The sequence below is a fragment of the Pseudomonas sp. A-B-19 genome (assembly GCF_019947515.1).
Taxonomy (GTDB): Bacteria; Pseudomonadota; Gammaproteobacteria; order Pseudomonadales; family Pseudomonadaceae; genus Aquipseudomonas.
Window position 1 is genome coordinate 56937 of record NZ_JAGYGN010000013.1, and the last position, 56900, is coordinate 113836.

53 protein-coding genes and 1 pseudogene (1 of these 54 only partly in view) are annotated in these 56900 nt (G+C 61.9%); 28 read left to right on the plus strand and 26 right to left on the minus strand.

Features of this window, described 5'->3' with window-relative positions:
- A protein-coding gene (locus KGA81_RS16145; RefSeq protein ID WP_223547192.1) for a Zn-dependent hydrolase crosses the window boundary here: on the minus strand, positions 1-161 show its 5' end (the start). 1120 nt of this gene lie to the left of the window's left edge; only the first 161 of its 1281 coding nucleotides appear in the window; its start codon is at positions 159-161; its stop codon lies off the left edge, out of view.
- Positions 162-317: 156 nt separating this feature from the next.
- On the minus strand, positions 318-1802 hold the full coding sequence (locus KGA81_RS16150; RefSeq protein WP_223547193.1) for an NCS1 family nucleobase:cation symporter-1: 1485 nt from the start codon (positions 1800-1802) through the stop codon (positions 318-320).
- 540 nt (positions 1803-2342) lie between these two features.
- Here KGA81_RS16150 and hydA point away from each other — a divergent pair.
- From hydA to preA, 3 genes are all read left to right on the plus strand, one after another.
- Positions 2343-3782 (plus strand): dihydropyrimidinase, encoded by a 1440-nt coding sequence (hydA, locus tag KGA81_RS16155; protein WP_223547194.1) that lies wholly within the window; start codon positions 2343-2345, stop codon positions 3780-3782.
- Positions 3783-3940: 158 nt separating this feature from the next.
- The gene (locus KGA81_RS16160; protein ID WP_223547195.1) at positions 3941-5308 is read left to right on the plus strand and encodes an NAD(P)-dependent oxidoreductase; all 1368 of its coding nucleotides are present in this window, start codon (positions 3941-3943) and stop codon (positions 5306-5308) included.
- Entirely contained in the window at positions 5309-6583 is a 1275-nt protein-coding gene (gene preA / locus KGA81_RS16165; RefSeq protein WP_223547196.1) for an NAD-dependent dihydropyrimidine dehydrogenase subunit PreA, read from the plus strand.
- Between the two features lie 142 nt (positions 6584-6725).
- Here preA and KGA81_RS16170 read toward each other — a convergent pair whose 3' ends face one another.
- Positions 6726-7346, minus strand: coding sequence for a TetR/AcrR family transcriptional regulator (locus KGA81_RS16170; RefSeq protein ID WP_007988213.1), 621 nt, complete (start codon positions 7344-7346; stop codon positions 6726-6728).
- A 135-nt stretch (positions 7347-7481) separates the two neighbouring features.
- Here KGA81_RS16170 and copC point away from each other — a divergent pair, with 135 nt between their 5' ends.
- From copC to KGA81_RS16215, 9 genes are all read left to right on the plus strand, one after another.
- Complete coding sequence (gene copC / locus KGA81_RS16175; RefSeq protein WP_223547197.1) at positions 7482-7847, plus strand: copper homeostasis periplasmic binding protein CopC; 366 nt, start codon at positions 7482-7484, stop codon at positions 7845-7847.
- Positions 7848-7850: 3 nt separating this feature from the next.
- On the plus strand, positions 7851-8708 hold the full coding sequence (gene copD, locus KGA81_RS16180; RefSeq protein WP_223547198.1) for a copper homeostasis membrane protein CopD: 858 nt from the start codon (positions 7851-7853) through the stop codon (positions 8706-8708).
- Positions 8709-8946: 238 nt separating this feature from the next.
- Complete coding sequence (locus tag KGA81_RS16185) at positions 8947-10242, plus strand: OprD family porin (RefSeq protein WP_223547199.1); 1296 nt, start codon at positions 8947-8949, stop codon at positions 10240-10242.
- Between the two features lie 247 nt (positions 10243-10489).
- Complete coding sequence (locus KGA81_RS16190) at positions 10490-11314, plus strand: NAD-dependent epimerase/dehydratase family protein (protein WP_223547200.1); 825 nt, start codon at positions 10490-10492, stop codon at positions 11312-11314.
- Between the two features lie 51 nt (positions 11315-11365).
- Positions 11366-12253 (plus strand): SMP-30/gluconolactonase/LRE family protein, encoded by an 888-nt coding sequence (locus tag KGA81_RS16195; RefSeq protein WP_223547201.1) that lies wholly within the window; start codon positions 11366-11368, stop codon positions 12251-12253.
- 76 nt (positions 12254-12329) lie between these two features.
- Positions 12330-13313 (plus strand): TRAP transporter substrate-binding protein, encoded by a 984-nt coding sequence (locus tag KGA81_RS16200; protein WP_223547202.1) that lies wholly within the window; start codon positions 12330-12332, stop codon positions 13311-13313.
- 78 nt (positions 13314-13391) lie between these two features.
- The gene (locus KGA81_RS16205) at positions 13392-13919 is read left to right on the plus strand and encodes a TRAP transporter small permease (protein ID WP_223547203.1); all 528 of its coding nucleotides are present in this window, start codon (positions 13392-13394) and stop codon (positions 13917-13919) included.
- Entirely contained in the window at positions 13920-15200 is a 1281-nt protein-coding gene (locus KGA81_RS16210; protein ID WP_095944137.1) for a TRAP transporter large permease, read from the plus strand. It begins immediately after the preceding gene.
- 59 nt (positions 15201-15259) lie between these two features.
- Positions 15260-16150 (plus strand): aldose 1-epimerase, encoded by an 891-nt coding sequence (locus KGA81_RS16215; protein ID WP_223547204.1) that lies wholly within the window; start codon positions 15260-15262, stop codon positions 16148-16150.
- Here the strand turns inward: KGA81_RS16215 and KGA81_RS16220 are convergent.
- From KGA81_RS16220 to pedF, 13 genes are all read right to left on the minus strand, one after another.
- Positions 16126-17862 carry a NahK/ErcS family hybrid sensor histidine kinase/response regulator gene (locus KGA81_RS16220; protein WP_223547205.1) on the minus strand — a complete coding sequence of 579 codons (1737 nt, stop codon included), beginning with the start codon at positions 17860-17862 and terminating at the stop codon, positions 16126-16128. The two genes, KGA81_RS16215 and KGA81_RS16220, sit on opposite strands and share 25 nt — an antisense overlap.
- On the minus strand, positions 17846-19009 hold the full coding sequence (gene ercA / locus KGA81_RS16225) for an alcohol dehydrogenase-like regulatory protein ErcA (protein WP_223547206.1): 1164 nt from the start codon (positions 19007-19009) through the stop codon (positions 17846-17848). Before ercA ends, KGA81_RS16220 begins: the two co-directional genes overlap by 17 nt.
- A gap of 154 nt (positions 19010-19163) precedes the next feature.
- On the minus strand, positions 19164-20306 hold the full coding sequence (gene pqqE, locus KGA81_RS16230; RefSeq protein ID WP_223547207.1) for a pyrroloquinoline quinone biosynthesis protein PqqE: 1143 nt from the start codon (positions 20304-20306) through the stop codon (positions 19164-19166).
- Positions 20284-20556, minus strand: coding sequence for a pyrroloquinoline quinone biosynthesis peptide chaperone PqqD (pqqD, locus tag KGA81_RS16235; RefSeq protein ID WP_223547208.1), 273 nt, complete (start codon positions 20554-20556; stop codon positions 20284-20286). The genes pqqE and pqqD overlap by 23 nt, the downstream gene beginning before the upstream one ends.
- The gene (gene pqqC / locus KGA81_RS16240) at positions 20553-21305 is read right to left on the minus strand and encodes a pyrroloquinoline-quinone synthase PqqC (protein WP_223547209.1); all 753 of its coding nucleotides are present in this window, start codon (positions 21303-21305) and stop codon (positions 20553-20555) included. The genes pqqD and pqqC overlap by 4 nt, the downstream gene beginning before the upstream one ends.
- A 143-nt stretch (positions 21306-21448) precedes the next feature.
- Positions 21449-22363 carry a pyrroloquinoline quinone biosynthesis protein PqqB gene (gene pqqB, locus KGA81_RS16245; protein WP_223547210.1) on the minus strand — a complete coding sequence of 305 codons (915 nt, stop codon included), beginning with the start codon at positions 22361-22363 and terminating at the stop codon, positions 21449-21451.
- 55 nt (positions 22364-22418) lie between these two features.
- Positions 22419-22490, minus strand: coding sequence for a pyrroloquinoline quinone precursor peptide PqqA (pqqA, locus tag KGA81_RS16250; RefSeq protein ID WP_003253598.1), 72 nt, complete (start codon positions 22488-22490; stop codon positions 22419-22421).
- A 258-nt stretch (positions 22491-22748) separates the two neighbouring features.
- Complete coding sequence (locus KGA81_RS16255; RefSeq protein ID WP_223547211.1) at positions 22749-24269, minus strand: aldehyde dehydrogenase family protein; 1521 nt, start codon at positions 24267-24269, stop codon at positions 22749-22751.
- Positions 24270-24485: 216 nt separating this feature from the next.
- The gene (locus tag KGA81_RS16260) at positions 24486-26261 is read right to left on the minus strand and encodes a PQQ-dependent methanol/ethanol family dehydrogenase (protein WP_223547212.1); all 1776 of its coding nucleotides are present in this window, start codon (positions 26259-26261) and stop codon (positions 24486-24488) included.
- A 276-nt stretch (positions 26262-26537) separates the two neighbouring features.
- Positions 26538-27476 (minus strand): quinoprotein relay system zinc metallohydrolase 1, encoded by a 939-nt coding sequence (locus KGA81_RS16265; protein ID WP_223547213.1) that lies wholly within the window; start codon positions 27474-27476, stop codon positions 26538-26540.
- A 46-nt stretch (positions 27477-27522) separates the two neighbouring features.
- Positions 27523-28284: a quinoprotein dehydrogenase-associated SoxYZ-like carrier gene (locus KGA81_RS16270; RefSeq protein ID WP_223547214.1), complete on the minus strand. Its 762-nt coding sequence runs from the start codon at positions 28282-28284 to the stop codon at positions 27523-27525.
- 10 nt (positions 28285-28294) lie between these two features.
- On the minus strand, positions 28295-29170 hold the full coding sequence (locus KGA81_RS16275) for a substrate-binding periplasmic protein (RefSeq protein ID WP_223547215.1): 876 nt from the start codon (positions 29168-29170) through the stop codon (positions 28295-28297).
- A gap of 3 nt (positions 29171-29173) precedes the next feature.
- Positions 29174-29635: a cytochrome c-550 PedF gene (pedF, locus tag KGA81_RS16280; protein ID WP_218428668.1), complete on the minus strand. Its 462-nt coding sequence runs from the start codon at positions 29633-29635 to the stop codon at positions 29174-29176.
- 210 nt (positions 29636-29845) lie between these two features.
- Here pedF and KGA81_RS16285 point away from each other — a divergent pair, with 210 nt between their 5' ends.
- The 6 genes from KGA81_RS16285 (at position 29846) to KGA81_RS16310 (ending at position 35037) form a co-directional block, all read left to right on the plus strand.
- On the plus strand, positions 29846-31030 hold the full coding sequence (locus KGA81_RS16285) for an ABC transporter substrate-binding protein (RefSeq protein ID WP_223547216.1): 1185 nt from the start codon (positions 29846-29848) through the stop codon (positions 31028-31030).
- A gap of 30 nt (positions 31031-31060) precedes the next feature.
- Entirely contained in the window at positions 31061-32020 is a 960-nt protein-coding gene (locus KGA81_RS16290) for a YVTN family beta-propeller repeat protein (protein WP_223547217.1), read from the plus strand.
- On the plus strand, positions 32017-32748 hold the full coding sequence (locus KGA81_RS16295) for an ABC transporter ATP-binding protein (protein WP_223547218.1): 732 nt from the start codon (positions 32017-32019) through the stop codon (positions 32746-32748). Before KGA81_RS16290 ends, KGA81_RS16295 begins: the two co-directional genes overlap by 4 nt.
- Positions 32745-33536 carry an ABC transporter permease gene (locus KGA81_RS16300; protein WP_223547219.1) on the plus strand — a complete coding sequence of 264 codons (792 nt, stop codon included), beginning with the start codon at positions 32745-32747 and terminating at the stop codon, positions 33534-33536. The genes KGA81_RS16295 and KGA81_RS16300 overlap by 4 nt, the downstream gene beginning before the upstream one ends.
- Positions 33537-33757: 221 nt before the next feature.
- Positions 33758-34315: a PQQ-dependent catabolism-associated CXXCW motif protein gene (locus tag KGA81_RS16305; protein WP_223547220.1), complete on the plus strand. Its 558-nt coding sequence runs from the start codon at positions 33758-33760 to the stop codon at positions 34313-34315.
- A gap of 56 nt (positions 34316-34371) precedes the next feature.
- Positions 34372-35037: a response regulator transcription factor gene (locus KGA81_RS16310; RefSeq protein ID WP_108215949.1), complete on the plus strand. Its 666-nt coding sequence runs from the start codon at positions 34372-34374 to the stop codon at positions 35035-35037.
- A 117-nt stretch (positions 35038-35154) separates the two neighbouring features.
- Here KGA81_RS16310 and nahK read toward each other — a convergent pair whose 3' ends face one another.
- The 5 genes and pseudogenes from nahK to KGA81_RS16335 form a co-directional block, all read right to left on the minus strand.
- Entirely contained in the window at positions 35155-37788 is a 2634-nt protein-coding gene (gene nahK / locus KGA81_RS16315) for a hybrid sensor histidine kinase/response regulator NahK/ErcS' (RefSeq protein ID WP_223547221.1), read from the minus strand.
- A complete protein-coding gene (gene nosP, locus KGA81_RS16320) occupies positions 37718-38875 on the minus strand; it encodes a nitric oxide-sensing protein NosP (protein ID WP_223547222.1) in 1158 nt (385 codons plus the stop codon). Before nosP ends, nahK begins: the two co-directional genes overlap by 71 nt.
- A 300-nt stretch (positions 38876-39175) precedes the next feature.
- Positions 39176-39475: pseudogene (locus KGA81_RS16325) on the minus strand (porin); the annotation flags it as partial.
- Between the two features lie 42 nt (positions 39476-39517).
- Positions 39518-40324, minus strand: a complete 807-nt coding sequence (locus KGA81_RS16330) for a sulfite exporter TauE/SafE family protein (protein WP_223547223.1) — start codon at positions 40322-40324, stop codon at positions 39518-39520.
- A gap of 118 nt (positions 40325-40442) precedes the next feature.
- Positions 40443-40784, minus strand: coding sequence for an ArsR/SmtB family transcription factor (locus KGA81_RS16335; protein WP_218428678.1), 342 nt, complete (start codon positions 40782-40784; stop codon positions 40443-40445).
- 103 nt (positions 40785-40887) lie between these two features.
- Here KGA81_RS16335 and KGA81_RS16340 point away from each other — a divergent pair, with 103 nt between their 5' ends.
- A complete protein-coding gene (locus tag KGA81_RS16340) occupies positions 40888-41751 on the plus strand; it encodes an MBL fold metallo-hydrolase (RefSeq protein WP_223547224.1) in 864 nt (287 codons plus the stop codon).
- Between the two features lie 144 nt (positions 41752-41895).
- Here the strand turns inward: KGA81_RS16340 and bkdR are convergent, their stop codons facing one another.
- Entirely contained in the window at positions 41896-42384 is a 489-nt protein-coding gene (gene bkdR / locus KGA81_RS16345) for a Bkd operon transcriptional regulator BkdR (protein WP_007976593.1), read from the minus strand.
- Between the two features lie 185 nt (positions 42385-42569).
- Between bkdR and KGA81_RS16350 the strand changes: the two genes are divergently transcribed.
- The 5 genes from KGA81_RS16350 (at position 42570) to KGA81_RS16370 (ending at position 48781) form a co-directional block, all read left to right on the plus strand.
- Complete coding sequence (locus KGA81_RS16350; protein WP_223547225.1) at positions 42570-43805, plus strand: 3-methyl-2-oxobutanoate dehydrogenase (2-methylpropanoyl-transferring) subunit alpha; 1236 nt, start codon at positions 42570-42572, stop codon at positions 43803-43805.
- Between the two features lies 1 nt (position 43806).
- Positions 43807-44865: an alpha-ketoacid dehydrogenase subunit beta gene (locus tag KGA81_RS16355; RefSeq protein WP_223547226.1), complete on the plus strand. Its 1059-nt coding sequence runs from the start codon at positions 43807-43809 to the stop codon at positions 44863-44865.
- Positions 44866-46140 (plus strand): dihydrolipoamide acetyltransferase family protein, encoded by a 1275-nt coding sequence (locus KGA81_RS16360; RefSeq protein ID WP_223547227.1) that lies wholly within the window; start codon positions 44866-44868, stop codon positions 46138-46140.
- Positions 46141-46156: 16 nt separating this feature from the next.
- Positions 46157-47539 carry a dihydrolipoyl dehydrogenase gene (gene lpdA / locus KGA81_RS16365; RefSeq protein WP_223547228.1) on the plus strand — a complete coding sequence of 461 codons (1383 nt, stop codon included), beginning with the start codon at positions 46157-46159 and terminating at the stop codon, positions 47537-47539.
- A 222-nt stretch (positions 47540-47761) separates the two neighbouring features.
- Positions 47762-48781, plus strand: coding sequence for a branched-chain amino acid aminotransferase (locus KGA81_RS16370; protein ID WP_223547229.1), 1020 nt, complete (start codon positions 47762-47764; stop codon positions 48779-48781).
- A 91-nt stretch (positions 48782-48872) separates the two neighbouring features.
- On the opposite strand, the gene KGA81_RS16375 is transcribed toward KGA81_RS16370, so the two are convergent.
- The gene (locus tag KGA81_RS16375; RefSeq protein ID WP_223547230.1) at positions 48873-49640 is read right to left on the minus strand and encodes an ArsR/SmtB family transcription factor; all 768 of its coding nucleotides are present in this window, start codon (positions 49638-49640) and stop codon (positions 48873-48875) included.
- Positions 49641-49719: 79 nt separating this feature from the next.
- On the opposite strand from KGA81_RS16375, the gene KGA81_RS16380 reads away from it, so the two are divergent.
- Positions 49720-50871: a cytochrome P450 gene (locus KGA81_RS16380; RefSeq protein WP_223547231.1), complete on the plus strand. Its 1152-nt coding sequence runs from the start codon at positions 49720-49722 to the stop codon at positions 50869-50871.
- On the opposite strand, the gene dmeF is transcribed toward KGA81_RS16380, so the two are convergent.
- The 3 genes from dmeF to KGA81_RS16395 all read right to left on the minus strand — a co-directional run bounded on the left by dmeF (position 50841) and on the right by KGA81_RS16395 (position 52459).
- A complete protein-coding gene (gene dmeF / locus KGA81_RS16385) occupies positions 50841-51764 on the minus strand; it encodes a CDF family Co(II)/Ni(II) efflux transporter DmeF (RefSeq protein WP_223547232.1) in 924 nt (307 codons plus the stop codon). The genes KGA81_RS16380 and dmeF overlap by 31 nt on opposite strands.
- A 13-nt stretch (positions 51765-51777) precedes the next feature.
- Positions 51778-52053: a metal/formaldehyde-sensitive transcriptional repressor gene (locus tag KGA81_RS16390; protein ID WP_223547233.1), complete on the minus strand. Its 276-nt coding sequence runs from the start codon at positions 52051-52053 to the stop codon at positions 51778-51780.
- Positions 52054-52120: 67 nt separating this feature from the next.
- Positions 52121-52459 carry an FKBP-type peptidyl-prolyl cis-trans isomerase gene (locus tag KGA81_RS16395; RefSeq protein WP_223547234.1) on the minus strand — a complete coding sequence of 113 codons (339 nt, stop codon included), beginning with the start codon at positions 52457-52459 and terminating at the stop codon, positions 52121-52123.
- A 172-nt stretch (positions 52460-52631) separates the two neighbouring features.
- On the opposite strand from KGA81_RS16395, the gene KGA81_RS16400 reads away from it, so the two are divergent.
- The 3 genes from KGA81_RS16400 to KGA81_RS16410 all read left to right on the plus strand — a co-directional run bounded on the left by KGA81_RS16400 (position 52632) and on the right by KGA81_RS16410 (position 56884).
- Positions 52632-53705 carry a sensor domain-containing diguanylate cyclase gene (locus tag KGA81_RS16400; protein ID WP_223547235.1) on the plus strand — a complete coding sequence of 358 codons (1074 nt, stop codon included), beginning with the start codon at positions 52632-52634 and terminating at the stop codon, positions 53703-53705.
- Between the two features lie 152 nt (positions 53706-53857).
- Positions 53858-55666, plus strand: coding sequence for a monovalent cation:proton antiporter-2 (CPA2) family protein (locus KGA81_RS16405; RefSeq protein WP_223547236.1), 1809 nt, complete (start codon positions 53858-53860; stop codon positions 55664-55666).
- Positions 55667-55786: 120 nt separating this feature from the next.
- Positions 55787-56884, plus strand: coding sequence for a DNA alkylation repair protein (locus tag KGA81_RS16410; protein WP_223547237.1), 1098 nt, complete (start codon positions 55787-55789; stop codon positions 56882-56884).
- The last annotated feature ends 16 nt before the right edge of the window (positions 56885-56900 follow it).

Sequence of the window (56900 nt, forward strand, 5' to 3'; positions counted from 1 at the left end):
AAAATGTCCCGGGCCTGGCGGTCGAGGTCGGTCAAGGCCAGGCGACACACGCCGCCCTTGACCGTGGCGCCGAGCCTGGCCAGCTCCATGAGCGATTGCCACAGGCGGTCGCGGTTGATGTGCTGATGGCTGGACTGCAGAACGTCGACGGCCGCGTTCATGATGATCTCCTCAGGCTGTTCTTATGGATTTTTTCAGGCAGTTCTTCGGTGAATTTGAGATCGTCTTCGCTGCGATGCGGCGATCCGACAAGCCAGCTCCTACAGGGGGCTGCGTTTCTAATGTAGGAGCTGGCTTGCCAGCGAAGGGGCCATTCGCTACACCGCAGATTTCGCGACAGACGGGCTGGGCCGCATCACACTCAACCCGTAATAAATAACCCCACCCAGCGCCGAACCGGTAAACCAGCCATAGCTGTAGAACCAGCTGAACGCATCGCTGCCCAGGGACAGCAGCGTCAACACCACCGGCACGCCGAAGGCCAGGAAACCGCTCCAGTTCCACGCTGGGTACACGTCATCGCGGTACAGGCCGGCAAGGTCCAGTTGCTGTTTCTTGATCAGGAAATAGTCCACCACCATGATCCCGGCGATCGGCCCCAGCAGGCTCGAATACCCCAGCAACCAGTTGGAATAGACGGTTTCCAGACTGACGTCCGAGACGATCAGGTCGAGTTTTTTCAGTAGCTCATGGGCCATCAATCCCAACCCCACCAGACCGGTAAGGATCACCGCTTTGGTGCGGTTGATGGCCTTGGGTGCGATGTTCTGGAAGTCATTGGTCGGCGACACGATGTTGGCTGCGGTATTGGTCGACAGCGTGGCGATGATGATCAGCGCCATCGCGATTGCCACCCAGACCGGGCTCTGGATATGACCGATCAGGGTCACCGGATCGGACACCGTCACCCCCACCAATTTCACCGAGGCGGCGGTCATCACCACGCCCAGGGACGCGAACAGGAACATGGTCAGCGGCAACCCGATGATCTGCCCGACGATCTGGTCCTTCTGGCTTTTTGCGTAGCGACTGAAGTCCGGAATGTTCAGTGACAACGTGGCCCAGAAGCCGACCATCGCCGTCAGCCCGGCGGCAAAGTAGCTGGCCACGCCTGCACCTTCGGGGCGCTTGGCCGGAATCGCCAGCAATTCGTTCATCGACACATTGGGCATGGCCCAGACCAGCAGGCCCGCGCCCACCAGCACCAACAGTGGCGCCGACAGGGTTTCCAGCCATTTGATCGACTCGGCACCGCGAATCACCACCCACAGGTTCAGCGCCCAGAACACCATGAAACCGATGACCTCGCCGGTGCCGCCCAGGGATTTCCAGCCCTCGAACACCGAGCCGAGAAACAGGTGAATCGCCAGCCCGCCGAACATCGTCTGGATGCCGAACCAGCCGCACGCCACCAGGGCGCGAATCAGGCACGGAATGTTGGAACCGAGCACGCCGAAGGACGAGCGCAGCAATACCGGAAAGGGAATGCCGTACTTGGTGCCGGGAAAGGCGTTAAGCGTCAGGGGAATCAATACGATGATGTTGGCGAACAGGATCGCCAGCAGCGCTTCGCCGACGGTCAGGCCAAAATACGCGGTCAGCACACCGCCGAGGGTGTAGGTCGGCACGCAGATCGCCATGCCCACCCATAACGCTGTGATGTGCCATTTGTTCCAGGTGCGTTCGTGCACCTTGGTCGGTGCAATGTCGTGGTTGTAACGGGGACTGTCGAGGACATCGCTGCCGGCTTCCAGCTCAAACAAGCCGTCGCGTTCGGTCACTTGCGATCTGATCTGTTGCATGGCCGCTCCACTGTTCTTTTGATTATTGTTGCTCATCAGGGGCTGGCGGCATCAATAAACGTGCCGAGTGCCCCGATCAAGCATCGGGCAGTTCCATAAACACATTGCAACCAACTGATGTTTATCGGTTTTATTCACCGTCTCGACTATTTGTCCTGTCACTCAGGCCGAATGCCAGGCAAGTTGTCGAATCAGTCAGGACTCAATCTGGTGCGTTGATCTTTTTTTCAATGGCTGCGCATCAACCATAGACCATACTCAAACAGCTGATTTCACATAAGAAATCTTGACTATTTTTCGATCCTGTCAAGTGCGTCAAAATGGTGAGCGGCCTCACCATTTTGGTGACAGCTATATTTATTCGTTAAATATCAAACAGTTAATTACTGAATAAGCTTATAAAAAATATTCTTGCCGATTCGGATAAGTGCAGCTAGCGTTTAATCCTGACAGCGTTGACAGGATTGATTCTGTGCGAGCTGTTCTGAATAAAACATCTAGAACCGGCAGAAGCCGGTCATTGCCTGCGAGGAACTCGGAATGTCTCTGTTGATCCGTGGCGCCACCGTTGTTACCCATGATGAAAGTTATCGCGCCGATGTGTATTGCGCAGACGGCGTGATCAAGGCCATCGGCGAAAACCTCGATGTTCCTGCAGACGCCGAGGTGCTCGACGGCAGCGGCCAATACCTGATGCCCGGCGGCATCGACCCGCACACCCACATGCAACTGCCGTTCATGGGCACCGTGGCCAGCGAAGACTTTTTCAGCGGCACGGCGGCGGGACTGGCCGGCGGCACCACCTCGATCATCGACTTCGTGATTCCCAATCCGCAGCAATCCTTGCTCGAAGCCTTCCATCAGTGGCGCGGCTGGGCCCAGAAGTCCGCGTCGGATTACGGTTTTCACGTCGCCATTACCTGGTGGAGCGAACAGGTCCGCGAGGAAATGGCCGAGCTGGTCAGCCAGCATGGCGTCAACAGCTTCAAGCATTTCATGGCCTACAAGAACGCAATCATGGCCGCTGATGACACCCTGGTGGCGAGTTTCGAACGCTGCCTGGAGCTGGGCGCGGTGCCGACCGTTCACGCGGAAAACGGGGAGCTGGTGTATCACCTGCAACGCAAGCTGATGGCCCAGGGCATCACCGGGCCGGAAGCCCACCCACTGTCGCGGCCGTCACAGGTCGAAGGCGAGGCCGCGAGCCGGGCGATCCGCATCGCCGAAACCCTGGGCACGCCGCTGTACCTGGTCCACGTCTCGACCAAGGAAGCGCTGGACGAAATCACCTACGCCCGGGGCAAGGGCCAGCCGGTGTACGGCGAAGTGCTGGCCGGGCACCTGTTGCTGGACGACAGCGTCTACCGCCATCCGGACTGGCAAACCGCCGCCGGTTACGTGATGAGCCCGCCGTTCCGCCCTCGCGGCCATCAAGAGGCGCTCTGGCATGGCCTGCAATCGGGCAACCTGCACACCACCGCCACTGACCACTGTTGCTTCTGCGCCGAGCAAAAAGCCGCTGGCCGCGACGACTTCAGCAAGATCCCCAATGGAACCGCCGGCATCGAAGACCGCATGGCGGTGCTGTGGGATGAAGGGGTGAACAGTGGACGCTTTTCGATGCAGCAATTCGTCGCACTGACGTCCACCAACACGGCGAAGATCTTCAACCTCTACCCACGCAAAGGCGCGATCCGCGTCGGTGCCGATGCCGACCTGGTGCTGTGGGACCCGCAGGGCACCCGGACCATTTCCGCCAGGACCCACCATCAGCAGGTGGACTTCAACATCTTCGAAGGCAAGACCGTGCGCGGCGTGCCCAGCCACACCATCAGCCAGGGCCGCGTGGTCTGGGCCGACGGCGACCTGCGGGCCGAGCGCGGGGCCGGACGCTACATCGAACGGCCGGCGTACCCGGCGGTGTTTGATTTGCTGAGCAAGCGGGCTGAGTTGCACAAGCCGACGGCTGTGAAACGCTGAAATCGAGGCCTTCGGCCTTCGCTGGCAAGCCAGCTCCTACAAGGGAAATGCATTCCAACCTGTAGGAGCTGGCTTGCCAGCGAAGGGGCCGGTACAGACAACACAAAAAACAATGCCCATTCAGAGGCAGCACCTCAAATAACCGTGAGGCCAAAACCGTGATCAAGACCCTGGACCACCTCCCGCATCCCGTTGAGAATGCGGCCGCCCTCGCCGGCCATTTCACCGATCTGGCGCCGCCGCTCAACGAGCGCCAGGCGCACCTGGAGGCCTCGCGCTGCCTGTACTGCTACGACGCGCCCTGCGTGAATGCCTGCCCGAGCGAGATCGACATTCCCTCGTTCATCCGCAACATTGCGCAGGACAATGTGCAAGGTGCCGCGCAGAAAATCCTTTCGGCCAACATCCTCGGCGGCAGTTGCGCCCGGGTGTGCCCGACGGAAATTCTTTGCCAGCAAGCCTGCGTGCGCAACAACGCTCACGAATGCGCGCCGGTCATGATCGGCCTGTTGCAACGCTACGCCGTGGACAACGCCCACTTCAGTGCTCACCCCTTCCAGCGTGCTGCCGCCACCGGCAAACGCATCGCCGTGGTCGGTGCCGGTCCGGCCGGTTTGTCCTGCGCCCACCGCAGCGCCATGCACGGGCATGATGTGGTGATCTTCGAGGCACGGGAAAAGGCTGGCGGCCTCAACGAATACGGGATCGCCAAATACAAACTGGTGGATGACTACGCACAACAGGAGCTTGAGTTCCTGTTGCAGATTGGCGGGATCGAAATCCGTCACGGGCACAAGCTCGGAGAGAACCTGACCCTCAGCGAACTGCATCAACAGTTCGATGCGGTGTTCCTCGGCCTCGGGCTCAACGCCAGCAAACAGCTGGGTCTGGCCCACGAAGACGCGCCCGGCCTGCTCGCCGCCACCGACTACATCCGCGAACTGCGCCAGGCCGATGACCTGACCCAACTGCCCCTGGCCGATCATTGCATTGTCCTCGGCGCGGGCAACACCGCCATCGACATGGCGGTGCAAATGGCCCGCCTCGGTGCCCACGACGTGAATCTGGTGTACCGCCGTGGTACCGAAGACATGGGCGCCACCCATCACGAACAGGAGATTGCCAAGACCAATCAGGTGCGGCTGATGACCTGGGCACAACCGGAAGCAGTACTGCTCGATGACCACGGCCGCGTGCGCGGCATGCGTTTTGCCCGCACCCACCTGGTGGACGGTCGCCTGCAAACCACCGGTGAAACCTTCGAACTGGCCGCCGACGCGATCTTCAAGGCCATCGGCCAGGCTTTCGACGGCAGCGCCCTCAGCGATCCGCTGGCCCGTGAGCTCAAGCGCCAGGGTGAGCGCATCGAAGTCGATGAAAACCTGCGCACCAGCATCCCCGGCGTGTATGCCGGTGGCGACTGCACCAGCCTCGACCAGGACCTCACCGTGCAAGCGGTGCAGCATGGCAAACGCGCCGCCGAGGCGATCAACGCTCAACTGATGCTCAATGTGGAGGCTGCGTAAATGGCCGATCTGTCGATTGTCTTCGCCGGCATCAAAGCACCCAACCCATTCTGGCTGGCCTCCGCGCCGCCGACCGACAAGGCGTACAATGTGGTCCGCGCCTTCGAGGCCGGCTGGGGCGGCGTGGTCTGGAAAACCCTGGGTGAAGACCCGGCGGCGGTGAACGTGTCGTCGCGCTACTCGGCGCACTTCGGAGCGAACCGGGAGGTTCTGGGTTTTAACAACATCGAGCTGATCACCGACCGCTCACTGGAGATCAACCTGCGGGAAATCACCCAGGTCAAAAAGGACTGGCCAGACCGTGCGCTGATCGTGTCGTTGATGGTGCCCTGCGTCGAGGAGTCCTGGAAAAACATCCTGGCGCTGGTGGAGGCCACCGGTGCCGACGGCATCGAACTGAACTTCGGTTGCCCCCACGGCATGCCGGAACGCGGCATGGGCGCGGCGGTCGGCCAGGTGCCGGAATACGTGGAACAGGTCACCCGCTGGTGCAAGACGTATTGCTCGTTGCCGGTGATCGTCAAGCTCACGCCGAACATCACCGACATCCGCGTCGCCGCCCGCGCCGCCCACCGTGGCGGTGCCGATGCGGTGTCGTTGATCAACACCATCAACTCGATCACCAGCGTCAACCTTGAGCGCATGGTGGCCAACCCCATGGTCGGCAGCCAAAGCACCCATGGCGGTTATTGTGGTTCGGCCGTCAAGCCGATTGCCTTGAACATGGTCGCCGAAATCGCCCGTGATCCGCAGACCCAGGGCCTGCCGATCAGCGGCATCGGTGGTATCGGCAACTGGCGCGATGCTGCGGAATTCATCGCGCTGGGCAGCGGCGCGGTGCAGGTGTGCACGGCGGCGATGCTGCATGGTTTCCGGATTGTCGAGGACATGAAGGACGGTTTGTCACGCTGGATGGACAGTCAGGGCTACGCCAGCATCTCGGAATTTTCCGGCCGCGCGGTGGGCAACACCACGGACTGGAAGTACCTGGACATCAACTATCAGGTGATCGCAAAAATCGATCAGGACGCGTGCATCGGTTGCGGTCGTTGCCATATCGCTTGCGAGGACACTTCGCACCAGGCCGTGGCCAGCCTCAAGCAAGCGGATGGCACGCACAAATACCAGGTGATCGATGAGGAGTGTGTGGGCTGCAACCTGTGCCAGATCACCTGCCCGGTGCAGGACTGTATCGAGATGGTGCCGGTGGAGACTGGCAAGCCGTTTCTGGACTGGAATCATGATCCGAGGAATCCGTATCACGTCAGCCCTTGAGGTTTTCAGCGCCTGAAATGACGCCATCGCGAGCAAGCTCGCTCCCACAGTGTTTTATGTCGTACACAAATCCTGTGTACACCAGAGATACCTGTGGGAGCGAGCTTGCTCGCGATGAGGCCAGCAGCCATACCACCCAGCCTCAAGGCTCCAACCCGATCCCCCGCAAAATCACACTGGTCACCGTCTGCACCGCCCTTTCGAACTGCATGTCCGACAGCGGCTGGTGGTCATTGAGAATATTCACCTGGTGATCGAAGTCGGCATAGTGCTGGGTCGAGGCCCAGATCATGTACAGCAGGCTCGACGGCTCCACCGGCAGGATGCGTTTGTCGTCCACCCACTGGCGGATTTTCGCTTCCTTCATCTTGGCCCAGTCATACAGGCTCGCGTCCAGCGCTGCGCCGAGGGTCGGCGCGCCATGGATGATTTCGTTGGCCCAGACTTTCGAACCATAGGGCCGGCTGCGGGAATGGTTCATCTTGGCGCGAATATAGCTGCTGAGCACCACACGCGGGTCATCGAACATCTCGAAGCACAGGGCGTCCTGCTTCCAGACCTCCAGCAAGTCGAACAGCACCGCGCTGTACAGCTCGGTCTTGGTGCTGAAGTAGTAGTGCAGGTTGGAACGCGGCAGTTGCACCTCGGCGGCGATGTCGGCCATGGCGGTGCTGCCGAAGCCCTTTTCAGCGAAGACCTTTTCCGCCCCCAGCAGAATTTTTTCGACGTTACTGCGACGAATCTCGATCTTGTGATTGCCCATGCGGATCCCCGACAACAACGTTGAGCAAGACTAGCATTCGCTCTGGACCGCGGCGACAGAGGAAAACGAAACTTCGTACAGCCGCTGTCGTAACGCTAAACTCTGCGCACTTGGAAACTGCCTGAGGTACCCACGATGCCGATCAAGAAAACCCTGACCGTCGCTGCCCTGCTCGGCTCGCTGCTCGCCGCTTCTTCGGTGTTGGCCCACGCCCACCTGAAAAGCCAGACACCGGCCGCCGACAGCACCGTGACCGCGCCAACGCAATTGCGCCTGGTGTTCTCCGAAGGTGTCGAGGCCAGTTTCACCAAAGTCATGCTGACCCGGGATGGCGCACCGGTGGAGGTCAAAGCGCTGACCACCGAAGGCAGCGATAAAAAGACCCTGATCGTCACCCCGGCCGCGCCGTTGACCGCAGGCGCCTATAAAGTCGAATGGCACGCCGTGTCGGTCGACACCCACAAAAGCGAGGGTGCCTACGCCTTCAAGGTTGGCCAGTAATTCATGGCGAGCGCGCTGGTGCTGTGCCGCTTCCTGCATTTCATCGTGGTGTTGATGCTGTTCGGGGCCTGGGTGTTCAGGCCATTGCTATCAGATGGCGAAAACGCACTGGATCAGCGCCTGACACGCACCTCCCGCTGGCTGGCCGTGATCGCGCTGGCCAGCGGGGTCTGCTGGTTGATGCTGATTACCGCGAGCATGGCCGGGGCCTGGGACGCAGCCTTCGATCCGCCGACCCTGGGCCTGGTACTGGGCAACACTTTTTTCGGCCAGGTCTGGCGCTGGCATATGCTGATCAACCTGCTGTTGCTGGTCTTGCTGCTGACCCCACTGCGCGCCAGCCTTGCGCTGCGCCTGATCCTCAGCGGTCTGCTGCTGGCCACCCTGGCCCCGGTCGGCCACGGTGCCATGCTCGATGGCACCGCAGGGCATTTGCTGATCCTCAATCAACTCATTCACTTGATCTGCGTGGGTGCCTGGCTCGGTGGCTTGATGCTGCTGGTGATGATTCTGCGACAGCCTACGGGGCATTCGATCCGCCGGATGTTGCAGCGCTTCAGCGGCGTTGGTTACGGGTTGGTCGCCGGGTTGCTGATCACCGGGCTGATCAATGTACGGGTGCTCACCGGGGGGTTCTGGCCGACGCCATTGTTCAGCGGATTCGCCTTGATCCTGTTGATCAAGGCGTTGTTGGTGGCCTCGATGTTGGGCCTGGCGTTGTTCAATCGGCTGCGCATCGATGACTGCGAGCAGCGTCTGAAAGCATTGCGCACCAGCGTGATGCTGGAGTGGATGCTGGGGCTTGGTGCAGTGGCGGCGGTCTCGCTGCTGGGCACCCTGCCCCCGATGATTTCCACCTGAACCCACCCCCCTGTAGGAGCTGGCTTGCCAGCGAAAGCGCACTTTCAGACACACTAGTAGTGGCTGGCAGAACGTCTTCGCTGGCAAGCCAGCTCCTACAGGTTCTTCGGAAGTCGGTCTGACGCAAGTCATCGTATAACTTCCGATTGACAACCCGCAAAAATCCCGTAAATATCGCCCCCAATGTTGTACGACGACGTATGACAATAATAAAAACAAGAAACAAGGGAGCGTCACAGTGAGCAAGCTCGTCCGCAATTTCTCCGCCCGTTCTTCGCGTCCAGATTTTATCCGTCGTCATACCCTGAGCCTGATCGGCTGCAGCGGCCTGGCTCTCGTCCTGCCTATCACCTGCCAGGCCGAAGGTTTCACCGACGACGCCAAGGCCACGCTGAACCTGCGCAACGCCTACATCAACCGCAACTACATCAACCCGGCCTACCCCCAGGGCAAGGCTGAAGAGTGGACACAAAACTTCATTCTCGACGCCCGCTCCGGTTTCACCCAGGGCACCGTGGGTTTCGGTGTCGATGTACTGGGCCTGTACTCGCAGAAGCTCGATGGTGGCAAGGGCACCGGTGGCACGCAACTGTTGCCGATCCACGACGACGGCCGCCCCGCCGACAATTTCGGTCGGCTCGGCGTGGCGCTCAAAGGCAAGATTTCGAAAACCGAATTGAAGGTCGGCGAATGGATGCCGGTACTGCCGATCCTGCGTTCCGACGATGGCCGCTCACTGCCGCAGACCTTCCAGGGCGCGCAAGTGACGTCCAGCGAAATCAGTGGCCTGACGCTCTACGGCGGTCAATTCCAGCAAAACAGCCCGCGTAACGACGCGAGCATGGAAGACATGTTCATGAACGGCAAAGCGGCGTTCACCTCGGACCGTTTCAATTTCGGCGGCGGTGAATATGCGTTCAATGACAAACACACGCAGGTCGGCGTCTGGTATTCGGAGCTCAGCGATATTTACCAGCAGCAATACTTCAACCTGACCCACAGCCAGCCCCTCGGCGACTGGACCCTGGGCGCTAACCTGGGCTATTTCATCGGCAAGGAAGACGGCAACGCCAAGGCCGGTGACCTCGACAACAAGACCGCGTTCGCCCTGCTCTCGGCCAAGCATGGCGGCAACACCTTCTACGTCGGCCTGCAAAAACTCACCGGTGACGACGTCTGGATGCGGGTCAACGGCACCAGCGGCGGCACCCTGGCCAACGACAGCTACAACTCAAGCTACGACAACGCCAGGGAGCAATCCTGGCAAGTACGCCACGACTATAATTTCGTCGCCCTCGGCATTCCCGGCCTGACCCTGATGAACCGCTACATCAGTGGCGACAACGTGCACACCGGCGCCATCACCGACGGCAAGGAATGGGGCCGCGAATCCGAACTGGCCTACACGGTGCAAAGCGGTCCGCTGAAAAACCTCAACGTGAAATGGCGTAACGCGAGCATCCGCAAGAACTTCAGCACCAACGAATTCGATGAGAACCGGGTGTTCATCAGCTATCCGATTTCGTTGTTGTAACCCGCAAGGTTCAACACACCCCCTGTAGGAGCTGGCTTGCCAGCGAAAGCGTCAGGTCAGCCGCCGCAGATGTTGAATGAGCCACCGTCTTCGCTGGCAAGCCAGCTCCTACAGAGATTGTGTTGACCCTCCGTCATGTTCAACCAATGTCGCGTTGACAAGAACCGGAAACCCTAACGATACTTTGATTTAGTCGTACGACAACCTACAACAAACATATAACAACAACCGCGTGTCCAGGATTCCCATGACGACCACAGCAACCACCCGCCCCCCTTTCAACCGCCTGCTGCTGACCGGCGCCGCCGGTGGCCTCGGGAAAGTCCTGCGCGAAAGCCTGCGCCCTTACGCCAATGTGATTCGCCTGTCGGACATCGCCGACATTGCACCAGCCATCGATGACCGCGAAGAAGTCGTGCCGTGTGACCTCGCCGACAAGCAGGCGGTGCATCGACTGGTCGAAGGCGTGGACGCGATCCTGCACTTCGGCGGCGTGTCGACCGAGCGCTCGTTCGAAGAGATCCTCGGCGCCAACATCTGCGGCGTGTTCCACATCTACGAAGCCGCGCGCCGCCATGGCGTGAAGCGGGTGATCTTCGCCAGTTCCAACCATGTGATCGGCTTCTACAGGCAGGACGAAGTCATCGATGCACACTCCCCTCGCCGCCCGGACAGCTACTACGGCTTGTCCAAGTCCTATGGCGAAGACATGGCCACGTTCTACTTCGACCGCTATGGCATCGAGACCGTCAGCGTGCGCATCGGCTCGTCGTTCCCGGAGCCGCACAATCGCCGGATGATGAGCACCTGGCTGAGCTTCGGCGACCTGACCCGACTGCTCGAGCGCGCCTTGTACACGCCGAATGTCGGCCACACCGTGGTCTACGGCATGTCCGACAACAAGGACATCTGGTGGGACAACCGCTACGCCACGGCCCTGGGTTTTGCCCCGCAGGACAGCTCCGAAGTGTTCCGCGAAAAAGTTGAAGCCCAACCGATGCCCGCCGCCGACGACCCGGCGCGGCTGTATCAGGGCGGCGCCTTCTGCGCAGCCGGCCCGTTCGGTGACTGAGCCTTCGCGCCCCGCTTGAACCCACAACAAAAACCAAGGGAATGAGTCGCCATGCAAGCCCAATTGATTGTCGACGCCCGCAACGCCGTCGGTGAAAGCCCGGTCTGGGTACCTGAAGAAAACGCACTGTACTGGGTCGATATTCCCGCCGGAAGTTTACAGCGCTGGAGTGCCGATTCCGGCCTGGTGGATGCCTGGAAAACCCCGGAGATGCTCGCTTGCATTACACGTCATCGCGATGGCGGCTGGGTCGCCGGTATGCAGAGCGGGTTCTTCCGCCTGCATCCGTGCAACGACGGCAGCCTCGACAGTGAACAACTGGCCCAGGTCGACCATGCCCGTACCGACATGCGCTTGAACGATGGCCGCTGCGATCGTCAGGGACGCTTCTGGGCCGGCAGCATGGTGCTGGACATGGGCGCCAACGCCGCCGACGGTGCCTTGTATCGCTACAGCGCCGGGCAGCGCGGGCCGCTCGAGGCCCGACTGAGCGGGTTCATCGTGCCCAACGGCCTGGGCTTCAGCCCGGACGGGCGCACGATGTACCTGTCCGACTCCCATCCCCAGGTCCAGCAGATCTGGGCTTTCGACTACGACATCGAAACCGGTACGCCTTCGAATCGCCGTGTATTCGTCGACATGAACCAGCACGAAGGTCGCCCCGATGGCGCCGCGGTCGACGCCGATGGCTGCTACTGGATTTGCGCCAATGACGCAGGCTTGATCCACCGTTTTACCCCCGACGGCCGACTCGACCGCTCCCTCGCCGTCCCGGTGAAAAAACCCACCATGTGCGCCTTCGGTGGCCCTCGACTGGACACGCTGTTCGTGACCTCGATCCGCCCCGGCGACGACCATGACCCGCAATCCCTGGCCGGTGGCGTGTTCGCCCTCGACCCCGGCGTCAAAGGTTTACCCGAACCCCGTTTCAACGACTGAGCAACCTCAACGCAAAAGCGCTCCTGCTGCATCGCTGTGCCTTGAATATAAAAACAACAAAACTGGAGACACCCCCATGGATTTCAAACGCACCTTGCTCGCCGCCGCACTCCCCCTCACTGCATCATTCGCCTTCATTTTCAGCAGTGCCGCCCAGGCGCTGGAAATCAAATTCGCCGACATCCACCCCGCCGGTTACCCGACCGTGGTGGCTGAAGAGCAGCTGGGTAAAACCCTGGTGGCCGACAGCAACGGCGCGCTGACCTTCAAGATGTTCGCCGGCGGTGTACTCGGCTCGGAAAAGGAAGTGGTCGAACAGGCCCAGGTCGGCGCCGTGCAGATGGCCCGGGTCAGCCTCGGCATCGTTGGCCCGGTGGTGCCGGACGTGAACGTGTTCAACATGCCCTTCGTGTTTCGCGACCAGGCGCATATGCGCAAGGTCATCGACGGTGAAATCGGCGACGAAATCCTCGACAAGATCACCCACTCCGATTTCAACCTGGTCGCCCTGGCCTGGATGGACGGCGGCACGCGCAACCTCTACACCAAGAAACCGGTGCGCAGCATCGAAGACCTCAAGGGCATGAAAATCCGCGTGCAAGGCAACCCGATGTTCATCGAAACCATCAACGCCATGGGCGGCAACGGCATCGCGATGGATACCGGCGAAATCTTCAGCGCCTTGCAGACCGGCGTGATCGACGGCGCGGAAAACAACCCGCCGACCCTGCTCGAACACAACCACTACCAGAACGCCAAGTACTACAGCCTGACCGGTCACCTGATCCTGCCCGAGCCGATCGTGATGTCGAAAATCACCTGGGACAAACTCACCCCACAGCAGCAAGCCCTGGTGAAGAAAACCGCCAAGGCGGCCCAGGCCCAGGAACGCACTCTGTGGGATGCAAAATCGGCCAGCAGCGAAGAGAAACTCAAGGCCGCCGGCGTCGAGTTCATCACCGTCGACAAGAAACCTTTCTACGAAGCGACCGCCTCGATCCGCGAAAAATACGGCGCGCCCTACGCCGACCTGATCAAGCGTATCGAAGCCGTTCAGTAACCCTCCCTGCATTCAAGAAAGGCCCGGCGCCGCTGACGTTGATGTACGTCCGTGCGCGCCCGGTTACGGTGCAACCCGATGAAGAATCTGCTGCTAGGCATCAATGACAAGCTCTACATGACCTGTATCTGGGTCGCCGGGCTCTCCGTTCTGGCCATTGCATTAATCATTCCCTGGGGCGTGTTCGCCCGTTACGTACTCGGCACCGGCTCAAGCTGGCCAGAGCCCACGGCGATTCTGCTGATGATGGTGTTCACCTTCATCGGCGCTGCCGCCAGCTACCGCTCCGGCTCGCACATGGCGGTGGCGATGCTCACCGACCGCCTGCCGCCGCACCTGCGCAAGGCCGCGGCCATTGTGGCGCAACTGCTGATGGCAACGATCTGCCTGTTCATGGCCATCTGGGGCAGCAAGCTGTGCCTGTCGACCTGGAACCAGTTCATGAGCGCCCTGCCGACTCTGCGCGTGGGCATCACCTACATGCCGATTCCGGTTGGCGGCATGCTGACGCTGGTGTTTGTCCTGGAAAAACTCTTGCTCGGTGACCAGAGCAACCGTCGGGTCGTGCGTTTCGACCTCGTTGAAGAAAACGAAGGGGCTGCCTGAATGGACGCTTTTATTCTGTTGGGCAGTTTTATCGCGTTGATCCTGATCGGCATGCCGGTCGCCTACGCCCTGGGGTTTGCCGCACTGATCGGTGCGTGGTGGATCGATATCCCGTTCCAGGCGCTGATGATTCAGGTGGCCGGAGGCGTGAACAAGTTCTCCCTGTTGGCCATCCCGTTCTTCGTCCTGGCCGGCGCGATCATGGCCGAGGGCGGCATGTCCCGGCGCCTGGTGGCGTTCGCGGGGGTGCTGGTGGGCTTCGTGCGCGGCGGCTTGTCGCTGGTCAACATCATGGCCTCGACCTTCTTTGGCGCGATCTCCGGTTCCTCGGTGGCGGACACCGCCTCGGTCGGTTCGGTGCTGATTCCGGAAATGGAACGCCGTGGTTATCCCCGGGAATTCGCCACGGCGGTGACCGTCAGCGGTTCGGTGCAAGCGCTGCTGACACCGCCCAGCCACAACTCGGTGCTCTACTCCCTGGCCGCCGGCGGCACGGTGTCGATTGCCTCGCTGTTCATGGCCGGCGTGGTACCGGGCCTGTTGATGAGCGCGTGCCTGATGGTGCTGTGCCTGATCTTCGCGAAAAAGCGCGACTACCCCAAGGGTGAAGTCATTCCGATGCGCGAAGCGCTGAAGATCTGCGGCGAAGCGCTGTGGGGCCTGATGGCGATGGTGATCATCCTCGGCGGCATTCTGTCGGGCATTTTCACCGCGACCGAGTCGGCGGCCATTGCCGTGCTGTGGTCGTTCTTCGTGACCATGTTCATCTACCGCGACTACAAGTGGAGCGAGCTGCCGAAACTGATGCACCGCACGGTGCGGACGATTTCGATCGTGATGATCCTGATCGGCTTCGCCGCCAGCTTCGGCTACATCATGACCCTGATGCAGATCCCGGCGAAGATCACCACGCTGTTCCTGACCCTGTCGGACAACCGCTACGTGATCCTGATGTGCATCAACGTCATGCTGCTGTTACTGGGCACCGTGATGGACATGGCGCCGCTGATCCTGATCCTTACACCGATCCTGATGCCGGTGATTCTCGGCATAGGCGTGGACCCGGTGCAGTTCGGCATGATCATGCTGGTGAACCTGGGCATCGGCCTGATCACACCACCCGTGGGTGCGGTACTGTTCGTGGGGTCGGCGGTGGGCAAGGTCAGTATCGAATCCACCGTGAAGGCCCTGCTGCCGTTCTATGGCGTGCTGTTCCTGGTGCTGTTGGCCGTGACCTACATTCCGGCAATCTCACTGTGGTTGCCGCATCTGGTGTTGTGAAGTTCAAGGCAAGGGAGGCGCATCCTCCCTTGCCACCACCCTTTTTGAAGCAGGTCAACATGTCGCTAACACTGATCGAACTCGAAGACGAACTCACCCACCTCACCCTCGCCCCGCAACTGGGCGGCAGCATCGTCAACTGGACCGTACGCGGCACTGGCCAGCCCTTGCTGCGCCACGCCGATGAGCACGCCCTGAACACCGGCCTGCCTGGCAAGCTCGGCTGCTTTCCCTTGGTTCCCTGGTCCAACCGCATCGCCAATGGCGGTTTCGATTGCCCCGATGGCTGGCTGGCATTGGCGCCCAACAGTCGCACTGATCCCCTGCCGATTCACGGCAGCGCCTGGCAGCAGCCTTGGGAGGTGGTTTCACAATCGGAAAATGAAGTGGTCCTGCAACTCGACAGCACACCCCCCTTCGCTTATCGCGCCCGGCAACGTTTCCATTTGCGCGCGGGCAAGCTGAGCATCGAACTGCACGTCATGCACCTGGCTGAACACGCTGCATGGCATGGCCTGGGACTGCATCCATATCTGCCGCGCACCGCAAACACCCGACTACAGGCACCGGCCCGGCACGTGTGGTTGTGCGACGGGGCAAAACTGCCGACAGAACTCAGCGCCTTGCCAGTTGAGTGGGATTTCCGGCAACTGAAGGCATTGCCCGAAGCGCTGGTGGACAACGGTTTCTGTGAATGGGACGGTCACTGCCTGATCGAGCAAGCGGATCTTGGTTACGCACTCGAATGCCAGGCCACCGGCAGCGACTACTACCTGCTCTACTGCCCCGTGGGCCTGGGGTTTTTCTGCATCGAACCGGTGAGCCACCCGGTCAACGCGCACCACCTGCCCGGTCGGCCAGGCTTGCGTTTGCTGGAACAGGGTCAATCCACCGAACTGGGTTTCACGCTACAGTATCGGCCGCTTCAGGCAGAGGCCCCCAACAGTTGACTCAACACCGCGCGCAACTTGCCGGGCTTCACCGGTTTGTTCAGCAAAGGCGCGTTAAGCCGCTGCAATGCACGCCGACAATGGTCGGTGCGATCGGCAGTAATGATCACCGCGGGAATGTTCTGGTGAAAATGCTCGCGCAAATGTCGCACCACGTCACAGCCGACCACGCCGTGGTCGAGATGATAGTCCGCGAGAATCAGCTCCGGCGCCTGCCCCCGTAGCGCCGCCAGCGCAGCCGCTTCATCGGTGGCAACCAGAACGTCGCAGCCCCACTGCCCGAGCAACGCGCCCATGCTGTCGAGGATGCTCACTTCGTTGTCGATCACCAGTAAACGGCGGCCCGGCAGCGGGTTGCCGGTGCCCGGTTGTGGCACCGCCTGGCTCACGGGCAACGGAACCTCGTCGGAGATCGGCACTTCGATGCTGAACATCGAACCGTGCCCCGGCAACGAGTACACGCCGATTTTATAACCAAGGATCTTGGCGATGCGCTCGACGATCGCCAGCCCCAGTCCCACGCCCTTGCGGTCGGCGGCGCGGCCGACGTCCAGCTGGTTGAACTCGAGGAAGATCGAATCGAGCCGGTCGGCGGCGATGCCACGCCCGGTGTCCCAGACCTCCAGGCGCAACATCTCACCCCGACGCCTTGCCGCCAGCAGGATGCTGCCTTCGTCGGTGTAGCGGCAGGCATTGCTGAGGAAATTGCGCAGGATCCGCGTCATCAGGCGCAAGTCGGTGCTGATGGCGCAATCGACCATACGCACCCGCAGGTTCAAGCCGGCCGCCTGGGCAACGGACTGAAACTCCGAGACCAACGGCCCGAGCAGTTCGTCGAGGCGGTACGAGGCGATGTCCGGCTTGACCGCAGCTTGATCGAGCCGGGAAATGTCGAGCAGATCCGTCAGCAGGTCTTCAGCCCCTTCCAGGGCCTGGTGAGTGCGTTCCACCAGCAGCTGTTCAGCTTGCGGCAATTGGCGTTCGCGCAAGGTCGAAATCAGCAACCGCGCGGCGTTCAGCGGTTGCAACAGGTCGTGACTGGCGGCGGCGAGGTATTTGTCCTTGCTGTGGTTGGCCGCTTCGGCGGCATCGCGGGCGACGCGCAAGGCCTGGGCGATCTGTTTACGCTGGGTGATCTGCTGCTGAAGATTACGGTTGGCTTCGAGCAATTCATTGGTGCGCGCGACGACGCGCAGCTCCAGCTCGTCATTGAGTTGCTGCAGGCGTTGCTGGGCCAGTTTGCGCTCGGTGATATCGGAAACGAACCCTTCCACCAGCCCTTCCTGGCCGGGCTTGAGCAGCAGGTTCATCAACACATCCAGGTAACTGCCGTCCTTGCGGCGCAAGCGGGTTTCATAGCCGTGCAGGCTGCGCTGCTGCCTGAGGATTTCGCCGATGGTTTCCAGCTCCTGCGCGCCGTCGACGAACAGGGTGCTGGCAAGGTCGGTCAGGGAGAACAGCACCTCCTGTGCGTCCTGATAGCCAAGCATGCGCGCCAGCGCCGGGTTGGCGGCGCGCATGCCATCGTGCAGGCTGGCCTGGAAGATCCCGTGCACCGCGTTTTCGAACAGCCACTTGTAGCGGTTACGCTCGGCTTCCAGATCATCCAGGCGCGCGGCCAGTTCCGGGTAATGACTCTTGCGCGCCGAATGGCTGCCCAGCCCCAGCAGCCCGGCCAGGGCCCGTTGCTGTTCGTCAGAGGGCTTCGCCATAGACGACCTCGACATCACGCTGGCTGGACTCGCGCGGGTTGGTCAGGATGCACGGATCGTGCATCGCATGCTGCGACAGGAACGGAATGTCCGAGGTCCGCACGCCATGCAGACCGAGGGTTTCGTGAAAGCCGATGGCGTGCTTGAGGGCGATCAGGTGTTCGACCAGACGCCCGCAGATCTGCCGGTGATTCAGGCCCCGGCAGTCGATGCCAAAGGTCTCGGCGATCACCTTGAAGCGCTCCGGTGCCGAGTTGTAATTGAAGGCCACCACATGCTCGACCAGCACCGCGTTGCACAGGCCGTGGGGCAGGTCGAGAAAGCCGCCGAGGCTGTGGGACATGGCATGCACGGCGCCCAGGATGGCGTTGGAGAACGCAAGCCCCGCCTGCATGCTGCCGAGCATGATTTTCTCGCGCAGGGCGATGTCGCTCGGGTTGGCGATCATTTGCACCAGGTTGCCATTGATCAGGCGCATTGCCTCCAGCGCGTGGGGGTCGGTCAGCGGCCCGTGGCCGGTGGACACGAAGGCTTCGATGGCATGCACCAACGCGTCGATGCCGGTACAGGCCGACAGGAACGGATCCATGCTCAGGGTGGTTTCCGGGTCGATCAGCGAAACGTCCGGCACCACGGCCTTGCTGACGATGGAGAACTTCATGCGTTCCTGCTGGTTGGAAATGATCACGAATTGCGAGACGTCGGCCGAGGTGCCGGCGGTGGTCGGAATCAGGATCAGCGGCGGGCTGGGCACGCGGATGGTGTCCACGCCCTCGAATTCGAGAATGCTGCGGCCATGGGCGACGACGATGCCGATGCCTTTGCCGCAGTCCATCGGGCTGCCGCCTCCGACGGCGACGATCACGTCGCAGTGGTTTTCCCGGTACAGCTCGGCGCCACGCATCACCTCTTCGACCCGTGGGTTCGGTGAAACGTCGGTGTACAGGCAATATTCGATGCCCAGGGCTTGCAGGCTGGCTTCGACATCGGCGACCCAACCGGCGGCAATCACACCGGGGTCACTGACCACCAGGACCTTGCGCGCGCCAAAGGTCTTGGCGTAGTTGCCGACACTGTGCCGGCTACCGGCACCGAAGATGATTTCAGGCGAAACGAATTTACGCAGCTGGTTGAGACTCTGGCTCATTGGAAAGCCTGTTTTTATTGTTTTGGAAGGTAGAAACCACACTAAACCATCCAGCTGCGAATGCAATCAGACCAATGGGTAGCACATTCAAGTTCACCGCCGCACACTGTAGGAGCGAGCTTGCTCGCTCCTACAGGGGATATGTGTCACCAGACTAGCCGCGATAGATCAGCTGAGAGGCTTTCGCATTGCGCAGCGTCAGGTGCTCCATCCCCAACCCCGGTGCCTCTGCTTCCTCGCGGGCCTTGAGGATCACGCCGTGGTGAGGCGACTTGCTGCACACCGGGTCGGCATTGGCGGCATCGCCGGTCAGCATGAAGGCCTGGCAGCGGCATCCTCCCAGGTCCTTGTGCTTTTCGTCGCAGGAGCGGCACGGCTCCTTCATCCAGTCATCGCCGCGAAAACGATTGAAGCCGAGCGAGTCGTTCCAGATGTGCGAGAGGCTGTGCTCGCGCACATTGGGAAACTGCACAGGCAATTGCCGGGCGCTGTGGCAAGGCAGCGCCGTGCCGTCGGGGGTGATGTCGAGAAACAGGTTGGCCCAGCCATTCATGCAGGTCTTGGGACGTTCCTCGTAGTAGTCCGGGGTGACGAAGATCAGCTTGCACGGGTGGCCCTGGGCTTCGAGACGCTGGCGATAGTCGTTGGTGATGCGTTCGGCACGCTGCAATTGCTCGCGTGTAGGCAACAGCCCGACGCGATTCAGTTCGGCCCAGCCGTAGAATTGGCAGGTGGCCAACTCGACAAAATCCGCCTCCAGCTCCAGGCACAGCTCGATGATCTGCGCGATCCGGTCAATGTTGTGCCGATGGGTGACGAAGTTCAGCACCATCGGATAGCCTTGGGCTTTCACCGCGCGGGCCATCGCGAGTTTCTGCGCAAAGGCCTTGCGCGAGCCGGCGAGCATGTTGTTCACCGCCTCGTCGGCAGCCTGGAAGCTGATCTGGATATGGTCCAGCCCGGCCACCTTGAAGTCGCGCACCTTCTGCTCGGTCAGGCCGATACCCGAGGTGATCAGGTTGGTGTAGTAGCCCATGTCCCGGGCAGCCTTGATCAACTCGGCGAGGTCCTGACGTACCAGCGGCTCGCCACCGGAAAACCCCAGTTGCGCGGCGCCCATGTCCCGCGCTTCGCGGAATACGCGAATCCACTCTTGCGTGCTCAGCTCCTCGCCGTGCCGGGCAAAGTCCAGCGGGTTGGAGCAATAGGGGCATTGCAGCGGACAGCGGTAGGTCAGCTCGGCGAGCAGCCACAATGGCGGTCCGGGCGGCGTCTCACTCGATCCAGAACTGCGCATGGGCCACCTCCAGAAACGCCAGCACGTCTTCGTCGATCCCCGGTACGCCGGGGAAATCCGCACTCAATCGCTCAATGATCGCCGCCACGCTGCGCTGGCCATCCACCAGGTCGAGAATCTGTCCGGCACTGGCGTTGAGCTTGATCATGCCTTCGGGGTACAGCAGCACGTGGCAGTCCTGACGGGGTTCCCATTGCAGGCGAAAGCCGCGGCGCAAGGCCGGTGACTGCTGGCGATCGATCAGGCTCACAGGGCGATCCCCCGGTGCCAGACGTTGTCGTCGGTGACCGTGTGATACGGCGGGCGTGCAAGCTCGTAGGCCATGCTCATGGCATCGAGCATGCTCCACAGCACGTCGAGCTTGAATTGCAGAATCTGCAGCATGCGTTGTTGCCCCTCGGCCGTCACGTAGTGCGCCAGGGTGATGCGCAAGCCATGCTCGACATCGCGCCGTGCCTGGCTCAGGCGCGTGCGGAAGTAGTCATAGCCGGCGACGTCGATCCACGGGTAATGGGTGGGCCAGGCGTCGAGCCGCGACTGATGGATCTGGGGAGCAAAGAGTTCGGTCAGCGAACTGCTGGCCGCTTCCTGCCAGCAGGCGCGACGGGCGAAATTGACGTAGGCGTCCACCGCAAAACGCACCCCGGGCAGCACCAGTTCCTGGGAGAGGATCTGTTCGCGATCCAGGCCCACGGCTTCGCCCAGGCGCAGCCAGGCTTCGATACCACCTTCGCTGCCGGGGACGCCGTCGTGGTCGAGAATCCGTTGCAGCCACTCCCGGCGCACGTCACGGTCCGGGCAGTTGGCGAGAATCGCGGCGTCCTTGAGCGGAATGTTGATCTGATAGTAGAAGCGATTGGCGACCCAGCCCCGGATCTGTTCGCGGCTGGCGCGGCCGGCGTACATGGCCTGGTGGAAGGGATGGTGGATGTGGTAGTAGGCGCCCTTGGCGCGCAGGGCGGCTTCGAATTCGCTGGGGGACATTGCGTTGTCAGTCATTTTGTTCTCCGGGAATTTTTGCGGTGCCCGCGCCGGCCCTATCGCGAGCAAGCTCGCTCCCACAGGTGCTCGGTGGGAGCACAAATTTCATGTACAGCAGAAATCCATTGTGGGAGCGAGCTTGCTCGCGAAGGGGCCAGCCGCTATAGCTCAATACTCATGCCGTCATAAGCCACTTCAATCCCCCGCCGCTCCAGCAACGCCCGCTCGGCGGAGTCTTCATCGAGGATCGGATTGGTGTTGTTGACGTGGATCAGCACCTTGCGCTGGCGAGGGAAGGCTTCCAGCACTTCCAGCATCCCGCCGGGGCCGCTTTGCGGGAGGTGCCCCATTTCGCTGCCCAGGCTCTGGCCGACTTCGCAGATACGCATTTCGTCGTCGCGCCACAGGGTGCCGTCCAGCAGCAGGCAATCGGCACGCTGCATCCAGCCCAGCACTTCGTCGTCGATTTTGCCAAGCCCCGGGGCATAGAACAGCGAGGCGCCGTTGCGCAGGTCTTCGATGAACAGGCCTATGGTGTCGCCCGGTTGCGGGTTGCCACGATTGGGCGAATACGGCGGTGCGTTGCTCACCAAGGGAATCGCGCGAAATTGCAAATATTCGCAGGCCGGGATGCTGAACGGCTGGCGCTCGAGGCCGACCGGTTGCCAGTGCAATCCACCGTTCCAGTGCTCAAGCATGTTGAACAACGGGAAACCACTGCTCAGGTCCTGATGCACGCGCTCGGTGCACCACACCGCATGCGGGCAGCCTTCACGCAGGCTGAGCAAACCGGTGCAATGGTCGATCTGGCTGTCCAGCAACACGATGCCGGCGATGGCGCTGTCACGCAGGCGCCGCGCCGGTTGCATGGGCGCAAAACTCTCGAGTTGCGCGCGGATGTCCGGTGACGCGTTGCACAGCACCCACTCCACGCCGTCGTCGCTCAGGGCGATCGACGACTGCGTACGGCGCTGGGCACGCAGGCTGCCATTGCGCACACCGGCGCACTGGCGGCAGTTGCAGTTCCACTGCGGGAAACCACCGCCAGCGGCGGAACCGAGAACGCGGATATGCATGGCAGATGCTCCAGAAGGCAGGCCCGGCCAACGCAGCGGCTGGCCGGGTGATCAATCAACGGTTGGCGAAATACATCGTCACTTCGAAGCCAATGCGCAGATCGGTAAACGCGGGTTTAGTCCACATGGGTCATTCCTCTTCTTGTGCCGGGTGATTCCGGTAGAGCCATTAATGCACGGGGCGATGAGGGCCCGAATGCTACTTTCGAAGGAGCTTAGGGGGTGATTTGGTAGGGGGGGGTTGCACAAATTCTGTACACACCAAAAACCAATGTGGGAGCGAGCTTGCTCGCGATGACGGAGCAACAGTCAACCGAGATGTCGAATGTGCTGGCCTCATCGCGAGCAAGCTCGCTCCCACAGGTTATGCGTCGTGCTTAAGGAATCAGAAGAACCCCAGCGGATTGATGTCGTAGCTCACCAGCAGGTTTTTGGTCTGTTGGTAATGATCGAGCATCATCTTGTGGTTTTCCCGACCGACGCCGGACTTCTTGTAGCCACCGAACGCGGCGTGTGCCGGGTACAGGTGGTAACAGTTGGTCCACACGCGCCCGGCCTTGATCGCCCGGCCCATGCGGTAGGCGCGGTTGATGTCGCGGGTCCACAGGCCGGCACCGAGGCCGAACTCGCTGTCGTTGGCGATGGCCAGGGCTTCGGCTTCGTCCTTGAAGGTGGTGACGCCCACCACCGGGCCGAAGATTTCTTCCTGGAACACACGCATCTTGTTGTGACCCTTGAGCAGGGTCGGCTGGATGTAATAGCCGCTGGACAGGTCGCCCTCCAGTCGTTCGGCCGCGCCGCCGGTGAGCAGCTCGGCGCCCTCCTCCTGGGCAATGGTCAGGTACGAGAGGATCTTGTCGTATTGTTGCTCGGACGCCTGGGCGCCGACCATGGTCTCGGTGTCCAGCGGGTTGCCGCGCTTGATCTTGACGATCTTCTTCATCACTTCGGCCATGAACGGCTCGTAGATCGACTCCTGCACCAGCGCCCGGGACGGACAGGTGCAGACTTCGCCCTGGTTGAAGAACGCCAGCACCAGGCCTTCGGCGGCTTTTTCGATGAACGCAGGTTCCGCGTTCATGATGTCTTCGAAGAAGATGTTCGGCGACTTGCCGCCCAGCTCGACGGTGCTCGGGATGATGTTCTCGGCGGCACAATGCATGATGTGCGCACCCACCGGGGTCGAGCCGGTGAAGGCGATCTTGGCGATGCGCTTGCTGGTGGCCAGGGCTTCGCCGGCTTCGCGACCGAAGCCCTGGACGATGTTCAGCACGCCCGCCGGCAGCAGATCGGCGATGAGCTCAGCGAAGACCATGATCGACAGCGGCGTTTGCTCAGCAGGCTTGAGCACGATGCAGTTACCGGCGGCGAGGGCCGGGGCGAGTTTCCAGGCGGCCATCAGCAGCGGGAAGTTCCACGGAATGATCTGCCCGACCACGCCCAGGGGCTCATGGAAGTGATAGGCCGTGGTCAGTTCGTTGATCTCGGCGGCCCCGCCTTCCTGGGCGCGGATGCAGCCGGCGAAGTAACGGAAGTGGTCGGCCGCCAGCGGCACGTCGGCGTTCAGGGTTTCGCGCACGGCCTTGCCGTTGTCCCAGGTTTCGGTGACGGCCAGCACCTCAAGGTTCTGTTCGATGCGGTCGGCGATTTTCAGCAGCACCAGGGAGCGATCCTGGGCCGAGGTCTTGCCCCAGGCATCCGCGGCGGCATGGGCGGCGTCGAGGGCCTTGTCGATGTCGGCGGCGCTGGAGCGCGGGAACTCGGCGATCACTTCACCGGTGACCGGCGAGGTGTTGGTGAAGTACTCGCCATTGATCGGAGCGACGAACTCGCCGCCGATGAAGTTGCCGTAGCGCGGCTTGAAGGTAATGACGGCGCCTGGGGTTCCGGGTTGTGCGTAGATCATGGTGGGCCTCTGTCTGGGTCGATGCCTGTCGTACTGACAGGCGATGAGCCGATACTAGAGAGCCCCGCGTGCCAGACGAATGCATCGTTGGCAGGAGGGGCTCTCGTTATTTGGTAGTAGGAGCCGGCTTGCCGGCGAAGGCGTCTTCATTGGCGATGCATGTCTGAAGGGCCTATTCGCTGGCAAGCCAGCTCCTACAAGGTATGTTGCGTCCCCTCAGTGCTTGGCCACCAGGTCCTTGGGCAGCTTGAAGGTCCAGAGCATGCCGCCCTGGTTGAAGTCCTTGATGCGCTTGGCCACTTCACCGCCCCACAGCGGTACCGCGCCGCCCCAGCCGGAGAGCACCGAGACGTACTGTTCGCCGTCCATTTCCCAGGTCACGGGCGAGCCGAGCACGCCGGAGCCGGTCTGGAACTCCCAGACCTTCTCGCCGGTCTTGGCGTTGAACGCCTGCAGGAAGCCTTCCGGCGTGCCGGTGAACACCAGGTTGCCCTTGGTGGTCAGCACCCCGCCCCACAGCGGCGCGTAGTTCTTGTGGCGCCAGACTTCCTTGCCGGTTTTCGGGTCGATGGCCCGCAGCACGCCGATGTAGTCTTCGTTCAACGGTTTGATGGTGAAACCGGCCCCGAGGAACGCCGCGCCTTTTTTGTAGGCGATGCCTTCGTTCCAGATGTCCATGCCCCACTCGTTGGACGGCACATAGAACAGCCCGGTGTCTTGGTTGTAAGCCATCGGCATCCAGTTTTTCGCACCGAGGAACGCCGGCGCCACGAACACCGAACTGCCCTTGACTTCCGAGCCCGGGGCGCCGGGACGGCTGGCCTCGTTGTAGATAGGCCGGCCGTTCTTATCCAGGCCGGTGGCCCAGGTGATCTTGTCCACGAACGGGAAGCCACGGATGAATTTGCCGTTGGTGCGGTCCAGCACGTAGAAGAAGCCGTTACGGTCGGCCGTGGCCGCCGCCTTGATTTCCTTGCCGCCTTCGCTGTAGTTGAACGACACCAGCTCGTTCACGCCGTCGTAGTCCCAACCGTCGTGGGGTGTGCTCTGGAAGTGCCACTTGATGGTGCCGTCGTCCGGGTTGAGCGCCAGACGCGATGAGGAGTAGAGGTTGTCGCCAGGGCGCAGGTGCGAGTTCCACGGCGCCGGGTTGCCGGTGCCGAACAGCAGCAGGTTGGTTTCCGGGTCGTAATAGCCGCCAAGCCAAGGGGCCGCACCGCCGGTCTTCCACAGATCGCCCGGCCAGGTCTTGCCCGCCTCGCCGCCGGAGATGCCGTTCTCCACGGCTTTGCCGTCCTTGTAGACGTAGCCCATATGGCCTTCGACCGTCGGCCGGGTCCACAACAGGTCACCGTTTTTCGGGTCGTAGGCCTCGATCTTGCCCACCACGCCGAACTCGCCACCGGCCACGCCGGTAATCAGCTTGCCGTTGATCACCAGCGGCGCGGCGCTGATCGAGTAGCCTTCCTTGTGGTCGGCGACTTTCTTGCTCCACACCACCTTGCCGGTGTCCTTGTTCAGCGCCACGAGCTTGGCGTCGAGGGTGCCGAAGATCACCAGGTCGCCATACAGCGCGACGCCACGGTTGATCACGTCGCAGCAGGGACGGATGTCATCGGGCAGGCGCGCGTCGTATTGCCAGAGTTTCTTGCCGGTACGCGCATCCACGGCGAATACGCGGGAGTAGGAACCGGTCATGTACATCACACCGTCCTTGACCATCGGCTGCGCTTGCTGGCCACGCTGTTTTTCACCGCCAAAGGAAAACGCCCACGCCGGCCGCAGTTCCTTGACGTTGTCGACGTTGAGAATATCCAGCGGGCTGTAGCGCTGACCCTGAACGCCGAGGCCGTTGGTCACGATCTGTTCCGGGTTCTTCGGGTCCTGGAGAATGTCCTGGTCGGAAACCCCGGCCAATGCCTGGCCGGACAACAGCATGGCACTGAGCAGCAGGCTCAGGACGAAGGGCTGGCGACGTGCGGGTTGAGTCATGACGGCTTCCTCTGCGGATTGTTGTTATGTCCGGGATATTTTCCCGGTCTGGTGCAGATTCTTGAGCGCCACCGCCCTGGCAACAATTGCCCGCAATGAGGAGATTGCTAGTTCCTTGGTACAGGGTGGGAGGAGATGAGCAGCGGATTTTGTGCCAGACGAAAATCCCCTGTGGGAGCGAGCTTGCTCGCGATGAGGCCCTGACCGTCAACATTGATGTCGGCTGATACGACGCCATCGCGAGCAAGCTCGCTCCCACAGGGGGTCTGTGTTTGCTCACTTTTGTACGGCAGAATCCACCCGCGTCATCCGCTCGCGCTCGTAGCGCGGGTACAGATGGCTGACGCTGCGGATCAGCTCATAACGGCTCAGGTTGATCCCGGCGAAGCGTTCGGGGATGGGGCTGCGGATCATCTCGGCCATGTCGCTGCCATTGGCCGCGCCGTCGCGCATGAGCTGATCGAGCCAGGTCAGGTAATCGCGCATTTGCTCGAAGGGTTGTGGATCGCTCGCCACCGGGCCGTGGCCGGGTACGACCAGCGTCCAGGGCAAGCCTTGCAGGGTCGCGATGTCCGCCAGCCACACGGACAGCCCTGGACTGTTGGGGGTAGTCAGGGCCCGTTGATAAAACACCAGGTCCCCGGCAAACAGCACGCCGGTTTGCTGGTCGAGAATAGCCAGATCCGCGCCCGTATGCCCACCCAGGCTCAGCAGACGCAGATCGTGATTCCCAAAACTTTTCACGCCGGGTGTCAGCGTCTGGGTCGGCAGCACCACTTCGGTGCCACGCATCCAGTCACCCACCATGCGGTACATATTCTCGGCCATGGCATCGCCTTGCCGGTGCAACAGCTCGGTGGTGCCGGCCAAGGCGCCGATCGGCACGTCGCTGAAGGCCTGATTGCCCAGCACATGGTCCGGGTGGTGATGGGTCAGCAAGACCTCGATCACCGGTTTATCAGTGGTGGCGGCAATGGCCTTGCGCATCGCTTCGCCGTAACGCCTGGACGGCCCGGTGTCGATCACCACCACACCGCGTTCAGTGACGATGAACGCGGTGTTGACGATGTTGCCGCCATTGGCCTTGGCGAAATTATCGGTACTGCCTTCCAGCAGCCAGGTGTCCTGGGCGATCTGCCGGGGCTTGAGCGAGTACTCGAGATCGGCCAGGGCCGGCAGACTGACGCTTAACACCATCAACAGGATCCAGCGCATGCCACGCTCCTTGGGGTCGCGTTTCTTGGGGTCACGCTTCTTTGGCTCAGAGTATCGACGCATCGAACTCATTACCGCTGTTGTCCCGCAGCAGCAGGCGCGTTTGCCCTGCTCCTTCGACGTCGAAGGCCAGGTTGGGGTTTTCGCTGACCGCAGGGAACAGCTCCAGCCGGGCCAGCACTTGCTCGTTTTGGTCGCGCAACTCGGCATGGTTGATGAAAAATTCCGGAATGCCGCTGACCATGCCGTTGTCCATGGGATGGGCCACCTGCAAACGCAAGCGGCTGAATTCACCCCGGGGATAACGCCCGCCGAGCACTTCGCCGATGTGCTCCTCCCAGCCCGGCTGGCTGCGTACCACGCTCGGCGCGGTGCAGCCGCCACCTGCCGCGTCGATCAGGGTCGAACCGACATGCCATACGCCGTCGCGGGTCAACACCGCCGCGCGCAAGGGCGTGGCCTGTTCGATGCGAATGCGCAACGACAGCCAGGGCAAAACCGAATTCAGCGGCTGGAAGTCGACGATTTTCGGCAACGGGTTCAGCTCGGCCCAGGCGAGGATCTTCACCACTTCGCCCTTGAATGCCCGGGCGTCGATTTCCAGCGGCACCTGCCGGGCATCTTCGGCAAACGGCGGCGCCAGCAACTTGACCCGATCATCGAAAACGAACGGCGCATTGCCCAGAAACCGCTGCTGATAGAAGGCCCACATCACCGATGGCACCGGGTCTTTGCCGGGATCGATTTCGGCGGCCTGTGCCGCCAGGCTTAACCAGCAGGCCAACAGACAACTCCCTCGCCATTTCATCGCCTGCTCCTTATTGATACATCTCGGGCACGTCGTAACGCAGGCCGTAATGGCCGTAGATGGTCTTCACCGCGCCCTCGCGGATCAGGCCTTCGAGCGCCTCTTCCACGGCATAGGCCAGTTGGCGATTGCTTTCGTGCACCGCCATGCCGATTTCCCAAAGCTGCTTGCCCATGTTCGGGTAGGCATTCTCCGCCAGTGCCACTTGCGGGTCGGCCGCTTCATGGACCTGCCAGTCGATCTCGCCGCGCATGGCCATCACCGCGTCGACCTCACCGGCCTTCATCGCGGTAAACGCCTGGGGCACGCCGGGATAGTGATGGGTCTTGCCGGCGAGCATGCCGTTGAACACCGAGGTCAGGTAGAACGACGGCACGCTGTCGACTTCGACACCGATCGGGTGTTGCTCGAACACCGCAACGCTGGCGACCTTGTCCAGTCGCCGGCGGTCATAGGCCACCTGCCATTGTTCGTTTTGATACGGACCGAACATCACCACTTGACCGTTGACCAGCTCGCCGAACTCGTTGCGCTTCTGCGCGTAGTCGCGGTCATAGGGCACGCGCATCATCAGGTCAGCCAGTTGCTGGTTGTGCAAGGCACTGGCACGCCAGATGTAATCGCGCAGGTCGTCGTCGAGCTTTTCCCCGGCCGGTGCCCAGATCAGCGTCAGGCGCACGCCGAGCGCCTTGGCCAGGGCTTCGGCAAGTTCGACATCGACACCCTGGGGCTTTCCGGCGCTTTCAAAGCTGTAGGGGGCGAAGTCCTTGTAGACCGCCACCTTCAGCTCCCCGGCGGCGATCATTTCGTCGTAGTTGCGAACCTGCGCCTGCGCCGCCTGGCAGCACAGCCACAGAGCGCTGATCAACACCGCGAGCAGGCGCATGGGTCACTCCTCGACGTGCACGGTGTCCAGATAAGTGCGCACCGCCCACAGGGCTTCCTGGCTCAGGTAGTCGGCCATCTTCGGCATGTACACCCGACCGTCGCGCACCGCGCCATGGCGCACCCGTTCGGCGAACCATTCATCGCCCGCCTCACCGACATCGAGCATGCGCAAGTCGGGGGCGATACCACCGGACTTGGCTTCCAGGCCGTGACAGGCCGCGCAGTTCTGGGTGTAGGCCGAAGAGCCGATCTCCACTGCCTTGTCGTGTTCCGGAGCAGTGCGATACGGGTTCACCGCGGCCCAGCCGTCGGCATCGAGTTGCACACCGGCATCCTTGATCGGGGTCAGCCCCGGGGTGGCCACGGCTTGTGGCACCACGTTGCCGTGGGCCCAGACGGAACCTGCGCTGATCAGACCGGCCAATAGCCCGGTCACGAGCAAGGCGTTGCGTTTTGTTGTCATTGTTATGCCCTCTGGGTTGCACGCAAAACCTCTTGGCAGAGGCTATGGCAGCCATCTTAAAAACGGCATCGCACTCACCCCATGCTGCTTTGGTGGTCGCCACCTAGTCCCTTGGTAGTAAGGCGCCGGATGGACACCACCGGTACTTTCTGCATATTTGCTCAGCCTCACCGGCTTTCTATGCTGGCGCTAACGGTCATGGAGAGCCTTATGCGCCAGCTTGCCCCTTACGCCCTGATCTACCTGCTGGCGATTGCCTGCGCCGCCGGCCTGGCCACCCGGAGCCAGGCCGCGGACGCCCCCTTGCAGGTGCGCATCGGCTATCTGGGTTATCGCCCCGACCCAGGCCCGCTGCTGTCGAACGTCATTCCCGAACCCACCGATGCCGGGCTGCGCGGCGCCGAACTGGCGATCACCGACAGCAACAGCACCGGGCGTTTTCTCAATCACGGCTACAGCCTGGTCAGCGCCAACGTCGACAGCCCCGAGGCCTTGCTCGAAGCGGCGAAGACTCAGCACGAACAAGGCCTGCGCCTGTTTGTGGTGAATGCCCCCGCCACCAGCCTGCGCCAATTGAGTGCCGCCCTGCCCGACAGCCTGCTGTTCAACGCCGGTAGCCCGGACGACAACCTGCGCACCACCGATTGCCTGCCGAACGTGCTGCACACCTTGCCGAGCCGGGCGATGCTCGCCGATGCACTGGCGCAGTTTCTGGTGCTGCGCAAATGGCAACGGGCGCTGCTGATTGTCGGCCCGACCCCGGACGATCAAGCCTATGCCGCTGCCCTGCGCCGCGCCGCCAAGCGCTTCGGCTTGCAACTGGTGGCGGAAAAACCCTGGAGCTTCGATAACGACCAACGCCGCAGCGCCCAGGCGGACATGCCGCTGTTTACCCAGACCACCGAGTACGACGTGGTACTGGTGGCCGATGAACGTGGCGACTTTGGCGAATACGTGCCCTACCAGACCTGGTACCCGCGTCCGGTCGCCGGCACCCAGGGCCTGACCCCGGTGGGCTGGCACAAGACCGTGGAAACCTATGGCGCCGCGCAGCTGCAAAAACGCTTCGAAGCCCTGACCGGGCGCTGGATGAATGACCGCGACTTCGCCGCCTGGATGGCCGTGCGCAGTATCGCCAGCGCCGTGAGCAAACTGCGCCAGGCCGAACCTATGGCGATCCGTACGCTGGACATCAGCGACCAGTTGCCCCTCGACGGTTTCAAGGGCCGCAAGCTCAGCTATCGGCCGTGGAACGGCCAGTTGCGCCAGCCGATCCCTATCGTGCAACCCAGGGCGCTGGTCAGCACCTCGCCCCAGGACGGTTTTCTGCACCCGTTCAACGAGATGGACAGCCTGGGTTACGACAAGTCCGAGGTCAGCTGCCGCTTTCCCTGATCCGATAATCACAACAACAAGGAATCCGCCATGCGCCGCACCCTGCTCTCTTGCACTTTGCTGCTCGCCGCTGGCCATGCCGTTGCCAGCACTGCCTGGGTCTCCAACGAAAAGGACAACAGCCTGAGCCTGATCGACCTGCAGACCCTGCAAGTCACCGACACCCTGCCCGTCGGCCAGCGCCCCCGCGGCCTGCTGCTGTCCCATGACAACAAGCTGTTGTACATCTGCGCCAGTGACTCGGACCGGGTCCAGGTGATGGACGTGGCCACGCGCAAGATCATCAAGGAACTGCCCTCGGGCAAGGACCCCGAGCAATTCGCCCTGCACCCCAACAATCGCTGGTTGTACGTTTCCAACGAAGACGATGCACTGGTCACGGTGATCGACACCGACACCTCGAAGGTCCTCGGCCAGATCAACGTCGGCGTCGAACCCGAAGGCATGGCGGTGAGCCCCGACGGCAAGTGGGCGGTCAATACCAGCGAAACCACCAACATGCTGCACTGGATCGACACCAGCACCCAGACCCTGGCCGACAGCACCCTGGTGGACCAGCGCCCGCGCTTCGTCGAGTTCTCCCCCGATGGCGCACAGCTCTGGGCCTCTGCGGAAATCGGCGGCACCGTGACCATTCTCGATGTGGCCAGCCGCACCGTGCTCAAGACCCTGAACTTTCAGATCAAGGGCGTGCACCCGGACAAGGTGCAACCGGTGGGCATCAAGCTCAGCGCCGATGGAAAATACGCTTTCGTCGCCCTCGGCCCGGCCAATCACGTGGCGGTGATCGATGCCAAGACCTTCGAGATTGTCGATTACCTGCTGGTGGGGCGACGGGTCTGGCAGATGGCGTTCACCCCGGACCAGAAGCAATTGCTGGCCACCAACGGCGTCAGCGGCGATGTCTCGGTGATCGATGTCGACAGCCTCAAGGTGAGCAAGTCGGTGAAGGTCGGGCGCTATCCCTGGGGCGTGGTGGTGACGCCATGAACGCCCTTGAAGTCAGCGACCTGTGCTTCGCCTACGGTGCTCGAGAGGCCTTGCGCAAAGTGAGTTTCAGCCTGGAGCCCGGGCGTTTCGCCGCGCTGCTGGGACCCAACGGCGCGGGCAAGTCGACCCTGATTGCCCTGCTGACCCGGCTCTATGATCTGCAGCACGGCGAGATCCGCGTCGGTGGCTGTTCATTGCGTAGCGCGGCACGCCCGGCACTCAAACAGTTGGGTGTGGTGTTCCAGCAAAGCACCCTGGACCTGGATCTCAGCGTCGAGCAGAATCTGCGTTATCACGCTGCATTGCATGGCCTGTCCCGGCGCCAGACCGACCTTCGGGTCGACGCCGAACTGGCCCGCCAGGCCCTGACCGAACGCCGTCGCGAACGGGTGCGTGAACTCAATGGCGGCCATCGTCGCCGGGTGGAAATTGCCCGCGCCCTGTTGCATGAGCCGCGCCTGTTGCTGCTCGATGAAGCCAGTGTCGGCCTCGACCCGGCCAGTCGCCGGGCGCTCAACCAGCACATCCGCAGCCTGTGTCGCGACGAGCGCATCAGCGTGCTCTGGACCACTCACCTGCTCGACGAAGTGCAGCCCAGCGATGACTTGCTGATCCTGCATCAGGGCCGGCTGGTGGCCAGTGGGCAGGCCGATGCCCTGAGCCAGGAACACGGCGGTGACCTCGGTTCGGCCTTCACCCGCCTGACAACATCAGGAGCTGCCCAATGAACGCTTACTGGCAATGCTTTAGCGGTATCGTGCTGCGCGAGTGGCTGCGTTTTGTGCTGCAACGCACGCGGTTTCTCAGCGCACTGGTGCGGCCTTTGCTGTGGCTGCTGGTGTTCGCCGCCGGTTTTCGCGCAGCGTTGGGGATCGCGATCATCGAACCCTACGACACCTACATCCCGTACGAGGTCTACATCATTCCCGGCCTGGCCTGCATGATCCTGCTGTTCAACGGCATGCAAGGGTCACTGTCGATGGTCTACGACCGCGAAATGGGCAGCATGCGCGTGTTGCTGACCAGCCCCCTGCCCCGAACCTTTCTGCTGTGCAGCAAACTGTTGGCCACGTCGCTGATTTCTCTGTTGCAGGTGTATGCGTTCCTGGCGATTGCCTGGGTCTACGGCGTGCGGCCACCGGCCGAGGGCTTGTTGATCGCATTGCCGGCCCTGCTGCTGGTGGCATTGCTGCTCAGCGCCCTGGGCCTGTTGCTGTCGAATGCGATCCGCCAGCTGGAGAACTTTGCCGGGGTGATGAATTTCGTGATCTTCCCGCTGTTTTTCCTGTCATCGGCGCTGTATCCGCTGTGGAAGATGCGCGAGGCCAGCGAGTGGCTGTATTGGCTGTGCGCGGTCAATCCCTTCACCCATGCGGTGGAGCTGGTGCGTTTCGCCCTTTATGAACGCTTCAATCCGCTGGCACTGACGGTGTGCGCGGGGCTGACGCTGCTGTTCGCGTTGCTCGCCGTACTGACCTTCAACCCGCAGCATGCAGCCTTGCGCAAAGCCAACTGACAACACGCCCCCTGTAGGAGCCAGCTTGCCGGCGAAGGCGGTAGGCCAGCCAACATCAATGCTGGAGCTGCCGGCCTCTTCGCTGGCAAGCCAGCTCCTACGAGGGTTCTCTACAATCACAGGGAAATTACTACTTTAGTACTGGTTTCCCTGTCTATCGTCGCATTCCCAACGCCCCCCGACTGGCATGTAATAGGTCCATAACTATAAGGACTGAATCCATGCCGCGTGCCCGACGTTGCCTGTTGCGCCCGACTCTTGCCGCCCTGTCGCTGGGCCTGCTGCTGAGCACCGCGCAGGCCGACACTGCGCTGTTCTCCGCTGACGGCTATCGCATCGGCCTGTACCGCAGCCCGACGCCAGACCAGCTGCAAGGCGCAACCACCGTCGACACCCGCGCCCTGCAAAACCTGCTCAATCAAACCCCGCGCCCGGCGCTGATCGACGTCTACCGCCGTCAGTGGCTGCAAGGGCAATTCATCGAAGACCAGCCCCATGAAAACCTGCCCGGCAGCCATTGGCTGGCCAATACCGGAGACGGCGACCTCACGCCGCAATGGCAGGACTATTTCGCCGCCAACCTGAAAAAGCTGACCGCCGGCGACCCGACGCAACCGCTGGTCTTCTATTGCCGCTCCGACTGCTGGTTGAGCTGGAATGCGGTCAAGCGCGCAGCCACCATGGGCTATAAGACTCTGTATTGGTATCGCGATGGCCTGGACGCCTGGCAAGCGGCCGGGCTGCCGGTTTCGCCGGCCCGGCCCGAGCCCTTTCCCTGAGTTTTACGCGTGCGCGTTGTTGCCACACCATAATCAAAATAATGAGGTGAAAGGCCATGTACAAAATCCTGATTGCCGACGATCACCCGCTGTTTCGCGAAGCCATCCACAACGTCATCAGCGACGGTTTTGCCGGCAGCGAAGTAATGGAAACCGCTGACCTGGACAGCGCCCTGGCCCTGACCCAGGAACACGACGACCTGGACCTGATCCTGCTCGACCTGAACATGCCCGGCATGCACGGCCTCAATGGCCTGATCAACCTGCGTAACGAGGCGCCGACCATTCCGGTGGTGATTGTCTCTGCCGAGCAGGACAAGCAGATCGTGCTGCAAGCCATCACCTACGGCGCGGTGGGTTTCATCACCAAGTCGTCACCCCGCACCCAGATGACCGATGCCATCCAGCAGATTCTCAATGGCAACGTCTACCTGCCCCCGGACATCATCCGCACCGCCAAAAGCAGCACCCACCGGCGCATGAACGACACCCCGAGCTTCCCGCCCGAGCTGCTCCAGGCCCTGACCCGCAAGCAACTGCAGGTGCTGGAGCGCATGACCAAGGGCGAATCGAACAAGCAGATCGCCTACACCCTGGAAATCGCCGAAACCACGGTCAAGGCCCACGTCTCGGCGATCCTGCGCAAGCTCAACGTGCACAATCGGGTTCAGGCGATCCTGAGTGCCGGGGATATAGATTTCGGGTCATATCTGCGGCGTTGAGGTTTTACCTGACAGACCGGGTCGCCCTTTTCGCTGGCAAGCCAGCTCCTACAGAATCACCTCAACCCTGTAGGAGCTGGCTTGCCAGCGAAGAGGCCCTCAATCACCGCTCAAAACTCAAGGCCTGCCCAGCAAATGACTCATCGCCGTCTTCAGCTTCATCGGCCGCACCGGTTTGTGCATCAGGGTGTGGCCCAGCTCGCGGATCTGCTGTTTGAGTTCATTGCTGTAGTTGGCCGTGATCATCATCGCCGGGATCGGTGAGGCACGGCGGGCGTTGATTCTTGCCACCGCATCGACACCGTTCCGATCGTTATCCAGGTGATAGTCGGCGATCAGCAGGTCGGCCTCGGCGTGATAGTTGTCCACTTGCCGCGCCAGGTCCTCCTCCGACAGCGCCGTCACCACCCGACACCCCCATCCCTCCAGCAAGGTGCGCATGCCGGCACAGATGGTCGCGTCATTGTCCAGCACCCAGATCCGGGCACCGCGCAGGCGTTCCAGCATCGGCTCGCTCATCTGCAGCGCCGGCGATGGTTGCGGCGCAGTGGCGCTCAACGGTACTTCGACCGAGAACATCGAACCCCGGCCCGGCCACGAGCGCACGTGAATGCGATGCCCGAGGATGCCGGCAATTTTCTCGACAATCGCCAGGCCCAGGCCCAGGCCGCGATCCTGATCGGGCCGCTGCACATCACCGCGCTTGAACTCCTGGAAAATCTCCTCCAGGCGATGCTCGGCAATGCCCATGCCGCTGTCCCAGACTTCGATCGTCAGGCACTGATGATGCCGCCGGCAACCGAGCACCACGCGGCCACTGCAGGTATAGCGAATCGCATTGCTCAGCAGGTTGCGCAGAATCCGCGCCAGCAACTGGATGTCGCTGCGCACCAGCGCCGAACAGCCGATGAAGTGCAGTTGCAGGCCTTCACTGCGTGCCACCTGGGTGTATTCGGCGGCCAGGTTGTCCAGCAGCTCACTGAGGGCGAACGGCACAATGTCGGCCTTGATCACCCCCGCATCGAGCTTGGAAATATCCACCAGGGTGCCGAGCAGGTTCTCCACGTCTTCCAGGGAATTGCTCACGTTGCGCACCAGAACTTCGCTGGACATCGGCTCGCGCCGCTCCAGCAAGGCACTGGTAAACAGGCGCGCGGCATTCAACGGTTGCAGCAGGTCATGGCTGACGGCGGCGAGGAACTTGGTTTTCGACAGGTTGGCCTGCTCGGCTTCCTGCTTGGCCTCGCGCAAGCGCGACTCGACCAGGCGCCGCTCATCGATCTCGCGCAGCAACTGGTCGTTGAGGGTGGTCAACTCCGCCGTGCGCTCGCGTACCCGCAACTCAAGGTTCTGATAGGCCTGATGCAGTGCTTCGGCGGTGCGGCGGCGTTCGGTGATGTCGCGGATCAGCACGAAAATCCCCACCACTTCGCCACTGGCCAGACGGTTGGGCACATAGGAGCGCAGCATGTAGCGCTCCTGGTTGTTGACATTGGTTTCAGCGAACTCGAAGGTCACGCTCTCGCCGGCCAGTGCCCTGGCCACGTAGGACTCCAGCCGCTGGTAATGCTGTTCGCTGTGCACCTCGCGCAGGCTCTGGCCGAGCATCACGCCGCGGGGCCAGCAGTACCACTCTTCGTAGACCTTGTTGGTGAACTCGTAGACCAGGTCGGCATTGAGGTAGGCAATCAATGCCGGTACGTGATCGGTAATCAGGCGAATCCAGTGTTCGCTTTCACTCAGCGCCTCGGCGTGCTGGTAGCGTTCGGTGATGTCGGTGAAGGTGTTGACGAAACCGCCGGCGGGCAACGGATGGGTGCGGATTTCCAGGACCCGGCCATCGAACAGGCGCTGCTCGCATTCGCGGATCGGTCGTCCATTGCCATCGCGACTGGCCGGGGTCAAAAGGTTCAACTCGCTGTCGGCAATCACTTCGGCAAACGGGCGATGGGCCGCCACCGGCGCCAGACCGCTCAACTCCAGGAAACGCCGGTTCCATAATTCAAGAATGCCCTCGGCGCTGACCATCGCCACCCCTTGGGACAGGTTGTCGACCGCCCGCTGCAACAAATGCGACTTCTGCGCCACCGCCTGCTCACGACGCATGGTTTCGCTGAGTTTGACGTCGGTAATGTCGGTGAACAGAATCACCCGCCCTCCTTCCTGGGTCGGCCGCTCGCTGACTTGCAGCCAGCGCCCGTTCTGCAGGCGGTACAACAGGTTTTCGTCGGCATGCCCGCGTGGCTCTTCGGTGAACAGGGGGTTGTTCATCATCAACCGCTTGACCTCGGTCAGGCGCATGCCGGCGTTGATCCGCACCCGGCTGTTGCTCCAGAACGCCTTGAAGCGACTGTTGAACAGCACGATGCGCTGCTCGGCATCGAACAGCACGAAGGCGTCGGAAATGCTTTCGATGGCATCGATCAGGTGTTGATGTGCCGTTTCCGCGCGCAGGCGGGCTTCGCTGAGCAAATGATTACCGGCCTTGAGTTCGGCCATGGCCTGGTTCAGGGCATCGGTGCGTTCGCGCACTTGCTCGGCCAGCACCACCGAATGCTGGAACGCCGCGTACGGATCGTTGCCGCGGGTCACCCCGGACTCGACCCGTTCGATCAGCGCGCCATTGATGCGCTGCAGTTTATGGTTTTCCAGGCGCAGCGCGGCCAGCTCGGCCTGCAGCTCAGCGATGTCCTGGGGCACGGCCACGGGCAATGGCAACGCCGGTGAAGGTCTGGTTGATGTGCATGCCATTGAACTGTTCTCCATAGGTGTTGAAACCCATCACCCGTTGCTCACGCAAAAACGAGCCGATCTGATCAAGACTGCCGTCGTCTTCGAGCTCCAGACGCCGCAGGAAACAGTCGCAACCGATGGTCAGCAGCAAATCCCCCAGTCGCTCCTGCAACCCCTCGAACAGGCTCTGCAGGTTCGGCAGCATCGGCCCCGGGGTCATGGCGGTGAGGACGATGCCATTTTCCACGGCGCAGTAGAAACTCAGGCTCAGGTCCGGATGCACCTGCTGGATGGCCCGCACGTAGTACTGCTGGTTGATCCGTACCGCCAACGGGTTCGCGGCGAAGACCCGGTGATCGAGCTGCGCCACCGGCACGCCGATGTGCCGGGCGTACTCGGCGGCGGCCGGTTCGGCATTGAGTTCGAAGACTCGCCGTGAGGCGCTGTCGGCCCCGGTGACCACCAGCTTCTCGGCACGGGGCAGCACGTGGTGGGTGGTGAACACTTCGAAATCCAGCCAGGTATTGACCAGCACCACCACGGCCGCGCCGCTGTGAAACTCGCCATCGAAGTACACATGGGTATGGGTCAGGTAGTTATCGTCGCCGGCCGAGCCGCCGAAATGCGGAATATCGCCCAAGGCCGCGCTCAAGGCCGCCAGGACCATTTCCTCGCGACTGGACAGGCCATCGAGCAGGGTCAGGGCAAAGCTGTTGCCCTTGATCGGGGCCAGGGTGTTGCTGCGACAGCCACTGACCAGGCGCTCGACCATTTGCTGGGCGTCGATCAGGCTGAAGTGCTCCATCTGGTCGATCAGCTCGATGGCGATGGAAAAGTGCCGGTGATCGAAACCCACCGCCGTCACGCAATTGCGCCCGTAGCCCAGCGCAGTGATTTCCCCGGCGCTGGTGCAGCCCGCCAGGCGAATGCCGCCGAAGCTTTGCTGCAAGGCCTGGCCCAGCGCCTGCAAGTCGTACTCGGCGGAACAGAAAAACAGCACGAACCCCAGGTGCGGATGCAACAACTGTCGCGCCAGTTCCTGCGCGACCTGTCGGGCATCGGTGGCCTGGGACATTGCGCTGACGACGCCTTCGCTCTGCTGCATCCTTACCTCCCGCAGGTGCGTGTGTATGAGGCACGAGTGTACGAAGCCTGCGAGGTGCGACGAATGCTACTTGGGTAGCGGGTAGCCGCTTCGATGGGATGAGAGTGTTTGAGGGGGTGGGGACTTGAAAGATGTAGCTGCAGAGGTGAAGCACGCGCTTTCGTGGCGAGGGAGCTTGCTCCCGCTGGACTGCGTAGCAGGCCCAAAACCGGCCGATGCGCGACCAGAATTCGGACCGCTACGCGCTCCAGCGGCAGCAAGCTGCCTCGCCACAAGGAAAGGATAAGCAGATCGGCTTTATTACCAGGTCAGCACCGCACCCACGGCAAAGGTGTCGGTGTCTTCGTTCTGCTCGTCGGTGTCGTGGCCGTTGATTTCGAACTGGTTGTACTCGGCCACCAGCTTGAGGTTGTCGTTCACGTCATGGAACAACGCGATGCCGCGGGTCTCGTAGTCCGCGCCGCTGCCGACCACGCCGTTGCCATCGTCGTTGGTCTTGCCGTAGGCCAAGGCCAGGCGGTTCTTGCCCAGTTTGTAGGAGCCCTGCAACAGGTAGCCGTCGCTGTCGACGTTGCGCAGGGTCGGCTCGCCGGCGAAGGCGCACTTGAAGCCCCCTTCGCCGGCAAGCCGGGCTCCTACAGGTCAAGCGCTCGCTTTTATCAGCATGTACACGGCGACCACGACGCAGATGCTGGCAAACCCGACCTGCAACGCCCGCGCCGGCACCCGGGCGCAGAGCTTGCGGCCGATGATCATGCCGACGATGCTGGAGACGATGAACGCAATGCCCGAACCGTCGATGCGTACGCCGGCCTGGAACGCGCCGATCACGCCGATGGCGGAAATCAGGCTGATCACCATCAGCGAGGTGGCGACAATCCCGCGCATCTGCACATCGGTCAGTTGCTTGAACGCCGGGACGATCAGAAAGCCGCCGCCCACCCCCAGCAATCCCGAGACCACACCGGTCACTGCCCCGAGAGCGGCGAGGGTCGCGGTGCATTTGGCGGTCCAGGAAAAACGCCCGGTCTGTTGATCGAGCATGCAGTTCTTCTGGCCCCAGTTGGCATGACCGTGATCGCTGGGGCCTTCGTCCTTGCGCTCGCGGCGCAACATCCGCCCGGCCACCACGACCATCAGCAGGCTGAACAGGATCATCAGGATCTTTTCCGGTAACCGGTGGGCGAAATAGATGCCCAGCGGCGAAAACACCGCGCCCAACGCCGCGATCAGCAGCGCCGCGCGATACCGCACCAGGCCATGGCGCAAGCCGTCGATGGCGCCGACCGCTGCCGCACTGCCCACCGCGAACAACGCCACCGGAGCGGCCTGGGTCATGCTCCAGCCCAACCCCAACACCAGGGCCGGGACCGCCAGGATACCGCCACCGGCGCCAGTCAAGCCGAGCACCAACCCCATCACTGCACCAAACAGACTTGCCAGCAACATAGGGAGTTCTCAGTAGTGCCGGGAGTCGGGTTCGATCACGCAGATGTTCATTGCTTGTTCCTTTTGCTGCACTTGTAGGAGCGAGCTCGCTCCTACAGGTTCGGTGTGTTGGACAAGATCAGGGTTGAACCCAGCTTTTAAGCACGGCCCCGCAATACAGCCCGGAGAGGGTTTTCATTACCTGGATCACTTCGTGACTGGCGAGACCGTAAAAAATGTACTTGCCTTCACGACGGGTCGCGACCAGTCCTTCATCGCGCAGGATGCCCAATTGCTGGGACAGGGTCGGTTGGCGTACGCCGGTCATTTTTTCCAGATCGCCAACGTTGCGCTCGCCCTGGGTGAGCTGGCACAGGATCAACAGGCGATCCTCATTGGCCAGGGCCTTGAGCAGCGCACACGCCTTGGAGGCCGAGGCGCGCAGTTGGGCGACTTCACATTCGGTCAGACTGGATTGCATTTGCAGGATGCCTTCAACGTCACTTAAGCTGTGAACATTATGTTTTTACATAAAGTGTTGCAACCCATGACTGACTTTTCTACCCCTGTACAGGTCCGTGTCCATGCCCGCGCTGATTGAAGCTTTCCTCGACCCCGCCTCCTCGACCTACAGCTACGTGGTCTACGAGGCTGACGGCGGGCAGTGTGCGATTGTCGATCCGGTGCTCGATTACGACGCAGCCTCCGGGCGTACCGCGACCACCCAGGCCGACAAAATCATCGCCTTCGTCCGCGCCCGTCACTTGCAAGTGCAATGGCTGCTGGAAACCCATGCCCACGCCGATCACCTGTCCGCCGCGCCCTACCTGCGCGGGCAACTGGGCGGCAAGATCGCCATTGGCGAGTCGATCAGCAAGGTGCAGGACGTGTTCAAGGCGCTGTTCAATCTGGAGCCTGCCTTTTGCGTCGACGGATCGCAGTTCGATCACCTGTTCGCCCCCGACGAATCGTTCATGATCGGCAACCTCAGGGCGACCGCCCTGCACGTGCCCGGTCATACTCCGGCGGACATGGCCTACCTGATCGGCAACGATGCGATACTGGTCGGCGATACGCTGTTCATGCCGGACGTGGGCACCGCGCGCTGCGACTTTCCGGGCGGCAATGCCAACCAGATGTACGCCTCGATCCACAAACTGCTGGCCTTCCCCGCCAGCGTGCGCCTGTACGTCTGCCACGACTACCCGCCCGAGGGCCGTTCCTCCCAATACATGACGACTGTGGGTGAACAGCGCAAAAGCAACATCCACGTGCGCGACGGCATCGACGAAGCCGCCTTCGTCGACATGCGCACCCGGCGTGATGCCGGGCTGGGCATGCCGACACTGTTGCTGCCGGCGATCCAGGTGAATGTGCGGGCGGGGAATTTGCCGCCGGCCGAGGGCAATGGCGTGACCTACCTGAAAATCCCCCTGAACAAACTCTGAACACAAAAACTTGAAATGCTGAAAGCGGCCTGCGGCCTTTCGCTGGCAAGCCAGCTCCTACAGGGGCTACGGGCGTGCGCAAACCTTGTGTAGGAGCTGGCTTGCCAGCGAAGGCGGCGTATCAGGCGATAAAGATGCTTGTGTCTAATTGCCAAGGGTCAGGCCGTTGGCCGGCAACGGCAGCGCGGTCTTGTAGCGCACCTGCTTGAGCGCAAAGCTCGAACGAATGTTCGCCACCCCCGGCACCTTGGTCAGAAAGTCCATCATGAAACGCTCCAGCGACTGAATGGTCGGCACCAGCACCCGGATCAGATAGTCCGGGTCGCCGGCCATCAGGTAGCACTCCATCACTTCGGGGCGATCGGAAATCGCTTCTTCGAAATGCTGCAACGCCTCCTCTACCTGCTTCTCCAGGCTGACGTGAATGAACACGTTCACGTGCAACCCCAACAGGTCGGCATCGAGCAGCGTCACTTGTTCGCGAATCACCCCCAGTTCTTCCATGGCCTTGACCCGGTTGAAACACGGCGTCGGCGACAGGTTCACCGAGCGTGCGAGGTCGGCGTTGGTGATGCGGGCGTTCTCCTGAAGGCTGTTGAGAATGCCGATATCGGTACGGTCCAGTTTGCGCATGAGACAAAACCACCTGCTTTTTATGTTTATGCAGGTTTTTTATCTTCAAATGACCTTCAACGCAACGAAACAGAGAGAAATATTCTTCTTGGCCGGGCCTATGATTGTTGTAGGACAAGATTTCTTCTACCGAACGAAATCTGTCAGCTCACTACAAGAAATTCACAAGATCGAGCGTAGAAGCCATGACCCAAGCGTACGAACCGCTGCGCCTGCACGTCCCCGAACCCTCGGGCCGTCCAGGATGCAAAACCGACTTCTCCTACCTGCATCTGACCGATGCCGGCACGGTGCGCAAACCCCAAATCGACGTTGAACCGGCTGACACGGCTGATCTGGCCCGCGGCCTGATCCGCGTGCTCGACGACCAGGGCAACGCCCACGGTCCCTGGGCAGAAAACGTGCCAGTGGCGATCCTGCGCAAGGGCATGCGCGCCATGCTCAAGACGCGTATTTACGACAACCGCATGGTGGTCGCCCAGCGTCAGAAAAAAATGTCGTTCTACATGCAAAGCCTTGGCGAAGAAGCCATCGGCAGTGCCCAGGCCCTGGCCTTGAACATCGACGACATGTGCTTCCCCACCTACCGCCAGCAAAGCATCCTGATGGCCCGCGACGTACCGCTGGTCGACCTGATCTGCCAGTTGCTGTCCAACGAGCGCGATCCGCTCAAGGGCCGGCAATTGCCGATCATGTACTCGGTCAAGGACGCCGGTTTCTTCACCATTTCCGGCAACCTCGCCACCCAGTTCATTCAGGCCGTGGGCTGGGGCATGGCCTCGGCGATCAAGGGCGACACCAAAATCGCCTCGGCATGGATCGGCGACGGTGCCACCGCCGAGTCGGATTTCCACACCGCCCTGACGTTCGCCCACGTGTACCGTGCACCTGTGATCCTCAACGTGGTCAACAACCAGTGGGCGATTTCCACGTTCCAGGCGATTGCCGGTGGTGAAGCCACCACCTTCGCCGGTCGCGGCGTCGGTTGCGGTATTGCCTCCCTGCGGGTCGATGGCAACGACTTCGTCGCGGTCTACGCAGCTTCTGCCTGGGCCGCCGAACGTGCGCGCCGCGGTCTCGGCCCGACCATGATCGAATGGGTCACTTACCGTGCCGGCCCGCACTCGACCTCCGATGATCCGTCCAAATACCGTCCCGCCGACGACTGGAGCCACTTCCCGCTGGGTGATCCGATCGCGCGTCTCAAGCAGCACCTGATCAAGATCGGCCAGTGGTCCGAAGAGGAACACGCTGCCGTCAGCGCCGAACTGGAAGCCGAAGTGATCGCCGCACAGAAAGAAGCCGAACAGTACGGCACCCTCGCCGGCGGCCAGATTCCGAGCCCCGCGACCATGTTCGAAGACGTCTACAAAGAGATGCCGGAGCACTTGAAGCGCCAGCGTCAAGAGTTGGGGATCTGACATGAACGATCACAACAACAAAATCGAGCTGGAAACCGCCATGACCACGACCACCATGACCATGATCCAGGCCCTGCGCTCGGCCATGGATGTGATGCTTGAACGTGACGACAACGTCGTGGTCTACGGCCAGGACGTGGGCTACTTCGGCGGCGTGTTCCGCTGCACCGAAGGCCTGCAGAGCAAGTACGGCACCTCCCGGGTGTTCGACGCGCCGATTTCCGAAAGCGGCATCGTCGGTACCGCCGTAGGCATGGGTGCCTACGGTCTGCGCCCGGTGGTGGAGATCCAGTTCGCCGACTACGTGTACCCGGCCTATGATCAGATCATTTCCGAAGCCGCGCGCCTGCGTTATCGCTCGGCCGGCGAGTTCACCGCACCGATGACCCTGCGCATGCCTTGCGGCGGCGGCATCTACGGCGGCCAGACCCACAGCCAGAGCATCGAGGCACTCTTCACTCAGGTGTGCGGTCTGCGCACCGTCATGCCGTCCAACCCGTACGACGCCAAAGGCCTGTTGATCGCCTCCATCGAAAACGATGACCCGGTGATTTTCCTTGAGCCCAAACGCCTGTACAACGGTCCCTTCGACGGCCACCACGAACGCCCGGTAACCCCGTGGTCGAAACACCCTGCGGCACAGGTGCCGGACGGCTACTACACCGTACCGCTGGACGTTGCCGCGATCGCCCGTCCGGGCAAGGACGTCACCGTGCTGACCTACGGCACCACCGTGTACGTGTCGCAAGTCGCCGCTGAAGAAACCGGCGTCGATGCCGAAGTCATCGACCTGCGCAGCCTGTGGCCGCTGGACCTGGAAACCATCGTCAAATCCGTGAAGAAAACCGGCCGCTGCGTCGTGGTTCACGAAGCCACCCGCACCTGCGGTTTCGGCGCCGAACTGGTGGCGCTGGTGCAAGAACATTGCTTCCACCACCTGGAAGCGCCAATCGAACGCGTCACCGGTTGGGATACCCCTTACCCGCACGCGCAAGAGTGGGCGTATTTCCCAGGGCCGTCCCGAGTGGGCGCGGCGTTGAAACGGGTCATGGAGGTCTGAATGGGCACGCACGTCATTAAAATGCCGGACATTGGCGAAGGCATTGCAGAAGTTGAATTGTCACAGTGGCACGTCAAGGTCGGCGATTTGGTCGTCGAAGATCAGGTACTGGCCGATGTCATGACCGATAAAGCAATGGTGGATATCCCGTCGCCGGTGCATGGCAAGGTCATCGCCCTTGGCGGCCAGCCGGGCGAAGTCATGGCGGTCGGCAGCGTGCTGATCAGCATTGAAGTCGAAGGCGCGGGCAACGTTAAGGAGTCGGCGCAACCGGCCCCCGTTAAAGAAGCCCCGGTGGCCACGCCCAAAGTTGAAGCCGTGGTTGAAAGCAAACCGGTCGCGGCCCCGGCGCCGAAAGCTGCCGTCTGCCAGGGCCCGATGGTCGCTCGCCAAGCCGATGAGCGTCCGCTGGCCTCCCCGGCCGTGCGCAAGCATGCGCTGGACCTCGGTATTCCGTTGCGCCTGGTGCGTGGCACCGGCCCGGCCGGCCGCATACTGCATGAAGACCTCGACGCCTACCTGGCTCAGGGTCAGTCGAACGCTTCGGCACCGGTGGCGGCTGCTTACGCCCAACGTACCGATGAGCAGCAGATCCCGGTGATCGGCATGCGCCGCAAGATCGCCCAGCGCATGCAGGACGCCACCCAGCGTGCAGCCCACTTCAGTTATGTCGAAGAAATCGACGTCACCGCGGTGGAAGAGCTGCGCGCGCACCTCAACGAAAAACATGGCGCCACCCGCGGCAAGCTGACCCTGCTGCCGTTCCTGGTCCGCGCCATGGTCGTCGCCCTGCGTGACTTCCCGCAAATGAACGCCCGCTACGACGACGAAGCCCAGGTCATTACCCGCCTCGGTGCGGTCCACGTCGGTGTCGCGACCCAGAGCGATGTCGGCCTGATGGTGCCGGTGGTGCGTCACGCCGAAGCCCGCAGCCTGTGGGACAGCGCGGCGGAAATCTCGCGTTTGGCCAGCGCCGCACGCAACGGCAAGGCCAGCCGCGATGAGTTGTCCGGCTCGACCATCACCCTGACCAGCCTCGGCGCCTTGGGCGGCATCGTCAGCACGCCGGTGCTGAACCTGCCGGAAGTGGCGATTGTCGGTGTGAACAAGATCGTCGAACGGCCAATGGTGATCAAAGGCCAGATCGTGATCCGCAAGATGATGAACCTCTCCAGCTCCTTCGATCACCGCGTGGTCGACGGCATGGACGCGGCGCTATTCATCCAGGCCATTCGTGGCTTGCTCGAACAACCCGCGACCCTGTTTGTGGACTAATTTTGGTGGAGCACGCATGCAAACTCTGAACACCACACTGCTGATCATCGGCGGCGGCCCCGGCGGTTATGTGACCGCGATCCGTGCCGGCCAGTTGGGCATCCCGACCATCCTGGTGGAAGGCCAATCCCTGGGCGGCACCTGCCTGAACATCGGCTGCATTCCGTCCAAGGCACTGATTCATGTCGCCGAGCAGTTTCACCAGACGCAACACCACAGCCAGCATTCGGCCCTGGGCATCAGCGTTTCGGCACCGACCCTCGATATCACCAAGAGCGTCGAGTGGAAGGACGGCATTGTCGATCGCCTGACCACCGGCGTCGCGGCGCTGCTGAAAAAGCACAAGGTCCAGGTCGTACAAGGCTGGGCCAAAGTCATCGACGGCAAGACCGTGGAAGTCGGCGACACGCGCATCCAGTGCGAACACCTGGTACTGGCCACCGGTTCCAGGAGCGTCGACCTGCCGATGCTGCCCATTGGCGGGCCGATCATCTCGTCCACCGAAGCCCTGGCGCCGACCTCCGTGCCCAAGCGCTTGATCGTGGTCGGCGGCGGGTACATCGGTCTGGAGCTGGGCATTGCCTATCGCAAGCTCGGCGCCGAGGTCAGCGTGGTGGAAGCGCAGGAGCGCATCCTGCCGGCCTACGACGCCGAACTGACCCAGCCTGTGCACGACGAACTGAAAAAGCTCGGCGTGAAGCTTTACTTGAAACACAGCGTGCAAGGCTTTGATTCTTCTAACAATACCTTGCAGGTACTGGAACCGGGCGGCGAGACCCTGAACCTGGAAACCGATCAGGTGCTGGTGGCCGTCGGTCGCAAGCCGAACACCCAGGGCTGGAACCTCGAAGCGCTGAACCTGGACATGAACGGTTCGTCGATCAAGATCGACCACCGCTGCCAGACCAGCATGCGCAACGTCTACGCCATCGGCGACCTGAGCGGCGAACCGATGCTTGCGCACCGGGCCATGGCACAGGGCGAGATGGTTGCCGAACTGATCAGCGGTAAGTCCCGCGAGTTCAACCCGACCGCCATCGCTGCCGTGTGCTTCACCGACCCGGAACTGGTGGTGGTCGGCAAGACCCCGGACGAGGCCAAGGCCGCAGGCTGGGACTGCATCGTTTCCAGCTTCCCGTTCGCCGCCAATGGCCGGGCCATGACCCTGGAATCGAAAAGCGGCTTCGTGCGCGTGGTCGCCCGTCGCGACAATCATGTGATTGTCGGCTGGCAGGCGGTGGGCGTCGGCGTGTCCGAATTGTCCACGGCGTTTGCACAAAGCCTGGAGATGGGCGCGCGGCTGGAAGACATCGGCGGCACCATCCATGCCCATCCGACGCTCGGCGAGGCGGTGCAGGAAGCGGCGTTGCGGGCTCTGGGGCATGCGTTGCACCTGTAGGAGCGAGCTCGCTCGCGAAAAACGTCAGGACAACGCGGTCATTCAGACGAGACGCGTTATCGTTGACGTCCATCGTCGGATCGCCGCCCGGAGCAAGCTCGCTCCTACAAGGAACGCAATCCGGGCTGCGAAATGGGCCCGGAATGAAGTATTGTTGTGCCCATCCAAAAAACGTCAGAAGCCTTTAACCGTTTCGGCGGTTGTCAAGTGATAGAGGGTGTCATGGGTAACGAAAGCATTAATTGGGACAAGCTGGGTTTTGACTACATCAAGACCGACAAGCGCTATCTGTCGCACTGGCGTAACGGCGAGTGGGACAAAGGCACCCTGACCGAAGACAACGTGCTGCACATCAGCGAAGGCTCCACTGCCCTTCACTATGGCCAGCAGTGCTTCGAAGGCCTGAAGGCCTACCGCTGCAAGGACGGTTCGATCAACCTGTTCCGCCCGGACCGGAACGCCGCACGCATGCAACGCAGCTGCGCTCGCCTGCTGATGCCGCAGGTGTCCACCGAACAATTCGTCGAAGCATGCAAGGACGTGGTCCGCGCCAACGAGCGTTTCATCCCGCCGTACGGCACCGGCGGCGCGCTGTACCTGCGCCCGTTCGTGATCGGCGTGGGTGACAACATCGGCGTGCGTACCGCGCCGGAGTTCATCTTCTCGATCTTCTGCATCCCGGTCGGCGCCTACTTCAAGGGCGGCCTGACCCCGCACAACTTCCTGATCTCCAGCTACGACCGCGCCGCGCCACAAGGCACCGGTGCCGCCAAGGTCGGTGGCAACTACGCCGCCAGCCTGATGCCGGGCTCCCAGGCCAAGAAGGCGCATTTCGCCGACTGCATCTACCTGGACCCGCTGACCCATACCAAGATCGAGGAAGTCGGTTCGGCCAACTTCTTCGGGATCACCCACGACAACAAGTTCGTGACCCCGAACTCGCCATCGGTACTGCCGGGCATCACCCGTCTGTCACTGATCGAGCTGGCCAAATCGCGCCTGGGCCTGGAAGTGATCGAGGGCGACGTGTTCATCGACAAGCTCTCCGACTTCAAGGAAGCCGGTGCTTGCGGTACGGCCGCGGTGATCACGCCGATTGGCGGCATCAACTACAACGACCACCTGCACGTGTTCCACAGCGAAACCGAAGTCGGCCCGGTCACCCAGAAGCTCTACAAAGAGCTGACCGGCGTGCAAACCGGCGACATCGAAGCGCCAGCGGGCTGGATCGTCAAGGTCTGATCTGACGCCAGCCCCAAAAAAGCCCCCCATCGGGTGACCGACGGGGGGCTTTTTCATGGCCGAATGAAAAGATCGCAGCCTGCGGCAACGCCTACATTGGATATTTCGCAACCCCCGCAGGAGCTGCCGCAGGCTGCGATCTTTTGCTCTTCCCCTCAATATCCAACCGCCACTCAACCCCGAACCGCCCCGCTATCTCCTTGCGCCCCAACGCCGTCAACGCCAACGCGCGGCTGTCCAGATCCTGGGTCACCCACTTGCGCTTGAGCGCCGTTTGCAGCAACGCCGCGCCCAGCGATCCGCCCAGATGTGGCCGACGCATGCTCCAGTCCAGGCACGGGCAGGCAAAGCGACGGCGCAAGCTGCTCAATTCCCGTACCTCGATCCCAAGCCCCTGAAACATTGCCGAACCACTGTCAGTCAAGCGATAGGCCCGTTCGTCGGTTTCCTCGAGCCAGCCCGCTTCGAGCATCCGGTCATGTATCAACACCGCCAGGGTGCCCGCCATGTGGTCGTAGCAGGTGCGGGCAAACTGCAGGCGATCCGGGGTGCGCGACTGGAAGCTTGGCGCGGAGTTCTGGCCGATCACCATCAGCGCCTCCAGGGCCTGGGCCACGCGTTTGTCCGCCAGGCTGTAATAGCGATGACGTCCCTGAACGTGCAGCCGTACCAGCGCCAGTTCCTTGAGTTTGGCCAGGTGGGCACTGGCGGTCGACGCGCTGACTTCGGCCACCGCCGCCAGTTCAGTGCTGGTGCGGGCGTGGCCGTCCATCAGCGAACAGAGGATTTTCGTCCGCGCAGGCTCAGCGATGGCTGCTGCCACCTGCGAGACGCCGATGTCGTGTTGTTCTGCGCTCATATTTCGCTCCCGGACGAATCAATGCCCTTTCGGACTGGAGATAGTAGCAACACTTTCCGACAACAAAAGGCTGTGACCCATGGACCCGATCATCGCTGCGACCCATACCGATCCCTATCCCTACTACGCCCAACTGCGTGCCGAAGGCGGGCTGGCTTTTCATCCGGGGTTGAATCTGTGGGTGGCCAGCAGCGCCCGGGCGGTGGCCGCCGTCCTGGCGCATCCCGATTGCCACGTTCGCCCCGTGCAGGAGCCAGTCCCCAAGGCGATCGCCGATGGCATCGCCGGCCAGGTGTTCGGCCAATTGATGCGCATGAATGAGGGCGAGCGCCAGCGTTGCCCACGGTCGGCGATTGCGCCGGGTCTGGAGTCGATCGATACGCGGGAGGTCGAAACCCTGGTCAGCGCCCGATTGGTGACCGCGGATGCCGCTGGCCTGTACAACGCCATGTTCCGCGGGCCGGTGTGCGTGGTGGCGGCGTTGTTGGGATTCACCCCGGCTCAGGGCCGCGCCGTCAGCGAGTTGACGGCGGATTTCGTCGCCTGCCTGTCGCCCTTGAGTGACGCGGCGCAATTGACCACCGCCCACGCCGCAGCCGAACACTTGAGCGGTTACCTCATCGAATTGCTCGACGATCCGCACAACCACAGCCAATTGCTTGCAGGTATCCGCCAGCGCTTCGCGTCCGGTGCGCCGCAAACGCTGATCGCCAACCTGATCGGCCTGTTCTCCCAGACCTTCGAGGCCACTGCCGGGTTGATCGGCAACGCCGTGCTGGCATTGATTCGACACCCGTCGTTGCGCAGCGAATCAACCCCCGTCGAAGATCTGCTGGCCGAAGTGCAGCGCTTCGACCCGCCGGTCCAGAACACCCGCCGCTTCGTCACCACCCCCTGCGAGATTGACGGGGTGAGGCTGAGCGCCGCAGACGTGATCCTGGTGCTGCTGGCCTCGGCCAATCGCGACCCGCAGCTCAACGACAACCCCGACGCGTTCCTGCCCGACCGCCCGAACCGGCGCAGCTTTACCTTTGGTGCGGGGCGCCATCAATGTCCGGGACAGCGCCTGGCGTTATGCATTGCCGGCGCTACCGTCCGGCAAATTCTGACGATGAAGCCGGCACTGGATCGCCTGACCTGGCATTACCGCCCGTCCGTGAATGGACGGATTGCGCTGTTCAGTGACTCATCGAAAACCGCTCAGGCAGTGCGGTGTTCGACGGTCAGGTGAGACAACTCATGGACCGGCGCCAGGCGTTCGCGAATGGTGTCGGCACTGACATTGGCCGGGGCCACAACGCTGACAATCGCGGCCCGTGCCTGCGGGCCGACCTGCCACACATGCAGATCGCTGATACGCACATCGTCCGACTTGAGCAACTCGCGAATCTCATCGGCAATATGGGCATCGGTGACATCGAGCAACACCGCAGCGCTGTCACGCATCAATCCAACGGCCCATTTCGCAATCACAATGGCGCCGACAATACCCATCACCGGGTCCAGCCACACCCACCCCAGATAACGCCCCGCCAGCAACGCGGCAATCGCCAGCAGTGAAGTCAAGGCATCGGCCAGCACATGGACATAAGCCGAGCGCAGGTTGTTGTCATGATGGTGATGATGGCCGTGGCTATGCCCGTGATCATGGTCATGATGACCGTGGTCGCCCGCCAGCAAAAAGGCACTGACGATGTTCACCGCCAGCCCCACTACCGCAATCACCGTCGCTTCGGTGAATGCCACGGTGGTTGGCTGAAACAGGCGAAGAACGGACTCACCGGCAATGCCGATCGCCACCAGCCCCAGCACCATGGCCGAGGCAAAACCGGCCAGGTCCCCGACCTTGCCGGTGCCGAAGCTGTAACGCGTGTTGTTGGCGTTGCGCCGCGCGAACCCATAGGCCAGCGCCGCGATGCCCAAGGCCCCGGCGTGGGTGGCCATGTGAAAACCATCGGCCAGCAACGCCATGGAACCGGTGATGTAACCGGCAGCGATTTCGCCAATCATCATCACAAACGTCAGCGCCACCACCCATAAGGTGCGTCGGGCGTTTTCATCATGGGATGCGCCGAGAAATACATGGTCGTGGGTAAAACGCGAAGCCTGGGGTGTCTGTTTCATGGGATTCAGGCCTCTACTTGGCATAACGACGGATGGCCAGCAACAAGTCTTCCACGCCCTGTGCGCGTTCTTCATCGCTCAGGCCCGGATGGGCCACGTGCTCGCGGGCGTGGGCGTCGATGAACTGCTCCAGCAGACCATTGACCGCGCCCCGGATCGCAGCCACCAGATGCAGGGTCTTGGCGCAATCAGCATCGGACTCGAGCGCCCGCTCCACGGCGTCCACCTGACCGGCAATCCGCCTCACCCGCTTGATCAAGTCATCTTTGTGTTGGTGAATGTGCGACATACCCATACCCCCTACCCCTATATGGCGCATATGGTCGCAGATAGAGCGGAGCCTGACCAGCTACAAGTCAATCATCCCGCGTCAGCACTTCCAGCAATTCGATTTCGAAGATCAGGTTCGAATTCGGCGTGATCTTGCCCATGCTGCGTTCGCCATAGGCCAGATGTGCCGGCACCAGCAACTTGCGCTTGCCACCGACCTGCATGCCCATGATGCCCAAGTCCCAGCCCTTGATAACCCGACCGGTACCGATCACGCACTGGAAGGGTTTGCCACGGCTATGGGAAGAATCGAATTCGGTCCCGTCCTCCAGCCAGCCACGGTACTGGGTGGTGATCAGCGCGCCTTTTACGGCGGCTTTTCCGTCACCCACTTGCAGATCGATCACCTGAAGCTCGTCATTCATTGAATTCACTCGTATGCTCACTCGCCCTCAAGGGCCTGACGGGCGCCGTTTTCCCAGATTTGCCCCTGGTTGGCAACCATTGCCACCTCCCGCGCGACGTTTACAGCTGTTTGCTGAACTAAAATAATCAACAATTACCCGTACGGTTCACCGCCCTGATGGCCATCCCCGAATGATCCTGCTCTGGACCTGCGTCATCCTTGGTTCAATTGCGCTTGCCCTGATCGCCGCGCTGGTCTGGCGCGAACGTTCGCTGCAAAAACAACTGGCGGAGTATCGCCTGGTCATCAACAGCCTGTCCGAAGGTCGCAACATCCACCAGGATGATGACGCCGAGCGCTTCAAACGCAGCCAGTATTTCGCTCGTATCGGCACCTGGGACTGGGATGTCGATACCGACCGGTTGTACTGGTCAGATGCCATTTTCGGCATGTTCGGCTTCAAGATCGGCGAAGTGACGCCCTCCTACGCCCTGTTCTGCTCCTGCGTGCATCCCGATGACCGCCTGAGGGTGCGGGCCGGCGAACTGCGTTGCCTGGAAACCGGCGAAAACCATGACGAGGAATACCGCGTGGTCTGGCCCGACGGAACGATCCGCTGGCTGCGGGAAACCGGCAACGTGGTCAAGAACGACCACAACGAAACGATCAAGATGATGGGCGTGGTACGCGACATCACCGAAGAAAAGGCCTCGGCCAGCTACCTCAAGCACCTGGCCCATTTCGACCCGCTGACCGGCCTGCCCAATCGCCTGGTGCTCGAAGAGCGCCTGTCCGAAGCGCTGGAGCTGGCGCGCGCCGGCGCCACGCGGGTGGCCCTGGTGTTTGTCGATCTCAACGGCTTCAAGGCCATCAACGACCGCTATGGTCATGCAGCCGGCGACCGGGTGCTGGTCACCACCGCCACACGGCTCAAGCGCATCCTGCGCGGCACCGACACCGTTGCCCGGATCGGCGGCGACGAATTCGTGGTCATCCTCCAGGGGCTGCCCCAAGGCCAATGCCTGCAAGACGAAGCGCGCACGATCTGCCAGAAAATCTTCGTCGAACTCTCCCCGCCCGTCACCATCGGCAACGACCAGCGCCACATCGGCACCAGCCTTGGCGTCGCGGTGTTCCCCGATCACGCGCCGAGCATCGACCGCCTGCTGCACATTGCCGACCTGGCGATGTATGAGGCCAAGCGCAGCGGGAACAATCAGTATCGGCTAGGCACCGAGAGCATGGTGTGGGCACACAGCGAATAGCGATTCGTCGGCGGATGCCCATCGCGAGCCCGCTCGCGAAGGCGGCGGCGGCGCAACTGTAAAGATCTAACTGACAACCCACGGTAGATCTTCGGCAAGCCCAGCCTTTATCCTTGACGCCCCCCGCTGTGTCGAGTTCTGGAGTTTCGCCCATGCCCCATGAAGGCAACCTGCTACAAGCCGCTGTCGTGTTTCTGATGGCGGCCGTGCTCATCGTTCCGTTGGCCAAGCGCCTGCAACTGGGGGCAGTTCTAGGCTACCTGTTTGCCGGGGTGATCATCGGCCCGTCGGTGCTGGGCCTGATCGACAACCCGCAAAGCGTCGCGAACATTTCCGAACTCGGCGTGGTGTTGCTGCTGTTCATCATCGGCCTGGAGCTGTCGCCGCGCCGCTTGTGGGTGATGCGCAAATCAGTGTTCGGCGTGGGTCTGGCACAAGTGCTGCTGACCGGCTCGGTGATTGGCGTGGTGGCGCTGTGGGGCTTTGCCCAGCCGCTGAACACGGCAATCGTCCTGGGACTGGGTCTGGCGCTGTCGTCCACGGCATTCGGCCTGCAAAGCCTGGCTGAGCGCAAGGAGCTGACCAGCCCCCACGGGCGACTGGCGTTCGCGATTCTGTTATTTCAGGACATCGCCGCAATCCCCCTGATCGCCATGGTGCCGTTGCTGGCCGGCGGAAATCACAGCACCACCGCCAGCGAAGACCTCAACCACGGCCTGCAAGTGCTGGCCAGCATCGCCGTGGTGGTGATCGGCGGGCGTTATCTGCTGCGACCGGTGTTTCGCGTGGTGACCAAAACCGCGTTGCCAGAGGTCTCCACCGCCACGGCATTGCTGGTGGTGATCGGCACGGCCTGGCTGATGGAACTGGTCGGTATTTCCATGGCCCTGGGCGCCTTCCTCGCCGGCCTGCTGCTGGCGGATTCCGAGTATCGCCATGAACTGGAAGCCCAGATCGAACCGTTCAAGGGCCTGTTGCTCGGGCTGTTTTTCATCAGCGTCGGCATGGGCGCAAATCTGAGCCTGTTGCTGAGCACACCGATTGCCGTGCTGGGCCTGACCCTGCTGCTGATCGCGATCAAACTGCCGCTGCTGTTTATTGTCGGTCGCCTGGCCGGCGGCTTGAACAAGGTCAGTGCAATCCGCCTGGGTATCGTGTTGGCGGCCGGTGGTGAGTTTGCCTTTGTGGTGTTCAAGATCGGCCGGGATCACGGGCTGTTCGCGGCGCAAATGTATGACTTGCTGGTGTTGACCATCACCCTGTCCATGGCCGTGACGCCGCTGTTGCTGCTGGTTTGCGCGCGCCTGGTCAGCCCGAAAGTGCAACCGGTGGAAGTACCGCAGAAGTTCCGCGAAATCGACACCGACGCGCCACGGGTGGTGATCGCCGGCATGGGTCGCATGGGCCAGATCATTGCGCGGATCTTGCGCGCACAGAACATCAAGTTCGTGGCCCTCGACACCTCGGTTGAAACCATCGAACTGTCCCGCAGTTTTGGTGGCGTGCCGGTCTTCTATGGCGACCCGATGCGCCCGGAAATCCTCAACGCGGCCAAGGTCGGGGAAGCCGAGTATTTCGTGATCGCCACCGACGACCCGGACACCAACATCAAGACCGCGGAACTTGTGCGCAAGCTCTATCCGGACATGAAGATCATCGCCCGTGCCCGCAACCGTCAGCATGTGCATCGGCTGATGGACGTCGGCGCTCACGCCGTGCGCGAAACCTATTATTCGAGCCTGGAAATGAGCCGGCAAACCCTGATCGGGTTGGGGTTGACCCAGACCCAGGCGGATGCGCGGATCAAACGTTTCAAGCAGCACGACGAGGAGGTGCTTGAAGCCCAGCATGCGGTGTACGACGACGCAGTGAAAGTGCTGCAGACGGCGCAGGAAGCGCGGGCCGAACTGGCCAGGTTATTCGAGTCGGATCAACTGCAGGAGCAAGCGGGCACAAAATGAGGTGATTTTGAGGGCCCCATCGCGAACAGGCTGCACACACGCTCTTCCGTGGGAGCAAGCTTGCTCGCGATGAACGATAACGCGGTGTGATGGATCGACAACAATTGCCAGGGAACCACCATGACTGACCAACCTGCCCCAGCCCTCAAGGAAATCTTCAACACCGAGCGCCTCCAGCACATCGCCAGCGAAATGACCGCGGTCTATCCGCCATTCGAGGCCAGGCGCTTCCTGAAGCTGGCCCAGTCCGGCCTGGCGGATCTTGGCGTCATGCAGCGCATGGCCCGGGTCAGCGAGTGCCTGCACGCCGTACTCCCCCTGGACTACGAGGCGTCGCTGCAAGTGCTGCGCGCTCTCGCCCCGCGCCTCAACAGCAGCTTCGTCAGCATGTGCCTGCCGCACTATGTCGCCAGCTACGGCGCCCATGCGTTCGATCAGTCGATGGACGCACTGAAGTATTTCACCGCCTTCGGCTCCTCGGAATTCGCGATCCGTCATTTTCTGCGCAGCGACCTTGAACGCTCACTCAAGCTGATGCACGACTGGTCGCTGGATGACAACGAACATGTACGCCGCCTGGCCAGCGAAGGCTGCCGGCCACGCCTGCCCTGGTCATCCCGGCTGGAGCTCATCCAGGCCGATCCGACACTCGCCGCGAACATCCTCGACAACCTCAAGGCCGACACCAGCCTGTACGTGCGCAAATCCGTGGCCAACCACCTCAACGACATCACCAAGGATCACCCCGACTGGGTGCTGGACCTGATCGAAGGCTGGGCGCTGGACAACAGGCACAGCGCATGGATCGCCAGACACGCCCTGCGCAGCCTGATCAAACAGGGCAACCGGCGGGCACTGGCGATCATCGGCGCGGGTGGCAAGCCCGAAGTCGAGATCGTCGATGTGAAAGTCGAACCGCCGGTGATTGGCCTGGGAGAAAAGATCACCCTGTCGTTTGCCGTCAAATCCACCGTTGAAAGCAGTCAGCGTCTGGTGATCGACTATGCCATCGACTACGTCAAGGCCAATGGAAGCACCTCGGCGAAGGTGTTCAAGCTCAAGGCGCTGACCCTGCCCGGCAACGCGATCGAAGCCGTCAGTCGTGGCCAGCAGATCAAGGAACTCACCACCCGCCGGCATTATGCGGGGCGCCATGCGGTGCATGTCATGGTCAATGGAGAAAGGCTGGCCAGCACGGCGTTCGAGATTCTCGGTTAAACCATCAGATCAATTC

What these genes read in the sequence shown, in the direction of transcription:
- KGA81_RS16150 (WP_223547193.1), bottom strand. Translation starts at nt 1,802, where the DNA reads ATGCAACAGATCAGATCGCAAGTGACCGAACGCGACGGCTTGTTTGAG.
- hydA (WP_223547194.1), top strand. Translation starts at nt 2,343, where the DNA reads ATGTCTCTGTTGATCCGTGGCGCCACCGTTGTTACCCATGATGAAAGT.
- preA (WP_223547196.1), top strand. Translation starts at nt 5,309, where the DNA reads ATGGCCGATCTGTCGATTGTCTTCGCCGGCATCAAAGCACCCAACCCA.
- KGA81_RS16170 (WP_007988213.1), bottom strand. Translation starts at nt 7,346, where the DNA reads ATGGGCAATCACAAGATCGAGATTCGTCGCAGTAACGTCGAAAAAATT.
- copC (WP_223547197.1), top strand. Translation starts at nt 7,482, where the DNA reads ATGCCGATCAAGAAAACCCTGACCGTCGCTGCCCTGCTCGGCTCGCTG.
- copD (WP_223547198.1), top strand. Translation starts at nt 7,851, where the DNA reads ATGGCGAGCGCGCTGGTGCTGTGCCGCTTCCTGCATTTCATCGTGGTG.
- KGA81_RS16190 (WP_223547200.1), top strand. Translation starts at nt 10,490, where the DNA reads ATGACGACCACAGCAACCACCCGCCCCCCTTTCAACCGCCTGCTGCTG.
- KGA81_RS16195 (WP_223547201.1), top strand. Translation starts at nt 11,366, where the DNA reads ATGCAAGCCCAATTGATTGTCGACGCCCGCAACGCCGTCGGTGAAAGC.
- KGA81_RS16200 (WP_223547202.1), top strand. Translation starts at nt 12,330, where the DNA reads ATGGATTTCAAACGCACCTTGCTCGCCGCCGCACTCCCCCTCACTGCA.
- KGA81_RS16205 (WP_223547203.1), top strand. Translation starts at nt 13,392, where the DNA reads ATGAAGAATCTGCTGCTAGGCATCAATGACAAGCTCTACATGACCTGT.
- KGA81_RS16210 (WP_095944137.1), top strand. Translation starts at nt 13,920, where the DNA reads ATGGACGCTTTTATTCTGTTGGGCAGTTTTATCGCGTTGATCCTGATC.
- KGA81_RS16215 (WP_223547204.1), top strand. Translation starts at nt 15,260, where the DNA reads ATGTCGCTAACACTGATCGAACTCGAAGACGAACTCACCCACCTCACC.
- KGA81_RS16220 (WP_223547205.1), bottom strand. Translation starts at nt 17,862, where the DNA reads ATGGCGAAGCCCTCTGACGAACAGCAACGGGCCCTGGCCGGGCTGCTG.
- ercA (WP_223547206.1), bottom strand. Translation starts at nt 19,009, where the DNA reads ATGAGCCAGAGTCTCAACCAGCTGCGTAAATTCGTTTCGCCTGAAATC.
- pqqE (WP_223547207.1), bottom strand. Translation starts at nt 20,306, where the DNA reads ATGCGCAGTTCTGGATCGAGTGAGACGCCGCCCGGACCGCCATTGTGG.
- pqqC (WP_223547209.1), bottom strand. Translation starts at nt 21,305, where the DNA reads ATGACTGACAACGCAATGTCCCCCAGCGAATTCGAAGCCGCCCTGCGC.
- pqqB (WP_223547210.1), bottom strand. Translation starts at nt 22,363, where the DNA reads ATGCATATCCGCGTTCTCGGTTCCGCCGCTGGCGGTGGTTTCCCGCAG.
- KGA81_RS16255 (WP_223547211.1), bottom strand. Translation starts at nt 24,269, where the DNA reads ATGATCTACGCACAACCCGGAACCCCAGGCGCCGTCATTACCTTCAAG.
- KGA81_RS16260 (WP_223547212.1), bottom strand. Translation starts at nt 26,261, where the DNA reads ATGACTCAACCCGCACGTCGCCAGCCCTTCGTCCTGAGCCTGCTGCTC.
- KGA81_RS16265 (WP_223547213.1), bottom strand. Translation starts at nt 27,476, where the DNA reads ATGCGCTGGATCCTGTTGATGGTGTTAAGCGTCAGTCTGCCGGCCCTG.
- KGA81_RS16270 (WP_223547214.1), bottom strand. Translation starts at nt 28,284, where the DNA reads ATGAAATGGCGAGGGAGTTGTCTGTTGGCCTGCTGGTTAAGCCTGGCG.
- KGA81_RS16275 (WP_223547215.1), bottom strand. Translation starts at nt 29,170, where the DNA reads ATGCGCCTGCTCGCGGTGTTGATCAGCGCTCTGTGGCTGTGCTGCCAG.
- pedF (WP_218428668.1), bottom strand. Translation starts at nt 29,635, where the DNA reads ATGACAACAAAACGCAACGCCTTGCTCGTGACCGGGCTATTGGCCGGT.
- KGA81_RS16285 (WP_223547216.1), top strand. Translation starts at nt 29,846, where the DNA reads ATGCGCCAGCTTGCCCCTTACGCCCTGATCTACCTGCTGGCGATTGCC.
- KGA81_RS16290 (WP_223547217.1), top strand. Translation starts at nt 31,061, where the DNA reads ATGCGCCGCACCCTGCTCTCTTGCACTTTGCTGCTCGCCGCTGGCCAT.
- KGA81_RS16295 (WP_223547218.1), top strand. Translation starts at nt 32,017, where the DNA reads ATGAACGCCCTTGAAGTCAGCGACCTGTGCTTCGCCTACGGTGCTCGA.
- KGA81_RS16300 (WP_223547219.1), top strand. Translation starts at nt 32,745, where the DNA reads ATGAACGCTTACTGGCAATGCTTTAGCGGTATCGTGCTGCGCGAGTGG.
- KGA81_RS16305 (WP_223547220.1), top strand. Translation starts at nt 33,758, where the DNA reads ATGCCGCGTGCCCGACGTTGCCTGTTGCGCCCGACTCTTGCCGCCCTG.
- KGA81_RS16310 (WP_108215949.1), top strand. Translation starts at nt 34,372, where the DNA reads ATGTACAAAATCCTGATTGCCGACGATCACCCGCTGTTTCGCGAAGCC.
- nahK (WP_223547221.1), bottom strand. Translation starts at nt 37,788, where the DNA reads ATGGCATGCACATCAACCAGACCTTCACCGGCGTTGCCATTGCCCGTG.
- nosP (WP_223547222.1), bottom strand. Translation starts at nt 38,875, where the DNA reads ATGCAGCAGAGCGAAGGCGTCGTCAGCGCAATGTCCCAGGCCACCGAT.
- KGA81_RS16330 (WP_223547223.1), bottom strand. Translation starts at nt 40,324, where the DNA reads ATGTTGCTGGCAAGTCTGTTTGGTGCAGTGATGGGGTTGGTGCTCGGC.
- KGA81_RS16335 (WP_218428678.1), bottom strand. Translation starts at nt 40,784, where the DNA reads ATGCAATCCAGTCTGACCGAATGTGAAGTCGCCCAACTGCGCGCCTCG.
- KGA81_RS16340 (WP_223547224.1), top strand. Translation starts at nt 40,888, where the DNA reads ATGCCCGCGCTGATTGAAGCTTTCCTCGACCCCGCCTCCTCGACCTAC.
- bkdR (WP_007976593.1), bottom strand. Translation starts at nt 42,384, where the DNA reads ATGCGCAAACTGGACCGTACCGATATCGGCATTCTCAACAGCCTTCAG.
- KGA81_RS16350 (WP_223547225.1), top strand. Translation starts at nt 42,570, where the DNA reads ATGACCCAAGCGTACGAACCGCTGCGCCTGCACGTCCCCGAACCCTCG.
- KGA81_RS16355 (WP_223547226.1), top strand. Translation starts at nt 43,807, where the DNA reads ATGAACGATCACAACAACAAAATCGAGCTGGAAACCGCCATGACCACG.
- KGA81_RS16360 (WP_223547227.1), top strand. Translation starts at nt 44,866, where the DNA reads ATGGGCACGCACGTCATTAAAATGCCGGACATTGGCGAAGGCATTGCA.
- lpdA (WP_223547228.1), top strand. Translation starts at nt 46,157, where the DNA reads ATGCAAACTCTGAACACCACACTGCTGATCATCGGCGGCGGCCCCGGC.
- KGA81_RS16370 (WP_223547229.1), top strand. Translation starts at nt 47,762, where the DNA reads ATGGGTAACGAAAGCATTAATTGGGACAAGCTGGGTTTTGACTACATC.
- KGA81_RS16375 (WP_223547230.1), bottom strand. Translation starts at nt 49,640, where the DNA reads ATGAGCGCAGAACAACACGACATCGGCGTCTCGCAGGTGGCAGCAGCC.
- KGA81_RS16380 (WP_223547231.1), top strand. Translation starts at nt 49,720, where the DNA reads ATGGACCCGATCATCGCTGCGACCCATACCGATCCCTATCCCTACTAC.
- dmeF (WP_223547232.1), bottom strand. Translation starts at nt 51,764, where the DNA reads ATGAAACAGACACCCCAGGCTTCGCGTTTTACCCACGACCATGTATTT.
- KGA81_RS16390 (WP_223547233.1), bottom strand. Translation starts at nt 52,053, where the DNA reads ATGTCGCACATTCACCAACACAAAGATGACTTGATCAAGCGGGTGAGG.
- KGA81_RS16395 (WP_223547234.1), bottom strand. Translation starts at nt 52,459, where the DNA reads ATGAATGACGAGCTTCAGGTGATCGATCTGCAAGTGGGTGACGGAAAA.
- KGA81_RS16400 (WP_223547235.1), top strand. Translation starts at nt 52,632, where the DNA reads ATGATCCTGCTCTGGACCTGCGTCATCCTTGGTTCAATTGCGCTTGCC.
- KGA81_RS16405 (WP_223547236.1), top strand. Translation starts at nt 53,858, where the DNA reads ATGCCCCATGAAGGCAACCTGCTACAAGCCGCTGTCGTGTTTCTGATG.
- KGA81_RS16410 (WP_223547237.1), top strand. Translation starts at nt 55,787, where the DNA reads ATGACTGACCAACCTGCCCCAGCCCTCAAGGAAATCTTCAACACCGAG.